Source organism: Arthrobacter sp. H-02-3 (genome assembly GCF_003097355.1).
Taxonomy (GTDB): Bacteria; Actinomycetota; Actinomycetes; order Actinomycetales; family Micrococcaceae; genus Arthrobacter; species Arthrobacter humicola.
Genome location: NZ_PYUI01000031.1, coordinates 1 through 41688, shown reverse-complemented (window position 1 = coordinate 41688; position 41688 = coordinate 1). Strand labels below are relative to the sequence as shown.

The following is a 41688-nucleotide window of genomic DNA, read 5'->3' as shown; positions in this document are numbered from 1 at the left end:
CCCTGTTCCTGAATCAGGGTATCCAGGGACTCCAGCCACTCGGCGGTCTCTTCCGGATCACGATCAGGCAGCTGGTTTGTCAACCCGCTGAGGATATGGGAGGTATCTTCTCCTGCAGCCACGTCCAACCTCTCTTTGAGCGCATCCATCGGCACCCTCAGCTCCGGGCAGGGTGACTGCCTGGCGTGAACGCGACGTGTGCGACATATCGGTTACAACAGCCCGGTCGTATGCGCCGGGCAAGGTCCAATCACGGTACGCCTGCCTGTGTCATCAGTGGGGCGGTTGCCCGCACAGGCGTAGTCGTCATCAGCCACTCTAGCCGTGCGCGTTGACGGATGCGTAGCCGCCGCATGGACCCCCCGACGTATTTCACGGGCATACTGGTTGTGTGACCGCGGGCTGCCCGTCAGCTTTCGGATCGCCCTGTGTGACGCAGAATATGGCGGATCGCGGGGCCAACAGCTTGAAGCGAAGGCTCAAAGGGTGTTGGCTTGGAGTAATGGAAATCACTAGTGCCATTGAAAACATGAAGCACTTCACAAAGCATAGGAGCAACACGTGAGCGAGGCCGACGCCGCCACTTCGGTAAATGTGGCGGAGAAACTGGGTTTCAAAGACGGGGACCTGATTCAGGAATTCGGTTATGACGACGACGTCGACTTCGACTTGCGTGACGACATCGAAGATCTCACGGGCTCGGAACTCCTCGATGAGGACGATCACGAAGTGGTCGATGCCGCCATCCTGTGGTGGCGGGCCGGTGACGGCGACCTCGTTGACACCCTGGTCGATTCGCTGACCACCCTCACCGAGGGCGGCGTCGTGTGGGTCCTGACCCCCAAGTCCGGGCGGGTCGGCTACGTTTCGCCCGCCGACATCCAGGACGCCGCGCCCACTGCGGGGCTCCACTACACCACCTCGGCCGGCGTCTCCAAGGACTGGAGCGCCACCCGGCTGGTCACGCGGAAGAACAAGTGACCCAAGCGGTCCAGAACGACGCCGCCCGGCCGGCCGGCGCCGTTACCCCTGTTCCCGGTGGGGTGCCGGCCGTTGGCGATCCCGCACCGGACTTTGAGCTCGCCAATCAGTTCGGAGAGCCGGTCCGCCTCTCCGACTTCCGGGGCCGCAACGTCGTCGTGGTCTTCTATCCGTTCGCTTTCTCCGGCATCTGCACCGGTGAACTGTGTGAAATCCGGGACAACCTCGCGCTGTTCGAGGATGCCGACGCCGCAGTGCTGGCTGTTTCGGTGGACAGCAAGTTCGCCCAGCGGGCCTACGCCGAAAAAGAAGGCTACGGTTTCGACCTTCTCGCCGACTTCTGGCCGCACGGCGCCGTGGCCTCGGCCTACGGCGTGTTCGACCCCGAAAGCGGCATGGCACTGCGAGGCACCTTCATCATCGACGCCGCGGGCGTTGTCCGCTACGTCGTCGTCAATCCCCGCGGCCAGGCCCGGGACCTTGCCGAATACCGGGCCGCCCTGGCGGGGCTCGGCGGGAGTTGATCCGGTGAGGCAGCGGCGCCCCGGGATCGGCATGACTGGTTTTGCCAGCCTCCCGCCGGTCACGGCCGCCGCGACCTCGGCCGAACTCCAGCGGGACGAGCTCGAGGTCCTGCAGGACATCCACGGTCTTCTCGCCGGGAGCCGGTTCGCCGTGCTGACCGGCGCCGGCCTGAGCACCGATTCCGGCATCCCGGACTACCGGGGCCCCGACGCTGCCCCGAGGGCGCCCATGACCTACCAGGAATTCATCGGCGAGGCGGCGAACCGGCAGCGCTACTGGGCCCGCAATCACATCGGCTGGTCGCACCTTCGCCGCGCGGACCCCAACGACGGACATGCCGCCGTCGCCCGGCTGGAGCACCGCGGACTGCTCACCGGACTCATCACCCAGAACGTCGACCGTCTCCACGAAGACGCCGGCAGCGTCAACGTCGTGGACCTGCACGGCCGCTTCGACCAGGTGGTGTGCCTCGACTGCCTCCGGCGGTACAGCCGCCGGCTCCTGGCCGGGGTCCTCGAGGAACTCAACCCGGGATTCCTGGAACGTGCCCACGCCGCCGGGGCGATTGAAATGGCCCCCGATGCCGATGCCACGGTCGAGGACTCCGGGCTGATCGAATCCTTCGTCGTTGCCCGCTGTCCCGCCTGCGGGGGCACCTTGAAACCGGACTTCGTCTACTTCGGTGAAAACGTGCCCAAAGACCGGGTGGAACGCTCCTACGCCATGGTCGACGCGGCCCGGGCGCTCCTGGTGGCAGGCTCGTCCCTCACCGTCATGAGCGGCCTGCGCTTTGTCCGGCACGCCGCCAAACAGGGCAAAGTCGTCGTCATCATCAACCGGGGAGCCACCCGCGGCGATGACCTCGCCACCATCAAGCTCGACGCAGGCGTCAGCGGGGCCCTGAGCTGGCTTGCCGCCGAGCTGCCCCCGCTCTAGGAAGGGGTCGGACCGATTGGCGCTTGGCCGCTGGCATCCTGTACAGTAGCTGTTCGTTGGTTGAAGCGCTGAGGCGCGGATGCCGCGGTTTGGGTCTTTAGCTCAGCTGGTAGAGCGCCACGTTTACACCGTGGATGTCATCGGTTCGATCCCGGTAGGACCCACCACAGAAAACCCCGTCATGCCGGACCAGATGGTCGGCAATGGCGGGGTTTTGTAGTTCCCGGCGGGCCCGGCGTCACCGGGGAGGACGGCTGCCGGGTAGAGTTAGGTGATTTGTTCAGCCTCGCAAGACCATTGGGGATCACCATGTTCTACGGCGTCACGCGCTACAGCCTCTTCTCACCCGGATCGCACTCGTGGAAAACGTCGCGCAGTGGGGTTTTCAAGACCCCGGATGACTACATGCAGTACCTGTTCTCGGAAAAGCGCCTTAACCTCCGTGCCGAGATGTTCTTCAACAAGGCCGTGCCCGCGCTTGCCGTGATGGCGGAAAACCATGACTACAAGCATTTTGTGATGTACTCCGAGCTGCTCCCGAAGCGCCACCAGGACATCTTGTTCGCGGCTGCGGCCAAGTACCCGTTCCTGGTGCCCGTGGAGTGGAACGAGGTGGTCCGGGGAACCGGCATCGAAGAAGTGCTGCCCCTGGTCGAGGAGGACCTCGCCGGCAAGTTTGACGCTGCCGACGGCGTGCAGCCGGTGGTGTGGTTCCGGCTCGACGACGACGACGTGCTGGCCGCCGACTACCTGACGCACCTTGAGAACTACCGGACCTTGAACCACGTGGGGATGGCCATCTCCTTCGGCCTCGGCCTGACGGCCTACAAGGGCGAACATGAACTGGTGAACCTTCGGGAGTACTACCACCCGAAGTCTGCCCAGGGCATGGCCTTCGTATCTGCCTTCGACCCTGCTCAGCGCCGCCTCGCGATCATTACGCCGGGCCCGCACCACGGCGTGGACCAGATCATGCCGACCATCCTTGACTCCCGGGAGCACATGTTCTTCCAGGTCCGTCACAGCGATCAGGACTCGACCCTGAACGAGACCCCGTACGAACGGGTCGCCGCATCTCTGGCGCGCCTGGATAAGCTCCCGGCCGTGCAATCGGCCGATGTTTCCGCCGAGAAATGGCCGAGCCTATTTGAGGATATCGTCCGCGGCGAACCCGTGGCACATGTGCTGTCCACGCCCGGTTCGGAACCGCTGCGCCTGACCGAGGAGACGGTGCTGAGCTTTCCGCTGGATTCGGGAATCGAAGCCGGGCTGGTCGAGTTTGAGTTTGAGTTCGAGTCGGCCAGGAGGCTTCAGGGAGGATTTGCCGTGGTCTCCTATGATCTCCATGGCGCGGATGGCGTTGATCCCGAGGCACTCGGGCTGCGGAACAGCGCTACCTTCGGGTGGAGCCGGCAGGCATGGTCGAAAAGCTCACAGGGCGTCGTGCGCCAGAGCCTTCTTCTCCCGGACGGGGCCAGCATCTCCGGCATTACCCTGAGGGGCAAGAACCGCCAGCCGGCGGACGTCTTTATCCGCTTGCGCCAGCCTCGCGTCGTGGCCGTGCACGCCGCCGACTAACGACTGAGGGCGGAGTTGTCGCCCGGGCTTCTGAGCCCGGGCCTCCACTTTCCGTCCGGGCGCCGAAAATGTCCGGGCTCCCCCCTAGTGTGACGGGCATGGAGCACGTGATGGTGAAAACAGGCCCGGACGGGCGGCCCCAGGCCGTGCTGCGCGGAGGCAGGGAATGGTTGATCGGGGCCGAACCGGTCCGCTGGTTCGAGCGGGTCAACTGGTGGGAGGCCGAGCGCCGCATGCCGAAGGGACTGAGCCGGGTGGACGTCGAGGTCTGGCAGATCCAGGCACGGCTTGGCCGCAACCGGCAATCGGCCCTCACCACCATGGAAATCGTCCGGGACGGCCTCGGCGGCGGCTGGCGGCTGCGGGAGGCGGTCGCGGACGCCGCATAGGCCGGCGCCCCTAACCCGGGCACTGGAAAACCCGGGCATTGGAAAAGCCTTCCACCGCGACTATTGGGGGATGCCGCGGTGGAAGGCTTGTTATGAATATACCGTGAACATTTGGAAATGTGAAACACGCGGGCAGGATTCCGGCCGGGAGAAATACCCCACTCGATGGCCTAATTCGGGCCCCGAGTGGCCGGGATGTCGGCGCGGAGCCGCCGCGTACCCGCGGAGACCTAGGATGTGTTCATGACCGCCACGACTGCCCGCCGCATCGCCCGAGTCCGCCCGCTTTCCCCTGTTGCCGAGGACGAGCATTTCTTTATCGCCAACGACGCTGCGGACTTTTACAGCGACGCCGGCAAGGTCTGGACGGTGACCGGGACCCCCTTCCCGGGCTCTCCGGCCAACGCCGGCAGCCGACCCCGCAGCGGGTGGGACATCGGCGCGACGGTCCATGAAGGGGAATTCACCTTCCTCGCGCCAAGCATCCCGGCCAACATCCTGGGCATGGCGCACAATACCGGCCGCGCCGGCCGTGACCTGCCTCCGCAGGCCTTCCACAAGGCGGCGACCAGCGTGGTGGGTCCGGGCGACGCCATCGAACTCAGGCCCGGAGTGGGCCGTGTCGAGCCGGAAGCGGAGCTGGCAATCGTCGTCGGGAGCAGGGCCCGGGGGCTGACACCCGGCAACGCGAGGACCGCGGTTCTGGGGTACACCATCGGGAACGACGTCTCGGCCAGAGACCTGCAGCAATCCGACGAGCTGTGGGTCAGCGCCAAGAGCCAGGACACGTTCACGCCTGCCGGTCCCTGGATCGTCACGGATCTGACAGGTGATGACCTCGAGATCGGCATCAGGCACAACGGCGTGGAGCTCAAGACGGCCAGCTCTGCCGATCTCGGCTGGAAGGTGGAAGAAATCCTCGCCTACATCACCTCCTTCATGACGCTGCACCCGGGGGACCTGGTGCTCACGGGCTTCCCGGCCGAGGCCGCCCCGATCGTTCCCGGCGATACCGTCAGCTGCCACATTGCCGGCGTCGGCGAACTCACGAATCCCGTGGCGGCCTCCAGACATTATGATGGTTACTGTTCAGCTGACTGGACGGCATTCGAATGAGTGGCGCGGCGACTGCGCGCGATACCTGAAGGAGAATCATGGCCGATTCCCGAGTTTCCCGAACCTCCGACGGATTGGGGAGCGCCTCACCGGCACCGGCCGTCACCCGCGCCGCCGCCGTGCTGGAGGCCCTGGCCGCATCTGCGACCGGGCGACTCACGCTGAGCGATCTGGCCCGGGAGCTGGGAATCCCGAAGTCCTCAACGTCCAATCTGCTGCTCGCCCTCGAGGACGCCAGGCTGATCAACCGCCAGGGCGCGGAATTCACGCTCGGACGCAAACTGGTGGAGCTGGGTGCGGCCTACCTCAGCCGCCTGGATGAAGTGCAGGAGTTCTACCGGTTCTGCGAACAGGCCCCGACGCTTTCGGGGGAGACCGTCCGCATTGCCATGCTTGACGGAACAAACGTCATCTACCTGGCCCGCTATGAAGGCCACCCTGCGGTCCGCCTGACGTCCAACATCGGGGACAAGATGCCGGTGTCCCTCTGCGCCGTGGGCAAGGCCCTGATAGCGCGCCTGCACGACCACGACGTCGACGAGATGTTCCCGGACGACGCCGAACTGCCGGTCCTGACGCCGAAATCGCTGCGTACGGGGGCCGAGCTCAAGGCCCAGCTCGCCGTGATCCGGGAGCAGGGCTACGCCTTTGAAGACGAGGAGTCCACCACCGGCGTCGTGTGCCTGGCCGTGGCCGTCCCGACGCGCGGTGCGCACGGCCCCAGCCTGGGCCTCTCGGTCACCGCGCTGAAGGCGACCTACTCGGAAGAGCAGGGCGCCATGATGGTGAAGGAACTCAAGGACCTCGCCCGGTCCCTCGGAAATCCCATGGGCTAACCCGCCCGCACGGGGTTCCGCAGGGCCGGCAGGAATAAATCCGATTACTCATTGGCTAGCCGATCACCATGCTGTACGCTGTTCAGCATGGTGATCGACTCTTTGGGAGTTGCTCACATCCCACCAGGCCAACGGGGGTCTGGAGTGTTCTTGAGGGAGTGCTTGTGACAACTAGTACTAATACACCGCTCGCTGAAGCGGACGGCGCCGTCGTCGATCCTGACCAGCTGCGACGGGCAACGCTTGCCAGCTCCGTGGGCTCCGCCCTGGAGTACTACGACTTCTACATCTACGGCCTGGCCTCGGCCCTGATCTTCGGCCCGCTCTTCTTCAAGCCGCTCGGCGACGACGGGGCCCTGATCGCATCGTTCGCCACCTATGGCGTCGGTTTCGCGGCCCGGCCGTTTGGCGGCATGGTCTTCGGGTACATCGGGGACCGGTTCGGCCGCAAGATGGTCCTCATCCTCACGATCGCCCTGATGGGGTCCGCCAGCTTTGCCATCGGCCTGCTGCCGACCTACGAGCAGGCAGGCATGCTGGGCGCCGTTCTCCTGGTGACGCTGCGCATCCTCCAGGGGCTGGGCGCCGGCGCCGAACAGGCCGGCGCCACCACGTTGATTTCCGAGGTCGCACCCCGCCGCCGTCGTGGCTTTTTCGCCTCGCTCCCGTTCGTGGGTATCCAGCTGGGCACCCTGCTCGGCGCCGGGACGTTTGCGCTCATTGCCATGGCGGACAAAGCCGTCCTGGAAGGCTGGCTGTGGCGCGTGCCCTTCCTGGCCAGCGCCCTTCTGATCGTGGTGGCCATCTTCATCCGGCTGCGGCTGAAGGAAACGCCGGTCTTCCAGGAACTGGAAAAACACAAGAATGTGGTGAAGAACCCCATCGGCCAGCTCTGGAAGCACTCCAAGAAGAATGTGCTGATCGGCATCGGCCTGCGGATGGGGGAGAACGGGAATTCCTCGATCTACTCCGCCCTGCTCATCGCGTTCCTGGCGTCCAAAGACGGCGTGTTCCCTGGAGACAAGTTCATCGGCCCGGTGGGCCTGCTCATCGCCGCCGGCTTCGCCGCCGTCATGGTGATCACGTTCGGTGCGCTGTCCGACCGGTTCGGCCGAGTGCCCGTCTACCGCTACGGCGCGCTGTTCCAGGCCGCCATCGCGCTGCCCGCGTTCTACCTGGTGACCCTGGGCAATGTCACCCTCGTGTGGATTGTGATGGTGATGGGCATCGCGCTCGGTGTCCAGTCCATGCTCGGCCCGCAGTGCCCGATGCTGCCGGAACTCTTCGGCTCGCAGTACCGCTTCACGGGCGTGGCCATGAGCCGTGAGCTCTCCGCCGTGCTGGCCGGCGGACTCGTTCCGCTGGTGGGCGCCGCGCTGCTGGCCGCCACCGATCACTCCTGGCTCGTGCTCGCCGTCTACTCGCTGGTGCTGGCGCTGATCTCCTTCATCACCACGTTCTTCACGCCGGAAACCGTGGGACGCGACCTCCTGCTGATCGAGGATGCGCGATAGGCGCACGCGCCCTAATCAGCACGCAGTCCTCAGGACGCCAGGCCGAGGCCCCTTCCAATCCGGGAAGGGGCCGCGGCCGTTTCTGCGACACGGCACGTGCCGCGCGACGCGCAAAATGCCCGGCGCTACCGGGATACCCGCGTCGATGGGCAATGTGCGCGTCGCCGAGCAGGATGCCGCGTCGACGGGCCATATTCGCATCGCGGAGCAGGACTTCGGTCACCGCGGCTGCCGTGCACCAACGCAAAGGGCGGCCCCTCCGTTTCCGGAGAGGCCGCCCCTTGCGATACGCGGGCCTGGCTTTAGTAGAAGTGCACCGTGTCCACGAGGTGGGGGAGTTCGCCGCCGTCGAGGTGGGTGCGCAGGTTGCTGCAGAAGCGCTCGGCGATGAGCCGGTTCTCGGCTGCGCTGAGGGCCGAGGTGTGCGGGGACACCATCACCCTGGGGTGGGTCCACAGCGGGCTGTCCTGCGGGAGCGGCTCCACGGCAAACACGTCGAGGCAGGCATAGGAGACCTGGCCGTTGCCGAGCGCCTCGAGGAGCGCCTCCTCGTCCACCACGGTGCCGCGGCCCACGTTGACGAAGACCGTTCCGGGCTTCATGGCCGCGAAGGCGTCCCGGCCAAAGAGCTTCTCGGTGTACGGCGTGCCGGGAAGGGTGTTAACCACCGCGTCGGCCGTGCTCAGGAGGCCGGCGAGGCCGTCGTTGTCCGTGACCTGCTCGATGCCGTCGATCTTCTCCACGGTCCGCTTGGTCCCGCTGACGCGCATGCCCAGGGCGCGGGCGATCCGCGCCGTCTCGAGCCCGATCTCGCCCAGTCCGGTGACCACGAGGCGGGAGCCGTTGACCAGGCGCGTGGGGGTGCGGAGCTCGGGCCAGAGCTTGGCCGCCTGGTCCTGCGCCAGTTCTGCGCTCCGCTTGAAGCCGTTGAGGATGCCGAGCGCGGCGAACTCGGCCAGCGGCAGGGCGTGGACCCCGGCGGAGGTGGTGATCTTGAACTTCTGCAGCGTCGCGGCGTCCAGGCCCGATGCCTTCACGGCGCCGCCGGCCCCGGCCGCCATGGCATGGATCCACTCCAGGCGGGGATTGCTGCCGGCGATCCTGGCAAGGCCTGCCGGGCTCTCGTTGGGGAACCCGTACAGGACCTCGGCCTTGTTGAGCATGTCCCAGTAGCGCTCCTCCTGCTCCGGCGTCCGGCGGAAGTCCGGATCGCCCGAGTGGTCCGCGGGAAAGCGTTCCGGCGGCAAGAGGTCGGGTTCGTAGAGGACGGTCACGGAAGGATCTACGGCGCGGATGCGTTCCACAAGCTCTGTTTCGAGCGGGACGGCGATTGCGACGGTGGTTTTGGTCGACATGGTGTTCATCATACTGAATGGAGGCTAGGATACTGAACAGATTTCGAAGATTAACCACGACGGAGTGAGGAAATATGGAACTGGACCGAAAGGAAGCCGGGTTTGTCGGCCTCGGGCTGATGGGTGCTCCGATGGCCGCGAACCTCATCAAGGCGGGCTGGGACGTCAGCGCCTGGAACCGCTCACCTGCGGCACTGGACGCATTCGAGGCACTCGGCGGCTCCCGCGTGGCCCGCGTGGACGAACTCCGCGACATGCCGGTCATCATCTTCATGCTTCCGGACCTGTCCTACATCGAGGACTCGGCCGCCGCCCTCCTGGCGGGCTGGGCTGCCGAACCGCCCGCCGCCGGAACCGTCGTCGTCGTCATGAGCAGCGTCTCCCCGTCAGCGGTCAAGGAATTCGGCGCCCGGGTAGCCGGGGCCAGCGGTGGCCGCGCCGTCGTCGTCGATGCTCCCGTCAGCGGCGGGACCAGAGGTGCCGTGGACGGAACCCTCGCCATCATGGCAGGCGCCAGCGAGGACGACTTCCGGCGGCTCCGGCCACTCTTTGACGCGATGGGCGGCACCGTGCGGCGCTTGGGGCCGCTGGGCTCCGGCTCGCTCGCCAAGGCGTGCAACCAGCTGATTGTGGGAACCACGACGGCGGCGCTCGCCGAGGCAGCGGAGCTCGCCGAACGCTCCGGCATGGACGTGCACGCCCTGTACGAGGTGCTCGCCGGCGGCCTGGCCGGCAGCCGGGTACTCGAGATCGTGGGACCCCGGCTTGCCGCGAAGGACTATGAGCCCACCGGACCCGCCAAATTCATGCACAAGGATCTGTCCTTCGTGCTCGAAAGCGCCGCCGCCGCCGGCGCCGCAGCACCGATGGCGGCCTCCGGCGTGGGGCTCTACGCGGAGCTCAAGCGCCAGGGCCTGGGGGACCGGGACCTCGCCGTTGTGCGGCAAGCCATCGCCAACCTTGGCGACGCCACACGTGGAAACACCAGCGACAACACCAGCAACTACCCGGCAGCAACGACCAATTGAGGATCAGCGAACCATGAGTGGACTATTTGACCTGACAGGCCGGACCGCACTGGTCACCGGCTCCAGCCGCGGGATCGGCAATGCGCTGGCCCGTGCCCTGGCCGACGCCGGCGCCACGGTGGTGCTCAACGGCGTCAACACCGAACGGCTCAAGGACGCCGAGGCGGCGATGGCCGCGGACTACCCGCCGGGGCGGGTGCACAGTTGCGCGTTCGACGTCACCATCGACGCCGAGGCCGCCCGGGGCGTCGCCTGGGTGGAGGAGAACGTCGGACCGCTGGAGATCCTGGTGAACAACGCCGGCATCCAGCACCGCGTCCCGATGCTCGACCTCGACGTCGCCGACTGGGAGCGGGTGATCTCCACGGACCTGACCAGCGCGTTCCTGGTCGGGCGTGCGGCGGCCCGGCGCATGATCGCGCGCGGCCGGGGCAAGATCATCAACATCTGTTCGGTCCAGACGGACCTCGCCCGGCCCACCATCGCCCCGTACGTTGCGGCCAAGGGCGGGCTGCGGAACCTGACCCGGGCCATGACCGCGGAATGGGCCGGGTCAGGACTGCAGATCAACGGGATCGCGCCGGGCTACATCCACACCGAAATGACCCAGAACCTGGTGGACGACGAGGCCTTCAACGCCTGGATCCTGGGCCGCACCCCGGCGCACCGGTGGGGGACCGTGCGGGACCTGGCCGGACCCGCGGTGTGGCTGGCGTCCAGCGGCTCGGACTTCGTGAACGGCCAGACCATCTTTATCGACGGCGGAATGACGGTGGTGGTCTGATGCGCGGCGCGGCAGAACTCCCGGCCACGGCCGCCGCCGTGGTGGCCCACGCCGCCGGCGACCTGAGGATCGATGACGTGCCGCTGGCGGTGCCTGCCGCGGACGAGGCCGTCGTCGAAGTGGCCTTCGGTGGTATCTGCGGCTCCGACCTGCACTACTGGCTGCACGGCGCCGCGGGGGAGTCCGTCCTGAAGACACCGCTGGTGCTCGGGCACGAGATTTCCGGGACCGTGGTCCGCGCCGCGGCGGACGGATCGGGCCCCGCCGCCGGCACCGCCGTCGCGGTGCATCCGGCCACCCCCGGTCCGGGTGCGGCGCGCTATCCGGCGGACCGGCCGAATCTCTCCCCGGGCTGCACGTACCTCGGCAGCGCCGCACGCTTTCCGCACACCGACGGCGCGTTCAGCCGGTATGTGAACCTGCCGGTGCGGATGCTCCGGGCGCTGCCCGAGAACGTTGACCTGCGCACGGCGGCGCTGATCGAGCCTGCCAGCGTCGCCTGGCACGCCGTCTCCCGCGCCGGCGACGTGGCCGGAAAGACGGCACTCGTGATCGGCAGCGGACCCATCGGGGCCCTTACGGTCGCCGTCCTCAAACGCGCCGGCGCAGGCCGGATCGTCGCCGTCGACATGCACGACCGGCCGCTGGAAATCGCCGCGGCCGTGGGAGCGGATACGGTCCTCAAGGGCGACGACGCCGGGGCGATCGCCGCCGTCGAGGCCGACGTCGTCATCGAGTCCTCGGGCAGCCACCACGGCCTCGCCTCGGCCATCCAGGGCGCAACCCGCGGCGGCCGCGTCGTGATGGTGGGCCTGCTGCCCTCCGGCCCCCAGCCGGTCCTGATCTCGCTGGCCATCACCCGCGAGCTGGAGCTGGTGGGCTCGTTCCGCTTCAACGACGAAATTGATCAGGTCATCGGCGCACTCGCCGACGGATCGCTGGCGGTGGACCCGGTGGTCACGCACACGTTCACGCTGGACCGCGGAATGGAAGCGTTCGAGGTGGCCAGGAACTCCTCAGCTTCAGGCAAGGTCCTGCTGGACTTCCGGCCGTCCCCGGCGTGAGGGGCGCCGCGATGGTTTCCGCAGCGGACGCCGTGCCGGCGATCCTAGGTGCGTTGGGGCTCCTAGGATCGCCGCCTCAGTGGCGCTCAACGGGTACAAACACCCGCGGCTGGTTCTTCCAGCTCGGCTCCATCTCCGCGATCGTCTCCCGCATGATCCGGTCCGAGGCCTCGCGCGCCGCGGCGGTGTCCCCGGCCGCGATGGCCTCGGCGACGTCCACATGCCACTGCAGCGCAGTCTCCCGCGGGTGGTCCGGCATCAGGCCGTGGACGGTGCGGCCGGTCAGGGTTTCGGTCACCTGGCCCACCATGTTGGCAAACATCTCGTTGCCGGAGCCGGTCAGTAACAGCGAATGGAACAGGATGTCCAGCTCCAGGAACCGGGGCACGTCCCCGGCCTGCCCGGCGTCGCGCATCGCGTGGGAGATCTCTACGAGTTCCTGGCGGAGCTCCTGGGGGGCGTTGGCTGCTGCGAGCTCGGCAGCCACGGGCTCGACGGCGGTACGGAGCTCGGCCAGGGAGCGCAGCTGCGCGCCGCGGCCCTCGCCGGCCAGGCGCCAGCGGATCACGAGCGGATCGAACGGGTTCCACCGGCTGGAGGGCAGGACCCGGATGCCGACGCGCTTGATGGTCTCCACCAAGCCCAGGGACTGGAGGACCCGGACCGCCTCGCGGACCACCGAGCGGGAAACCTTGAGTTCCTCCTCAAGGTGCTCGGCAAGCATGACGTGCCCGGGCGGAAGCTCGCCCGCTACAATCCGGGTCCCGAGGTGCTCAATGGCACGATGGTGGAGGCTGGTTGACATAGTCGTAAGCATAATGCCGCGGGCCTCATCCAGGCCGGGCGGCGGGGCGGGTGCCGGGGATCATAGACTGTTTGTGACGCGCAGTGTTCCGCTACGTGGGCGCTGCTTTCCCGCAACCCGCGGAAATACATATGGTTTATAGACAGCCACTGAACCTCAAGCGCGGGTTCCGCCCCATGCGGCACGACCTGCCCGAGTCCTACATGAACGTCGTACCGGAATCGCCGTACGGACGTGGTGTACAGAAATGAATTGGAGTTTTGATGTCAGCACACATCGGTGTCACCGGCCTCGCGGTGATGGGGGCCAACCTCGCACGCAACCTGGCACGGAACGGCTTCACCGTTGCCCTGCACAACCGGTCCGTGGAAAAGACGGACGCGCTGCTCGCCAAGCACGGTGACGAGGGCGACTTCGTCCGCACCGAAACGCTGCAGGAACTGGTGGACTCCCTGGAGAAGCCGCGCCGCGTCCTGATCATGGTCAAGGCCGGCAAGCCGGTGGACTCCGTGATCGAACAGCTCGAACCGCTGCTGGAACCCGGCGACATCATCATCGACGCCGGCAACTCGCACTACGAGGACACCCGCCGCCGCGAAGCCGCCCTGGCCAAGAAAGACCTGCACTTCGTCGGCATCGGCGTCTCCGGCGGTGAAGAGGGCGCCCTGAACGGCCCCTCGATCATGCCGGGCGGTTCCAAGGAGTCCTACGACGCCCTCGGCCCGCTGCTGGAAAAGATCGCCGCGCACGTCGACGGCCAGCCCTGCTGCGCCTGGATCGGCACCGACGGCGCCGGACACTTCGTCAAGATGGTCCACAACGGAATCGAATACGCCGACATGCAGGTCATCGGCGAGGCCTTCGACCTGCTGCGCTCCGGCGCCGGAATCGAACCGGCCGACCAGGCCAAGATCTTCGAAGAGTGGAACAAGGGCGACCTCGCCTCCTTCCTGATCGAAATCTCCGCCGAGGTCCTCGGCCACGTCGACGCCAAGACCGGCAAGCCGTTCGTCGACGTCGTGGTGGATGCCGCCGGCCAGAAGGGCACCGGCCGCTGGACCGTCATCTCCGCGCTCGAGCTCGGTTCCCCGACCTCGGGCATCGCCGAGTCCGTGTTCGCCCGGGCCCTGTCCTCCCAGGCCGAACAGCGCAAGCTGGCCCAGGAACTGCTGGCCGGCGGCGAGGCCGCCGTCGAGGTCCCCGAGAGCTTTGTCGAGGACGTCCGCCAGGCGCTCTACGCCTCGAAGCTGGTCTCCTACGCGCAGGGGCTGGACATGCTCACGTCCGCCGCCAAGGAATACGGCTGGGACCTGAAGCTGGACGAAATCGCCTCGCTGTGGCGCGGGGGCTGCATCATCCGTGCCGAACTGCTCAAGGAGATCACGAAGGCCTACGCCGCGGCGGAGAAGCCGGCCAACCTGCTCTTCGCCCCGGCCTTCACCAAGGCGATCGCCGACGTCCTCCCGGCCTGGCGCCGCGTGGTGTCCACCGCGGTCCAGCTCGGCATCCCGGTGCCGGTGTTCTCCTCCTCGCTGGCCTACTACGACGGCCTGCGCCGCAAGCGCCTGCCGGCCGCCGTCATCCAGGGCCAGCGCGACCTCTTCGGCGCGCACACCTACGGCCGCGTCGACGCCGAGGGCACGTTCCACACCCTCTGGGGCGAGGACAAGTCCGAGATCGAGGCAGTCGACACCCACTAGCGTGACCCCGGACGGCCGGCGCCTTTCCAGATACTCTGGGAGGCGCCGGCCGTTCGTGTTTCCGGCGACACCTGCCAAGGAGTTCAGCCCATGTCCCAGCCCGTAGCGTTCGTCACCGGTGCATCCACCGGGATCGGCTTTGAAACCGCGAGGAAGCTCGCCGCGGCCGGCTTCACGGTCTATGCCGGGGCCCGCAGGGTGGAGAAAATGGAGCCGCTGAAGGCCTCCGGCGTCAACGTGGTGGCCCTGGACGTGACGGACGAGGACTCGATGAGCGCCGCCGTCGGGGAAGTGCTGGCCGCGCACGGGCGCATCGATGTCCTCGTCAACAACGCCGGCTACGGGACGTACGGCTCGCTCGAGGAGGTGGAGCTCGCTGAGGGGCGGCGGCAGTTCGATGTGAACGTCTTCGGCCTGGCGCGCATGACGCAGCTCGTGATCCCGGCCATGCGGGCAGCGCGTGCGGGCAGGATCATCAACATCTCCTCCATCGGGGGAAAGATGTACGAGCCGCTCGGCGCCTGGTATCACGCGACGAAGTTTGCCGTGGAGGGCCTGAGTGATTCGCTGCGGCTCGAGCTCAAGCCGCACGGCATTGACGTGGCGATCATCGAGCCCGCCGGGACGCAGTCGGAGTGGGGCGCCATTGCGGCGCAGGGCCTGTTGGCCAGTTCCGGGAGCGGCCCCTATGCGGCCCAGGCCAGGGTCGTGGCGGCCGCACTGGGCACCACGGACAACCCCGCCAGCTCGACCCGGCCGGAGCTCGTCGCGGAGGCAATCCTGCACGCGGCCACCGCCCGCCGGCCCAAGACGCGTTATCCCGTCGGCGCCAGCGCCCGGGGGATCCTGCTGCTGCGCCACCTGCTGCCGGACCGTGCGTTCGACGCCGTCCTCTGGAACATTTACAAGCGGTTCCCCGGGTAAGGATGCCTAGATGCGGTATTCGATCAGGTATTCGGCCGGGTCGACGGCGGGTTTGGTCTCGCGCTGGGCGTCGCGGTGGCGCCAGGTGGCGGGCACGCCGGTGACGATGGATTCGGCCGGGGCGTCTTTGACCACCACGGCGTTGGCTCCGATGGCGCTGTCGCGGCCGATCGTGATGGGCCCCAGGACCTTGGCGCCGGCGCCGATCACGACCCGGTCCTCGATGGTGGGGTGGCGCTTGATCTTCGCGAGCGAGCGGCCGCCGAGCGTCACGCCGTGGTAGATCATGACGTCCTCGCCGATCTCGGCGGTCTCGCCGATGACCACGCCCATGCCGTGGTCAATGAAGAAGCGCCGGCCGATGGTGGCTCCCGGATGGATCTCGATGCCGGTGAGGAACCTGGCCAGCTGGGAGATGAGCCGGGCCGGGAACCGCAGGGCGGGGTTTTGCCACAGCCGGTGCGTCAGGCGGTGGAACCAGATCGCGTGCAGGCCGGAATAGGCGAAGAAGTTCTCAAAAGAACCCCGAGCCGCCGGGTCGTGGGACCGGGCGGCGTCGAGGTCTTCCTTCAGTCTTGCGAAGAAGCTCACAAAGACCTTTCTGGGGATTCGTGGGGCAGCGGCCGGACTTAGCCGCGGATGTCGTCGTACAGCACGGTGGAGATGTAACGCTCACCGAAGTCGCAGACGACGGCAACAATGAGTTTACCGGCGTTCTCCGGGCGCTTGGCGAGCTCCAGGGCGGCCCAGACGATGGCGCCGGAGGAGATGCCGCCCAGGATGCCTTCCTTGATGCCGAGATCGCGCGCGACGCGGACGGAGTCCTCCAGCGTGGCGTCGATGACCTCGTCGTAGACGTTGGTGTCGAGGATATCGGGGATGAAGTTCGCGCCGAGGCCCTGGATCTTGTGCGGGCCCGGGGCGCCGCCGTTGAGGATGGGGGAGTCCTTGGGCTCGACGGCGATGATCTGGACGTCGGGCTTGCGCTCTTTCAGGACCTGCCCGACGCCGGTGACGGTGCCGCCGGTGCCGACGCCGGCGACGAAGATGTCCACCTTGCCGTCGGTGTCCGCCCAGATTTCCTCGGCCGTGGTGCGGCGGTGGACCTCCGGGTTGGCCTCGTTGGCGAACTGCTGGGCCCAGATGGAGTTCTCCGTGTTGGCCACGATCTCCTGGGCCTTCTCCACGGCCCCGCGCATGCCCTCGGAACCGGGGGTCAGGACAATCTCGGCGCCGTACGCGCGCAGCATGACCCGGCGTTCCGTGGACATGGTTTCCGGCATGGTCAGGATGACCTTGTAGCCGCGGGCCGCGCCCACCATGGCCAGGGCGATTCCGGTGTTGCCGGACGTGCCTTCGACGATCGTACCGCCGGGCTTGAGGGCCCCGGACTTCTCCGCAGCATCGACGATGGCGACGCCGATCCGGTCCTTGACGCTGTTGGCCGGGTTGTAGAACTCCAGCTTGACTGCCACGGTGGCGTCAAGGCCCTCGGTCAGCCGGTTCAGCCGGACCAGCGGAGTTCCGCCCACCAGCTGGGTTACATCGTCATAGATCGGTGCCATGTATGTATGCCTGTCTTTGAAGAGGGATAACTGAGGTCAGCCTAACGAGCGCGTGCAGACCCTAGCTAAGCATTAAGCCATGCAGAGTAATATTTCCTCGCCTTGGCCAGCTTCGGGTTGATGATCACCTGGCAGTACCCCTGCTCGGGGTACTTGGCGAAGTAGTCCTGGTGGAAATCCTCGGCCACATGGAACTTCGGCAGCCGGCTGACCTCGGTGACGATCGGATGCCGCCACAGGGCCTGGTTGCGTTCGATGGCCTCCTCGAACAGGATCTTTTCCTCGGTGGTCTCGTAGAACATCGAGGACCGGTACTGCGTGCCGACGTCATAGCCCTGCCGGTTCAGCGTGGTGGGGTCGTGGAGGGCGAAGAACATGTCCAGGATGACGTCGGCGGGAATGACGTCCTCGTCGAACGTCACCGCCACCACCTCGGCGTGGCCGGTGGTTCCGGAGCATACGGAGTAGTAGTCGGGGTCGCGGTCATGGCCTCCGGTGTAGCCCGAAACGACCGAGCTGACGCCCTTGGTTTTCTGGTAGACGGCGTCGAGGCACCAAAAGCAGCCTCCGCCGAGGACAAAAGTTCTCATGATCTCTTCAATGGTTCGGCGCCCCCGATGATTCCCCAGCCACCTTACGAGAGTGTTACAGGTGACGGGGCCGGGCGCGGATAGGGTAAAAATGGGGGTATGGAACCTGTGAACACCGATGTTTCAGCTGAGTCCGACGGCGTTGCTGTCGCCGTCGACGGCGCTACCGGCACCGGGGAGGCCCCCGGCACGGCAACGCTGGGCGCGATCCAGCTGGCGGTGGAGGAGCTCTGGCCTGAATCGCTGGCCGAGGACTGGGACGAGGTGGGCCTCGTGGCGGGCCACCCGAACGCCGAGGTGCACAGGGTCCTCTTCGCCGTCGACCCCACCACCGAGGTGATCGAGGAAGCCATCGAATTCGGCGCCGAGCTGCTCATCACCCACCATCCGCTGCTGCTCAAGGGCGTCACGAGCGTCGCCGCGAACACCGCGAAGGGCAAAGCCGTCCACCGCCTCATCGAGTCCGGAACCGCGCTGATGACCGTGCACACCAACGGTGACTCCGCCGTCGGGGGCGTCTCCGACGTCCTGGCCGATGCGCTGGGGCTGCAGAACGTGGCCCCGCTGACCCCGGCCGCGAACGGGCTGCCCGAGGAAGGGATCGGCCGGGTCGGCGATCTTGAAGAGGTCCTGACCCTGGGTGACTTCGCGGCCCGCGTGTTCGGCATCCTGCCCTCGGTGGCCGGCGGCGTGCGCGTCTCCGGGGACCGGGACGGGCTGGTCCGGCGGGTTGCTGTCTGCGGCGGCGCCGGCGATTCCCTCTTTGGCGAGGTCCGGGCCAGCAACGCCGATGTCTACCTGACGGCGGATCTGCGCCACCACCCGGCCTCGGAAGCCCGGGAGGCGGCGGTCAACGACCGGCCCTACCTGATCGACGTGTCACACTTTGCCAGCGAGTGGCTGTGGCTGCCTGCAGCCGCCGAAGCGCTGGGCAATGTGCTCGCCGATCAGGGGCACGACGTCGAGATCCGCGTCAGCACCACCAACAGCGACCCCTGGGACTTCATTCTGACTCCGGGCTAAGCCTGGCGTGCGAGGGGCCCCCGGGTGAGCGTAGCGAGGCCGGGGAGCACGCTAGGCGCTAGAGTCTTAGGAGCGCCGGTACGGTGCCCGGCTCCGGCCGGAAGGGAACAAGCGGAGGTAATAGTGGCCAAGGCAGCACCGGCGGAACAGTTGAAGTTGCTCGAATTGCAGGGACTGGACGCCAAGCTCAAATCCCTGTCCAACCGCCGCCGAAGCCTTGAAAGCGACTCCCGGATCGCCGACCTGGAATCAGCCCTCGGCATCGCCAACGGCGAACTTGGTGCCGCCAAGGTGGCAGTCCACGATGCTGAACTGGAACTCAAGCGCGCCGAGGCGGACGTAGAGCAGGTGGCCTCGCGGATCGAACGCGATGAGGCCAAACTCAACAGCGGCACGGGCCTGTCCAAGGACCTCGTCGCCCTGCAGCGGGACCTCGTCTCCCTCAACAAGCGCCGCTCCGATCTCGAGGACGTCGAGCTCGAAGTCCTCGAACGCCTCGACTCGCTCCGCGCCCGCCAGGCCGCGCAGCAACAGATCGTCGACGACATTCAGGGCTCCTTCGGCTCCATCCGCGCCGAACTCGACGAGCAGCTGGCCGAGATCGACGCCGAAGCCACCGTGGTACGCGGCAAGCGTGCCGAGTTCGCCGCCGGACTCGACGCGGGAATGCTCGCGGTCTACGAGAAGACCCTGGCCAAGCGCGGCGTGGGCGCGGCGCGGCTGTTCCACGGCACCTCCGAAGGCTCCGGCATGCAGCTCAGCCCCGGCGACCTCGCCGAGATCAAAGCCGCCGCCGAGGACGACATCGTCTTTTGCCCGGACTCCGGCTGCATCCTGGTCCGTTCGGCCGAGTGGGCCGGACCCCCCAACTAACTCGCAGCTAAGGCCGTTTTGAGCGCTCAAAACGGCCACAAGTGCGACCTAGTTGGGCAGGATGATGTTCAGGGTGTGCGGCTTGCGGGCCGTGCCCTCGACGAGTTCCGCAACCCACTTCTCGGCCGCCGCCTTCTGGAGCTGGGCGGGCGTCCGGGGGGCGTTTCCCCTGCGGGTGAGCAGATGCCGGGCCAGCTCGCCCCGGGTGTGCTTGGCGAAGTGGCTGACCACCTTGCGCACACCGGCGTTCTCGGTGAAGACATTGACAGCGACCGTCTGTTCCGGCGGGGGAGTCCAGGCCGCGGCGTAGGTGCTGGACCGGCAGTCCACCAGCAGCTCACCGGCGGTGGCCGCCGCCAGGGCATCGGCCAGTTGCGGCTTCCAGAACGAGGCGAGCCGTCCGACGTCGGGCAGCGAGGTTCCCATCGACAGCCGGTAGGCCGGCACACGGTCCGCGAAGCGGATGGCACCCCATAGCGCCGAAACCACCAGGACTGATGCGTCGGCCTTCTTCCGCTGCGCCGGGGTCAGGGAGTCATAGCCCAAGGCGTCATAGAGCACCCCGGAATACACCTGGTGAGCCGGGGCGGCCGGTTCTGCGTGCAGGCGCGTGTTGCGTTCGACGTCGGCACTCAACGATGCGCCGACGCCCAGCAGGGCCAGGGCGTCCTCGTGGGCGCTGACGGTGCCGAGGGCGTCCAGGACCTTGGCCCGGGCGCCGTTGAGGACGGGAAAGCTCAGGGTGTTCCAGTCGGCGGCGTCCCCGCCCGTCGCGGGAGTCTTGCCCTCCGAGGGCGGCAGCAGAATTAGCACCGTACGATCTTACCGGCGGGCACCTGCCCGGGATGTCAGCTCGCCGGACCCGACCGGCGGCCCGCCGGCGCGGAGGGCTCCGAGGGGACGGTTGCCGAGGCGGTGGACGCCGGTATGGCAACTACGCGGCCTTGATCGGCGACTCCGGGGACGCTGCCGGCGGCTCCGCGGGTACCGGTGCCGGCGGCTCCGCGGGTACCGGTGCCGGTGACTCCGGTGGTGCCTCGCCCGGTGCCGCTGCCGGGTTGCCCGCCAGCCACGCTGCCGCACTCCCGGTCCCTGTCCTGGCCGCGAGGTCCTCGCGTGCCAGGAAGGCGCCCAGCTCGGCGATGGTGCTCATCAGGGGAGCCGGGAAGACCACGGTGGAGTTCTTGTCCACCCCGATCTCCACGAGCGACTGCAGATTCCGCAGCTGCAGCGCCACGGGATGGGCCATCATCGTGTCGGACGCCTCGCCGAGGGCCACGGCCGCGATCGACTCACCCTCGGCCGAGATGATCTTGGCCCGCTTCTCCCGCTCTGCCTCGGCCTGACGGGCCATGGCCCGCTTCATGCTGTCCGGGAGCTGGATATCCTTGAGCTCCACGAGGGTCACTTCGACGCCCCACGCCAAGGTCAGGGCGTCCAGGATTTCCCGGATATCGGTGTTGATGCGCTCGGTCTCGGACAGCGTCTGGTCCAGGCTGTGGCGGCCGACCACCTTCCGCAAGGTGGTCTGGGCGATCTGGTTGATGGCCGCCGCGACGTCCTCGATCGCCACGACGGACTTCACGGCGTCGATCACCCGGTAATAGGCCACGGCCGAAATGTCCACACTGACGTTGTCCTGGGTGATGATGCCCTGCGACTGGATCGGCATTGTCACGATCCGCAGGCTCACCAGCTGAAGCCGGTCCACCACCGGGATGATCAACCGCAGGCCGGGCATCCGGACCGCGACCACGCGCCCCAGCCGGAACAGGACGCCCTGTTCGTACTGGCGCACAATCTTGATCGACATCCTGGCGACAATAAGCACCAGGACGAGCGCGAGCAACCAGCTGAAGATGGCGGTCCAGTTCATCGAAATCGCTTCCTTGGCGAGCAGGAATCCTGGTCCAATTCTCCCACCGTGCGCCCCAAAAGGCTCCGGTGGGGCGGCACCGCCGAGCGAGACCGTAGAATGAACTGCGGATGGGTTGACCAGGCGGCCGCGCGTCACGCAAGTGGCTCGAGGAACGTCCGGGCTCCGCAGAGCAGGGTGGTGGGTAACGCCCACTCGGGGTAACCCGCAGGCCAGTGCCACAGAGAACAGACCGCCTGCGTTCGGCGTGTGCTTGCACAGGCCGCAGGGCAGGTAAGGGTGAAACGGTGGTGTAAGAGACCACCAGCTTCCCGGGTGACCGGGAAGGCTAGGTAAACCCCACCCGGAGCAAGGCCAGACAGGGCACGATTGAGGGCTGCTCGCCCGAGTGTCCGGGTAGGCCGCTGGAGGGCGTCGGCAACGGCGTCCGTAGATGGATGGCCGCTACTCCCGCGCCGGCAACAGCGCGGGAACACAGAACCCGGCGTATCGGTCAACCCATCCACTCACCGATCGCCGGGAATCCCCGCGTTCTGAGCGGGATTCGGCCGCCACAGGCTGCGGGCTGGGGGTCGCGTGCCTGCACGGTTGCAACCTTGAGAAAACCTTGAGGCATGGTTGACATCATCCCGGCGAGACCAGAGACTGCAATGAACGCTTCAAATGATGGTGCAGTCGGTGATGGTTGAGGAGTCATTGTGCCGGACGACCTAGCATATGACTACGTGATCGCCGGCGGCGGCACCGGCGGCAGCGTCCTGGCCGGCAGGCTGAGTGAAGACCCCTCAATTCGCGTGCTGCTGCTCGAGGCTGGCAGATCCGACCGCCACCCGTTCATCCACGTGCCCGCCGGCTTTCCCAGACTCAAGGGAGGCCCGTACCAGTGGGCATACAACAGCATTCCGCAAGAGCACAGCAACGGCCGCAGCATCCCGCTCCCGCAAGGCCGCGGGCTCGGCGGCGGCGGCTCCATCAACTCCCAGGTCTTCACGCGGGGCGTGGACGAGGACTATGACGGATGGGTCGCGGACTACGGATGCGAGGGCTGGACCGCCGCTGAGGTGTCCAAGTATTTCGTCCGCTCGGAGTCAAACTCACGACTCTCAGGACCCCACCACGGAACCCAAGGGCCCCTTAGTGTCTCGGACCCCCGGCGTCCCCACACGCTCTCGGCGGCATTCGTGCAGGCTGGCCGGGAGTTCGGCCTACCCTACAACAACGATTTCAACGGCGCGGAACAGTACGGCGTCGGTTTCTACCAGACCACCACCAGGAACGGCCGTCGGTGCAGCGCCTCCGTCGCCTACCTGAAACCCGCGCGCAAGCGGCGCAACCTCACGGTTCGCGTTAACGTGTCGGTATCAAAAGTGGTCATCAAGAACGGCCGCGCCGTCGGCGTCCAGGCGGTCGAAGATGGAGTGGCACGAACCTACAGCGCACGGCGCGAGGTCATAGTCGCCAGCGGCGCTTTTGGATCTCCTAAGTTGCTGCAGCTCTCAGGCATTGGCGACCCGGCAGACCTTGCAGCCGCCGGCATCGACGTTCTCCATGCTCTGCCCGGTGTCGGGAAGAACCTGCAGGACCATCTGGACCTGGACATCATCTATGAACTCACCGACGACCACAGTCTGGACCGGTTCAATCGCGTGCGCCCGGCGACGGTCCTGGCCGGCCTCGAGTACCTGGCCTTCCGGACGGGACCGTTCGCGTCCAACCTTGTGGAGGCCGGCGGCTTCAGCTATGCCAACAAGTACGAGAAGACCCCGGACCTGCAGTTCCACTTCCTGCCCGCGGCGAGGCCGGAGCCGGGCATAGCGTCGCTGCAGCCCGGGTTTGGCATGACGCTGAACTCCTATTTCCTGCGCCCCCTCAGCCGGGGAACAGTCCGGGTCGCGTCCGCAGACCCCGCACAAATACCGCTCATCGATCCGAATTTCCTCGCGGATGACTACGATCTCGAGATGACGATCGCCGGCGTGCAGCAGAGCCGCCAGATCATGGAGCAGTCATCTATGGCAGCCTTCGTCAAGAGAGAGCACATCGGAGACGGCTCACGGGTGGAATCCCGCGACGAGTACGTGAACTTCGTGCGATCCTACGGACGGACCTCGTACCACCCGGTGGGCACGTGTTCCATGGGCACCACCGATGAGTCCGTCGTCTCCCCCCGGCTTACGGTCCACGGACTGGAGGGACTGCGGGTGGTGGACTCCTCGATCATGCCCCGCCTGATCAGTGCCAACACGCAGGCGCCCACCATCATGATCGCGGAAAAAGCCGCCGACATGATCCTCGAGGACGCCGGCAGGCTGACGCCAGGCGTGAGTGGTTTCGCCGGCTCGTCCAGGGCCCCGGATGGTGTGTGAGTCATTTCACGCGTAACCGGGCACCGGAGGCCGCCGGGCCGCCCGTAGAATTGATGATGAACGTAGAAGTTCCGCCGCCGGGTCTGCGTTCGCAGCCGGCGGATTTTCTTTGCGTTCAGTGAGGCGCCCGGGGTGGACCGAATCCCCGGTGACGCCGAGGTACCGGACACCCTCCGGCGGCCGACTTCCCCGTACGAGGACGTATGGGGTGGATTCTAGGAAGGTAGTTCTGTGAGCCAGACGTCAGATTCTTGTCTTGATACGTGGATGGGCCGTGAGGCACTCGCCGAGGCCATGATCCCGGTGATCGGCCGGCTGTACCGCGAGAACAACGTGGTGACCTCGATCCACGGACGCAGCCTGATCAACAAGTCCACCATGAATATCCTCAAGGCACACCGTTTCGCCCGCCGGATGAGCAAGGAAGAACTGCGCCTCGAGGAAACGGCCCCGCTCCTGGAGGCCCTGACCAAGCTGGAGCTCGGCGCTGCGGCGATCGATATTGCCCGCCTCACCGAGAAGTACCGTGCCGAGGGCGACGGCGCCAGCCTGGACGATTTCCTGCGCGAGGAACTCGCCGAGATCGTCGGCAAGCGCGGCGGCGACGACCGCACCAGCACCGACGTCGTCCTCTACGGCTTCGGCCGCATCGGCCGGCTCCTGGCCCGCCTCCTGATCGAAAAGGCCGGTGGCGGCCACGGCCTGCGCCTGCGCGCCATCGTGGTGCGCCGCGGCTCGGACAACGACCTCGCCAAGCGCGCCAGCCTGCTGCGCCGCGACTCGGTCCACGGCTCCTTCGAAGGCACCATCAAGGTGGACCTCGAAAACGACACGATCACTGCCAACGGTGTCCAGATCCAGGTCATCTACTCGGACAACCCGGCCACGGTCGACTACGCCGCCTACGGCATTCACGACGCCCTGGTGGTGGACAACACGGGCCGCTGGCGCGACGCCGAGGGCCTGTCCCAGCACCTGCAGAGCACCGGCGTCTCCCGGGTCCTGCTGACCGCTCCGGGCAAGGGCGAGCTGAAGAACATCGTGCACGGCATCAACCACGGCACGATCACCGACTCGGACAAGATCGTCTCCGCGGCCTCCTGCACCACCAACGCCATCACCCCGGTCCTGAAGGCCATCAATGACAGGTTCGGCGTGGTGCACGGCCACGTGGAAACCGTCCACTCGTTCACCAACGACCAGAACCTGATCGACAACTTCCACAAGGGTGACCGGCGCGGCCGCTCCGCCGCGCTGAATATGGTGATCACCGAGACCGGTGCCGCCAAAGCCGTGGCAAAGGCCCTGCCTGAACTGCTGGGCAAGCTCACCGGCAGCTCCATCCGTGTCCCCACCCCCGACGTGTCCCTGGCCATCCTGAACCTGAGCCTGGAGAACGGCACCACCAAGGACGAGGTGAACGACTTCCTCCGCGAAATGTCGCTGCACTCGGAGCTGCGCAAGCAGGTCGACTACATTGATTCGCCCGAGGTGGTCTCCACGGACTTCGTCGGCTCGCGCCGCGCGGGCATCGTTGACGGCCTGGCCACCATCTCCAACGACAAGAACCTGGTGCTCTACGTCTGGTACGACAACGAGTTTGGCTACTCCTGCCAGGTGGTCCGCGTCATGGAGGAAATGGCCGGCGTCAACCCGCCGTCGTTCCCCGCCAAGGACGCGGCCGCCATCCTCGAGGCCGCCGGGCTCCCCGTCGAGGTCTAACCGGCTGGCCGAACCTTCGTCCCTGACCGGGACTCGTTCGTCCTTTCCCGGCCGATGTACTGGAATCGGCCGGGAAAGGGAACCACAATGGAGCCATGGAACAGAACGCGGCTATTGAGCACGAGACCACCCTGGAACACGCGCTGGACGTCGCGCGGAGCAACGCGAAGGAAGCGAAGCGGCTTCTGGACGACGCCGTCGCCAAACGCCAAACCGGTGAAGTCAACGACGACCGGGTGAACCAGCTCCAGTCACTGCTGGACCTGGCCAACGAAGACCTGAAACGGGTCACGCGGGACCAATAACCCCGGCTGCCCGGCCACCGGTCCTCAACACTGTGGACAAAGTCCATGATGTCAGAGCGCCGGTTTAGGCTCAGGGCGTGCAACCAGATCGCCGCCCGCGGCTAACCTCATGACCGTCACCTGGACGGAGTTCCGCCGTGCCCGGCGCCGCTCCCGCCAGGCCTGGCTTCTCCTGGCCGCAGCGGCCCTGACCGTCTTCGGCGGCCTGGCCTGGTTCTTCCTGGCCGGCCAGTTTTCCCTCGCGGAACCGCAGAGCGCGGGTCCAAGCGAGGCCCCCGTGCTTGCGGGCGGGTGGATGAAGCCCGTGGAGTCCGTCCGGGCCGTCCCGGCCGGAAGCGCCGCCGCCGTGCTGGACACACTCGCGGTCAAAGGCCGGTCGGCCAAGGATACCTATGACCGCAGTGCGTTCGGCCAGGCCTGGCTCGACGTCGACCGCAACGGCTGCGATACCCGCAACGACATCCTCCACCGCGACCTGGAAGCCCCGGAATTCGTGAACGGCTCAGGGTGCCAGGTCTCCGGCGGCACCCTCCGGGAACCGTATACAGGCCACGTGATCGCGTTCCGGCGGGGCGCCGAGACCAGCTCAGCCGTGCAGATCGACCACGTCGTGGCGCTCGGCGACGCCTGGCAAAAGGGGGCCCAGCAGCTCACCGCGCAGCAGCGCGAACACCTGGCCAACGATCCCCTCAACCTGATCGCCGTTGACGGTCCCGCCAACCAGGACAAGAGTGCCTCCGACGCCGCCACCTGGCTGCCGCCGAACAAGGCGTTCCGCTGCCACTACGTTGCCCGCCAGATTTCCGTCAAGGCGGCCTACCGGCTGTGGGTCACGCCCGCAGAGAAGGAGGCGATGAAGCGAATCCTCGGATCCTGTCCGCAGCAGCAGACCATCGTTCCTCGTTGACCGCATCGTGTCCCTATTGCCGTGCCCGGTACTGCCATGCCCGGGACGTTGTCCTCTGGCCGCCCGGACACGGCCGCGGTGTGCTGGCAATCCGGCGCAGCAGCGCGGCGCTCAATGCGGGGGAGAGGTACACGGATGAACGCGACCAAGAGACTGGCGTTTGGACGGATGGGGCTTCCGGACACGGACTTCGGCAGGCTGGCGCTGCTACTGGCAGTGTTAGGACCGGTCCTGATAGTCGGCATCGGCTGGTTTGGCATTGTTCTGGGCGTGAACCTGGGCACGACAAATGAATATCACGCCCTGAACTCCGTCGGATGGTTTGTCACGGTCATGGTTGCAGTGATCGCAGTGATCGCAGTGGTCCTGTGGACCGACCTGCTCTGGGGCCGCGAGGACTCCGCCGCCGTGGGCGTGGCCACCGTGCTCTATTCAATCCTGCTGATCATGCTCTTTCCCCTGGCGATAGAAGCCGCCAGCCAGACACCCCTCCTCTGACGTTTCAGGCCCCTACTCAGTGTCATCGGCTCCGTGCCGTCGGCACTGTCTCAGTGGCTGCCGGCTACGGCTCGAGTGCCTGGGCGGCGAGTTCTGCCTCGAGACGTTCGACGTCGGCCCGGCTGCACAGCTCCGTGGCCGTCGTCGTCACGGTGGCGGTTCCGGCGGCGACCGCGGCCCGGAACGCGTCCTGAAGGCTGCGGCCCTGTGCCATCCGGAGCACGAAGGCGGCCAGAAAACTGTCGCCCGCTCCGACCGTGCTGCGGACCTGCACGTGCGGCACCGTCAGGCGGAGGACGCCGGTCTGTGACGCAAGCACCGCTCCTTCACCACCGAGGGTCAGGGCGACGTGATGCGATGACCCGTCCGCCACGAGCGATGACGCGGCCTCAACCTGGCTCTCCTCGCTGTCCAGCGTCCTGCCGAAGTGTGCGCCGAGTTCCCGCCGGCTCGGCTTGACCAGGAAGACCCCCTCCGTCAGCGCCGCGGCGAGGGGCGCTCCGGAGGCGTCCACGATGCAGCGAGCCCCGCGCTCGTTCGCCAGGCGGGCCACCCGGGCATAGAAGTCGTCCGGGACGCCCTTCGGCAGGCTTCCGCTCGCCACCACGTAGCCGCCCGCCGGGACGCATTCCGCGACCACAGCCAGGCACCCCCGCCACTCCGGCTCGCTGAGCTCGGGCCCCTCAAGGACAAAACGGAACTGCTTGCCGGTGCTCGTCTCATCGACCGTGAAGTTCTGGCGTGTGCTCCCGCTGATCGGCACCACCAGGGTGGGGATGCGTTCGGCTTCGACGAGCCGCCGGTATGCTTCGCCGGTCGGACCGCCGGCCGTGTAGGCCGCGATGGTCTGCCCTCCGAGCCGGTGCACCACGCGCGCCACGTTGACCCCGCCGCCGCCCGGGTCCAGCCGGCCGGTATGGCAGCGGAGCTTGTGCTCGCCGATGACCTGGTCGGTGACCGTGCTGGCATCAAGGGCCGGGTTCACGGTGAGCGTGAGGATGGGCAGCATCGCCGTCGGAGCGGGGGATTCCATGGCCCAAGCATAGGAGTTCCGGCCGGCACGGATCCCGTGCTGGATGACTCTTGTCGCCGTTCTGCTGCCCGGCGGAGAATGGGCGCGGCAGGTTAAACCGCCACGCCGGAGCACGGGAACGGGAAACATGGCACATGACAGCGGCGGCGCAGGCAAGGGGCGCGACGGGCACAAAGACGGGCACAAGAACGGACGCAGAGACGGTCACAAGGACGGTCGTGGAAAGGGTTCCGGTCGCTCGGCGCGCAAACGCGCCCGGCTCGACGTCGGCCTCTACGAGGCTGAATTGTTGCGACTCCAGGCGGAGTTGGTCGCGCTGCAGGAATGGGTGCGGAGCACCGGGGCGCGGGTCCTGGTGATCTTTGAGGGCCGGGATGCCGCCGGCAAGGGAAGTGCCATCAAGCGGGTGACCGAATACCTGAATCCGCGCTTTGCCCGGATCGTCGCGCTCCCGGCACCAACCGAGAGGCAGCGGGGGGAGTGGTACTTCCAACGGTACGTAACGCATCTGCCGGCGGCCGGTGAGATTGTCCTGATGGACCGGTCCTGGTACAACAGGGCCGGCGTCGAGCACGTCATGGGCTTCTGCACTCCCGCCGAACACAAGCGCTTCCTGGCGCAGTGCCCGGTCTTTGAACGGCTCCTGGTCCAGGACGGCATCCTGCTCCTTAAATACTGGTTCTCCATCAGCCACGCGGAGCAGGAGCGGCGGTTCAAATCCCGCCTGGATGACCCCATGCGGCAATGGAAGCTCTCGCCGATGGACCGGGAGGCAATCCTGCGGTGGGAGGACTACTCGCGGGCCAAGGACGAAATGTTCGTCCAGACGGACACGGCGGAGTCACCCTGGTACGTCGTGGAAGCCGAGGACAAACGCCGGGCCCGGATCAACCTGATCGCCCACCTGCTCTCCAGCATCGACTACACCGAAGTGCGGACCGAACCGGTGACGCTGCCGGAACGGCCCCGCGCGATCAATTACACCCGGCCGCCCAGGGAACTCTTCCGCTACGTTCCGGACCACGCGGCCAACCTGGAAAACCCGGTCGACGACTGACCGGCCGGACCATTGTCCGGTCCGGACACGCTGCCGGCCGGGTGGGGCCCGTGCCGCGGATCCGTCCGGGCGGGTAGGGTACCGGCATGGATATCATTCTGGTTCCCGGATTCTGGCTGGATGCGTCGTCGTGGGCGGAGGTGACGCCCCCGCTGGTGGCGGCGGGGCACGCGGTGCACCCGCTGACGCTGCCCGGGCTCGAGTCGGCGGACGCGCCGCGGGCGGGCATCGGCCTACGCACCCACATCGACGCCGTCGTTGCAGCCATCGCTGCCTTCGGCGCGCCTGTGGTCCTGGTGGGGCACTCGGGCGGCGGCGCCATCATTCATGGCGCGGTGGACGCCCGGCCGGACCGGGTGGCCCGCGCCATCTATGTGGACAGCGGACCGCTGGGCGACGGCGGGGTCATCAACGACGAGCTCCCGGCCGACGGCGACGCCGTTCCGCTGCCCCCGTGGGAACTCTTTGAGGATGCAGACCTCACCGACCTCACCGATGAGCTGCGGGCCATGTTCCGCGCCCGCGCCGTGCCGGAGCCGCGCGCTGTAGCCCAGGACCGGCAGCAGCTAAGTGACGAACGCCGCTACGGGGTCCCGGCCACCATCATCGCCTGCGAATTCCCGTCCTCGCTGCTGACCCGGATGATCGCCGAGGGCCACCCGTATGTGGCGGAGCTCGGCCGTGTCCGCGACGTCGAATACGTTGACCTGCCCACCGGGCACTGGCCGCAGTTCACCCGGCCCGCCGAGCTCGGCGCCGCCATCCTGGCCGCTGTCGACCGGACCGCCTGAACCCGGCCTGACCTGACGGAAATTCCCCACCTATGGCCGGGTGCCGACGGCATGTCGGGCGAATCGCCGAAGTTCCCGGCCGCGGCCGGGTCAAAGGTGGAGAGAACAGGCGCATTGGCCGGCGGCCCGCCGGACGCGTCAGTGGCCGAACGGGTCCGGGTCAACCCCCGGCATCCAGGTCAGGCCGGGGACGCCCCAGCCGCTCCGTTTGGCCTGCTTCATGGCCTTGCGGGCATAGCGGTCGACCAGCCGGTTGACGTAGAGCTTGCCGTCGAGGTGGTCGTACTCGTGCTGGATGACCCGGGCGAACCAGCCGGTCGCCTCGAATTCCACCGGCTTCCCGTCGCCGTCGAAGCCCTGGACGCGTGCCCATTCGGCCCGCTTGAGCGGATACTGGCCGCCCGGGAAGGACAGGCAGCCTTCCTCGTCCTCGTCCGGGTCCGGCAGCGCGCCGGAGACCTTGGAGAGGGTCAGCACCGGGTTGACGACGACGCCGGTGGGCGGGGCGCCGTCGTCGTTCTCGTACTTGTACACGAAGAGCCGTTTGCCGACCCCCACCTGGGGAGCGGCCAGCCCGACCCCGTTGGCGGCGTCGTTGGTCTCGAACATGTCGGCGATCAGGGTGCGGAGCTCGTCGTCGAAGACGTCGACTTCCGCGGCCCGGCGGTGCAGCACGGGCTCGCCCCAGATCGTGATGGGCAGGACGGTCATGTCAGGTGATTCCTCGGGTGCTGGTGGCGACGTGCGGATCAGCCGGCGATGGTGCGGCCGACGACGTCGCGCATGATTTCGTTGGTGCCGCCGAAGATCGTCAGCAGCCGGGCGGCGAGGTAGGCCTGGGCCACCGGGTATTCCAGGATGTAGCCGTAGCCGCCGTGCAGCTGCAGGCACCGGTCCGTGACGGACTTGGCACGCTCGGAGGCCCACAGCTTGGCGCGGGCAGCACCTGCGGCGTCGAGTTCGCCGGCGTTGAAGGCCAGGATGGCCTGGTCCACATAGGCTTCGGTGACCTCGACCTCGGTGAGGATGTCGGCGAGTTCGAAGCGGCTGTTCTGGAAGTCGATGATCCGCTCGCCGAACGCGTTGCGCTCCTTCGTGTAGCGGACGGTCGCCTCATAGACGGCGCGCACGACGGCGGAGCTCGCCACCGCGATCGCCAGGCGGCCCTGGGGGAGCTGTTCGGCCGCGTACTGCAGGCCCTTGCCCACCTCGCCCACCAGATCGGCGTGCGGGACGCGGACGTTGTCGAAGAACAGTTCCGCCGTGTCAGAGGCCTTCAGGCCCATTTTGTCCAGCTGCTTGCCGGTGTTGTAGCCCTCACCCTTCTGGACCATGAAGAGGGAGAACGAGTCGTGGTTGCCGCGACCGGTGCCGCCGTCGGTGCGGGCCAGGACCAGGGAGGCGTCGCCGGAAATGCCGTTGCCGATGAACGTCTTCTGGCCGCTGATCAGCCAGTCGTCGCCGTCGCGGACGGCCTTGGCGCGGATGCCGCGAAGGTCGGAGCCGGCGCCCGGCTCGGTCCACGCAATCGAGGTGACCTTTTCGCCGGAGACCATGGCGGGCAGCCAGCGGGACTTGAGGTCATCGGAGCCGTAGGCCAGCAGGTGGGGGAGGACCATGTCGTCGTGCAGGTGGAACGCGAGGCCGACGGCGAGGTGGTTGCTCTTGGCGAACTCCTCGTCCAGCACCGCACGGAAGCGGTAGTCGTTCATGCCCATGCCGCCGAACTCCTCCGGCACGGCCAGGCCCAGCAGTCCCTGCTCGCCGGCCGCCGACCACAGGTCCCGGGACATCATGTGCTCCTTGTCCCACTGGGCATAGTGGGGGGCCACCGCGCGCGAATTGAACTCGGCAGCCATCTCGCGGAACATCTCGTGGTCTTCTTCAAAGAGCTTGCGCTTCACTGCGTTTCCTTCCAATACAGACAACAAAGGCCGCACCGGATAACCGGTGCGGCCTTTGGAAAAGGTCGGACAATCACTGCCGTCCTTCATGAGGGTGAGCGACGGGGGTTGAACCCGCGACCTCCTGGACCACAACCAGGCGCTCTGCCAACTGAGCTACGCCCACCATGTGCCGTATCAGGCCCTCCGGCGAACCGGCGGGCTGGAAAGGCAACGACAAATAGCTTACCTGTTGTTTGGGGGTGGTTTTGCCACTTTCGCGAATTTCACCGAAATTTCCGCCAAACGTGGCGCAGATTACTTTTCTGCGCCACGGTCCCCGGTGCCGCTACTCGGCCTGGGTGGACTCCGCCGGGGTGCCCTCAGCCGGGCCGTCGCCCATGACGCGCTTGGCGATCCGCTGCGCCGTGGCGCTGTCCGGACCGGGCGCGGGGACGAACACCGCCTCGCGGTAGTAGCGGAGTTCGTCGATGGAGTCCTTGATGTCACCAAGCGCCCGGTGTCCGCCCATCTTGGCGGGGGACTGGAAGTAGGCCCGGGCAAACCAGCGGCGGGAGAGTTCCTTGATGGTGCTCACGTCGATGACCCGGTAATGCAGGTGCTCCACCACCTCGGGCATGTCGCGGACCAGGAACACGCGGTCGGTGCCCACCGAGTTGCCGCCGAGCGGGGCCTTCTTGGGGTCCGGCACCCACTTCTTGATGTAGTCGAGCACGGCGGCCTGCGCTTCGGCCATGGTCTTGCCGTGCGGGAGCTCCGCCAGGAGGCCTGACCGGGTATGCATGTCCCGGACGAAGTCGTTCATCTGGGCCAGCGCGGCGTCGTCGGGCTTGATGACGACGTCGACGCCCTCACCCAGGATGTTGAGCTCCGAATCGGTCACCAGGGCGGCGACCTCGATCAGGGCGTCGTTCTTGGTGTCCAGGCCGGTCATTTCGCAGTCGATCCAGACGATGCGTTCGTTAGTTATAGGCACCCGCCCAGCCTACCGTTCCGACGTCACAGGGCCGTCCGGTGCTAGGATTTCGGGTACGCGGCCGTCGAAGTATTTCGTCAAGCCGGCGTGCCCCGGGCCGGACAATTCGGCCGACTGCGGGCGGAAAAATGGCCCACGACAGATTGGACGATCCTGACATGACGGCGCCTGTGCCTGCGGCGGGGGAAACGGCTGCCGGTACGTCCCGCCCGACTGACTCCCGTACGACTGAGACCCGCGAGGCCGGGTCCCGCCCTGCTGACCTCGGCACGGCTGACCTCCGCCCCGCTGCCGTCGACGAAGTCGACAACCCCCGGTCCCCGATCCTTGCCGGGTTCCTCGGATCGTTGTTCATGGCGATCGGTTCGATCGGCGTCGGCTGGCTCGCCCCCGTGTCCGGGCTCCGCCGCGTTCCGCTGTTCATCTGGATGCGCACCGAAGCCATCGGCGTCGCCCTGTCCATTGTCCTGCTGGCCTTCGGCGGCATGCTCCTGGTCCGCGCCTGGCTGCGGCTGGGCCAGCGCGTCCGGGTCTGGGGACCGGGGGCCCGCAAGGCCACGCTCCAGGCGACCGTGGCGTGGGGCTTGCCGCTGATGTTCTCCGTGCCGCTTTTCAGCCGGGACGTCTACGCCTACATCGGCCAGGGCCGGCTCATGGTGGAGGGGTTCAACCCTTACGAAAACGGCATTTCGGCGCTGTCCAACTACTTCCAGCTGGGCGCGGACAAGATGTGGACCGAGGCGCCCGTTCCGTACGGCCAGCTCTTCCTGTGGATCGAGCAGTTCGTGGTCTGGGCCACCAACGTGAACCCCGAGGGCAGCATCATGCTCTTCCGGATGGCCGCGCTGGTGGGCATCGTCCTGTGCGTGATCTACGTGCCGAAACTGGCCGAACTCCACGGGGTGAACCCGAACCGGGCCCTGTGGCTGACGGCCGCCAACCCGCTGTTCCTCACCAACTTCATCGCCAGCGTGCATAACGACGCCCTTATGATCGGGCTGGCCCTGGCCGGACTGTATTACTGCGCAACCCGCCGGGTCATCCGCGGAATCGTGCTGGTCACGCTCTCCATCGCGGTGAAGCCCATCACGATCGTCTTCCTGCCGTTCATCGGCCTGCTCTGGGCGGGAAAGAACGCCAGCTGGCCGCGCAAGTTTCTCTTCTGGGGCCTCACGGCCGGCATCAGCCTGGCCCTGCTGTACCTCATGAGCCGGGTCAACGGCTTCGGCTTCGGCTGGATCAACGGCCTGTCCGCCCCGGGCAGCATCTGGATCTGGTACGCGCCCGTGGGCCTGATGGGCCTGGTCGTCGCCTCCATCTCCAACGCGTTCGGCCTGGACGGCTGGGGACTGGCCAAGTGGGCGTTCGACGCCGGCAAGCTGGTCGCCGTCGGGATCGTCGCCTGGCAGATCTTCCGCGGTGACTACGACCGTCTGATGCGCCGTCTCACCCTGGCGTTCGCCGCCGTCGTGCTCCTGTCCCCGATGATCCAGTCCTGGTACATCGTCTGGCTCATTCCGCTGTTCGCGGTCACCGGCATCCGCGACGACTGGCAGGTCAAGGCGCTCTACTTCATCGTGTCCTTCTTCATGGTGTACGCGATCTCGGACCAGCTGGACGTCTTCCCGTACCTGCAGACCGCCGACCTCGGCCTGGCCCTGGCGCTCGCCCGCAACGCCGCGGCCATCATCGCCCTGCTCTTTGCGCTGTACCTGATCTTCCTGGACCCGAAGACCAAGCTGCTGTTCAGCAAGTCGGACGAGCCCGTCACCACACGGCCGATCATCTAGATCTGTCTGTCCGGGCTGGATCAGCCAGGCGGCAGGTTCTTCAGCGCTTCCCGGCGGGAGAGCGGACTGAGCTCGTCCCGGTGCCGCTGCACAAACGCCACCACCCAGTCCGGGTCCGTCCTGGCGTACTGGCGCAGCGCCCACCCGATCGCCTTCCGGATGAAGAACTCCTGATCGCCCAGGTTGGCCTCGATCACGGCGGTCAGGAGGGCCGTGTCCGTGGCAGTCTTCGCGCCGAGCTGCGCCGTGATGGAGGCCCGCCGGATCCAGAAGTCCTCGTCCTTGCTCCAGCGCCCCAGGACCGGCGTCAGTTCTGCCCGGTGCGCCTGCAGGAGCCCGCCCAGCCGGTGCGCCACCCCGTCCACCAGGTCCCACCAAGCCCCGGTGCGGATGATTTCCTCGTACACGGCCAGCATGCCGAGCTCCCGGGCCGCGAGTTTCAGCCCGGTGAGTTCGATCGCCGCATAGCGTTCCTCACGACAGCCGGAGTCCCGCCACAGTTCGAGCACTGCGGACCGCAATTCCGCGATGCTGCCCGGAGGGTGCTCGGCGGCCGCGGCTTTGACGATTCTGCGGACTTCGGGAACCCGCACGCCCAGAAACGGCATCTGCGACCTCATATAGGCCTGTGCCCCGGCGGCGCGGCCGGGATCGGCTGCAGCCTGCAGACGGCCGCGGATCGCATCAATCAGTTCGGTGGTGGCCATGAGGCCACTGTAGACATCCTGCGGCGGGCTTTAGAGTTGAAGCCAGCAAGCCGCGGATCCGCGTCGGAAGGAAACCCATGTCCATGATCAAGAGTCCCGAAGAGATCGCCCTGATGCGCGAGGCCGGCCGGGTGGTCGCCACCACGCTGGGCCGGGTCCGGGACGCCGCCACAGTCGGTGTCTCGCTCAAGGAACTGGACGAGGTCGCCGCGGCGTCCATCGCCGACTCCGGTGCCACGCCGGCGTTCCTGAACTACCGGCCCCGGTGGGCATCCGTCCCGTTTCCCGGGGTCATCTGCACGAGCGTCAATGACGCCGTCGTGCACGGCATTCCCAACGGCTACCGGCTGCAGGACGGGGATCTGCTGAGCGTGGACTGTGGCGCGTTCCTGGACGGCTGGTGCGGCGATGCCGCCGTCAGCTTCGTCGTCGGCACGGCGGCCTCCGTGGATCAGGCCCTTATCGACGCCACGGACGCCGCCCTGGCGCGGGGGATCGAGGCTGCCCGGATCGGGAACAAGATGGGCGATCTGGGCTACGCGATCGGCGGGGAAGCGCGCCGGGCGGGCTACGGGCTCCTTGCCGACCACGGCGGCCACGGGATCGGCCGGACCATGCACGCCGAGCCGCACGTGCCCAACGACGGCCGGCCCGGCCGCGGCATCAAACTGACCGAGGGCCTTGTGATCGCAATTGAGCCGATGCTCATTCTCGGCCGCAAGGACGACTACTACCATGACGAGGACGAGTGGACCCTCCGGTCCGCGAACGGGCGCCGCGCCGCGCACAGCGAGCACACTGTTGCCATCACGAAGGACGGCCCGGTCATCCTGACGCTGCCGTAGGTCGGCTGGTCGTGGGGTCCGTACCCGTCAACGGCGCCGTGAGGCGGACGACGGCGCGTCCCGGCACCGCGTCGCTGACCACTTCGAAGCCAGCGGCCAGGAAGAGCCCCAGCGTGCCGTGGAAAAGGTCTGCCGGACCGGCCTTGGGCCGTTGCGCGGGATCGACCGGATAGCCCTCCACCACCGTGGCTCCGTGGGCAAAGGCGTGCTCGACGGCGGCCGCGAGCAGCGCCCCCGCCACGCCGGTCCGGCGATGGCCGGGGGAGACAACAAAACAACTCACGGACCACACCTGATTCCCGCCATGATCCCGGGCCACGTCAGACCCCGCAGCCGTCAAAACCTTCGAGCGGACGATCCTGGGATAGCACCCGCGGGCCTCGACGGCGCACCAGCCCACCGGGTTCCCGCCGCGGAAGGCGAGCACCCCCGGGGCCGGGCCGCCGCCGTCGAACTTGTCCCGCAACTGGACTTTCCGCTGTTCGGGGGTGGACGCGGACCACTGTGTTCCGGTGAGGGCGAAGAACCGGCACCAGCAGCGCGACGGTTCGCCGCGGCCGCCAAAGAGGCGCTCGACGTCGGGCCAGTCCGCCGCCGCGGTAGTGATGGTTTCCGGCCCCCGGGGTTCTGCTCCGCCCATGGAAACAGGCTAGCCCCCCGCCGGCGTCAGCGGGTGCGCGCGCCGGCGCCGGACTGACGGCCGGCACGCTGACGATGCGCGGCCAGGCGCAGTTGGATGATGCGGGCGGCTCCGGCGATCGCGACCAGCACGCCGCCGCCAACGGCCGCGATGAACAGTGCAATGCCCAGCGGGACCGAGCCCGTGAGGCCAAAGAACTTGACCTGCACATATTCCTGGTTCTGCAGGATGAAGGCGATAAGCAGGATCAGCACCACCAGCGCGCAGGCAACCGCGGCCCAGACCATTCCCGCACGGGTGACCTGGCGTGCTTCCGGTGCGGGGGCCGGTGTTCCGGGCGTCTCTGGCCGGGGCGTTTCTATCCCCGTCGCCGGGGCCGGGGCAGCCGGAGCCGGGGAAACAAGGTCCGGGCCGGCCTGGTTTCCGGTGTTGGCGCCTTCCTCAGCGGATCCGGACGCGCGGTCAGCGGCCCTCGGGTACTGGGTGGTCGGGGCGTCGTAGGAATCGTTGGGATCAAATCCGCGGGGTGTCTGGGTCATGGCGGCCGTACCTTTCGGTTGCGGGCAGGGAGCACAGGCGTTCCCTGGTGCCCCGCCTGTCCCCTCAATACTAAGCGTGCTGATGGCTGATGGCGGGTTGTTGGCACCGGGCCGGGCACGGTATAACGTCACAGCCAAGAGAAGCCTTGAAGAGGAGGCGCGGCCGTGACAATCATTGACAACGCTGTTTATGTGGACGGTCGCCGGACCGCCGACCCGGAAGATCTCGAGGAGACGTATTTCCTGCTGCGGCAGCGCCAGGGCATGGCGTGGATCGGGCTCTACCGGCCCGAACCTGACGAGCTGCGATCGGTGGCCGAGGAATTCGACCTGAGCCACCTGGCCGTGGAGGATGCGCTCGCCGGCCACCAGCGGGCGAAACTGGAGCACTACGGCGAAACCTTGTTCCTGGTTCTGCGGCCGGCCCGGTATCTGGATGATGTGGAGAAGGTCGAGTTCGGCGAGATCCATGTCTTCGCCGGCCCGGACTTCGTAGTCACCGTCCGCCGTGCCGAGTCGCCGGATCTGGCCCGGGTACGCCGGCGCATGGAGTCCGAGCCGGACTTCCTGGCGCTAGGACCGGATGCGGTGCTGTACGCGATCGTGGACCAGGTGGTGGACGAGTACGAGCCGGTCGCCGCCGGGCTGGAAAACGACATCGATGAAATCGAAGATGATCTGTTCGCGGCCGATCCCGGCGTGTCACGCAGGATCTATGAGCTCTCCCGTCAGGTCATCGGGTTCCAGCGCGCCACGGCCCCTCTTGCCGGAATCCTGCAGACACTCATGGCGGGCGGACCGGACGCGGTGCCGGATCCCGAACTGCAGGACCACTTCCGCGATGTCCTGGACCATGCCCTCAGGCTCGGGGAACGGGTGGCAGCGTTCCGTGCGCTGCTGCAGAATGCGCTGGCAGTCAACGCCGCGCTCGTGGCACAACGGCAAAACGATGAAATGCGCCTCCTGACGGAGTCGAGCTTCGCCCAGAACGAGCAGGTCAAGCGGATTTCGTCGTGGGCTGCGATTCTGTTCGCCCCGACGCTGATCGCGTCAATCTACGGCATGAACTTCCGGCTCATGCCCGAGCTCGACTGGTTCTTCGGTTATCCGATGGCACTCGGGCTCATGGTGGGCATGGGCTTGATCCTGTACCTGGCGTTCAAACACAACAAGTGGATCTGACGCCCCGGCGCAGCCGGATGGGGAACCGCAGCCGGATGGGGAACCGCAGCCGGATGCGTGCGCGGTGGCGGTTTAATGCGGTGGCGGCCAGGTCCCTGATGGGACTCTGGGCTGCGGAAGTCCGCAGCCCAGAGCCGCTCTTCTTGTGCCCCAGGAGGGAATCGAACCCCCGACCGGCGGATTAGAAGGCCGCTGCTCTATCCCCTGAGCTACTGGGGCACGTTGGCTGCCGCCGGCTGCTGCCGGGGACGCCTCAAAAAGTTTACAGTGCCGGACGGCCGCCGACGGTCAACGCCCGCCCCCGGCTTGTCGGTAGTCCGGGCCGCTCGCCAACTCCTCCCCAACACCTCCCCAGTACCTCCCCCGGTGCGGCTGCCGGCGGCAGGTTTTCCACATAGCCCAGCCGGGCCCTCCCCGGCGCCCGTCCAGCGCAGGATGCTGGAACTGCCCGCCAGGGCACGACAACTCGAGACAGGACATGAGAATGAGTGACAACATTACGGTCCGTGGCTTCGTGGCCACGGAGATCAGAAGTTCTACCACCCCCGGTGGCGTGGCCACGGCGTCCTTTCGGCTCGGCGCCACCGACCGCCGTTACGACCGGGCGACCAGCACCTGGGTGGATGGCAACACCAACTGGTTCACCGTCCAGGGCTACCGGCAATTGGCTGGCAATCTGGGCTGCAGCGTCAAGAAGGGCCAGCGGGTCATTGTCGTTGGCAGGCTAAAGATGCGGAGTTGGGAAAAAGACGGCCGGATCTACCATGCCGCAGAAATCGACGCCGAGTCCGTTGGCCACGACCTCATGTGGGGATCCGCCAACTTCACGCGCACGGCCGGAGCCGGAACCCAGACGGCCGCCGGGCAGGGCGCACCCGGCGCGCCCGGTGCCGGGGACGGGGACGGCGGCTCAGCGCCGACGGAGTCCGGTGATGCCGACGGACACAGCGACGGCGCCCCCGACGACGCGACGTACATCGATGAGGCGACCGGTGAAGAAGAAGAAGTGGACCGGGAAACCGGCGAACTGAAAGGGGCGGCGGCCTGAATCCCCGCAAGGCGCCGGCGGCGAGCCAGGAAGCGACGATATCCGCGTCCCTGATTGGCGCGGGGATTCCGGGCAGCTCCGTCCAATGCCCGCCGGCGTCCTCCAGCATCGTCAAAGGACCGATTGGGGGCGTCCGGAATGTGAGTTATCCCGGCCGAGCCACTAGATTTGTAGGCATGGCGGAATTTATCTACACAATGACCAAGGCCCGTAAGGCTGTCGGCGAAAAACTCATCCTCGATGACGTAAGCATGTCCTTCTTCCCGGGGGCCAAGATTGGCGTTGTCGGCCCGAATGGTGCCGGTAAGTCCACCATTCTCAAGATCATGGCAGGCCTGGACACTCCCTCCAACGGCGAGGCCCGGCTCAGCCCCGGCTACACGGTCGGCATCCTGCTGCAGGAGCCGCCGCTGAACGAAGACAAGACCGTCCTGGGCAACGTCCAGGAAGGCGTCGGTGAAATCTACGGCAAGATCCAGCGCTTCAACGAGATCTCCGAGGAAATGGCCAGCCCCGATGCTGACTACGACGCCCTCCTCGAGGAAATGGGTCAGCTGCAGGAAGCGATCGACGCCGCCGACGCCTGGGATATCGATTCCCAGCTGGAACAGGCCATGGACGCCCTGCGCTGCCCGCCGGCCGACGCCGACGTCACCCTGCTCTCCGGTGGTGAGCGCCGCCGCGTCGCGCTCTGCAAGCTCCTGCTGCAGAAGCCGGACCTGCTGCTGCTCGACGAGCCCACCAACCACCTCGACGCCGAAAGCGTGCTGTGGCTGGAGCAGCACCTCTCCAGCTACCCCGGCGCCGTCCTCGCTGTCACCCACGACCGCTACTTCCTTGACCACGTGGCCGAATGGATCGCCGAAGTGGACCGCGGCCACCTCTACCCGTACGAGGGCAACTACTCCACGTACCTGGAAAAGAAGCGGGCCCGCCTGGAAGTCCAAGGCAAGAAGGACGCCAAGCAGGCCAAGCGCCTCACCGAGGAACTCGAATGGGTCCGGTCCAACGCCAAGGGGCGCCAGACCAAGTCCAAGGCCCGTCTGGCCCGCTACGAGGAAATGGCTGCCGAGGCAGACCGCACCCGCAAGCTCGACTTCGAAGAGATCCAGATCCCGCCGGGACCGCGCCTCGGCGGACTTGTGCTGGAAGCCAAGGACCTCCAGAAGGGCTTCGATGACCGCACGCTGATCGACGGACTGTCCTTCAGCCTGCCCCGCAACGGCATCGTCGGCGTCATTGGCCCCAACGGCGTCGGCAAGTCCACCCTGTTCAAGACCATCGTGGGCCTGGAGCCGCTCGACGGCGGCGAACTGAAGATCGGCGACTCCGTCAAGATCTCCTACGCCGACCAGAGCCGCGGCGGCATCGACCCCAACAAGACCCTGTGGGAGGTCGTGTCCGACGGCCTTGACTACATCCAGGTCGGCCATGTCGAAATGCCGTCCCGTGCCTATGTTGCCGCCTTCGGCTTCAAGGGCCCGGACCAGCAGAAGAAGGCCGGGGTGCTCTCCGGCGGTGAGCGCAACCGCCTCAACCTGGCGCTGACCCTCAAGCAGGGCGGCAACTTGCTGCTCCTCGACGAACCGACTAACGACCTCGACGTCGAAACCCTCAGCAGCCTCGAAAACGCCCTGCTCGAATTCCCGGGCTGCGCCGTCGTCGTCTCGCACGACCGCTGGTTCCTGGACCGGGTGGCCACCCACATCCTCGCCTACGAAGGCGACGAGGAGAACCCGTCCAAGTGGTACTGGTTCGAAGGCAACTTCGAATCCTACGAGGAGAACAAGGTGGAGCGCCTGGGCCCGGACGCGGCCAAGCCGCACCGTGTGACGCACCGCCGCCTCACCCGCGACTAAGCACCGCAACGCAGAAGGCGGGCTCCCCCCCCCCGGGGGGGCCGCCGGAGGGGGTAA

At 67.0% G+C, this 41688-nt stretch carries 41 protein-coding genes, 3 tRNA genes and 1 other RNA gene; 29 read left to right on the top strand and 16 right to left on the bottom strand.

Features of this window, described 5'->3' with window-relative positions; translation table 11 throughout:
- Positions 1-561: 561 nt before the first annotated feature.
- The 9 genes from C9424_RS20400 (at position 562) to C9424_RS20360 (ending at position 7875) form a co-directional block, all read left to right on the top strand.
- On the top strand, positions 562-981 hold the full coding sequence (locus C9424_RS20400) for a DUF3052 domain-containing protein (RefSeq protein ID WP_091256835.1): 420 nt from the start codon (positions 562-564) through the stop codon (positions 979-981).
- 62 nt (positions 982-1043) lie between these two features.
- Entirely contained in the window at positions 1044-1505 is a 462-nt protein-coding gene (locus C9424_RS20395) for a peroxiredoxin (protein ID WP_116768666.1), read from the top strand.
- 31 nt (positions 1506-1536) lie between these two features.
- Entirely contained in the window at positions 1537-2442 is a 906-nt protein-coding gene (locus C9424_RS20390; protein ID WP_442862059.1) for an NAD-dependent protein deacetylase, read from the top strand.
- Positions 2443-2533: 91 nt separating this feature from the next.
- A tRNA-Val gene (locus tag C9424_RS20385) sits at positions 2534-2609 on the top strand.
- A 130-nt stretch (positions 2610-2739) separates the two neighbouring features.
- Positions 2740-4020, top strand: coding sequence for a glycosyltransferase (locus tag C9424_RS20380; RefSeq protein ID WP_133247556.1), 1281 nt, complete (start codon positions 2740-2742; stop codon positions 4018-4020).
- A 98-nt stretch (positions 4021-4118) separates the two neighbouring features.
- Complete coding sequence (locus C9424_RS20375; RefSeq protein WP_202615949.1) at positions 4119-4409, top strand: hypothetical protein; 291 nt, start codon at positions 4119-4121, stop codon at positions 4407-4409.
- 243 nt (positions 4410-4652) lie between these two features.
- Positions 4653-5525, top strand: a complete 873-nt coding sequence (locus C9424_RS20370; protein ID WP_116768660.1) for a fumarylacetoacetate hydrolase family protein — start codon at positions 4653-4655, stop codon at positions 5523-5525.
- Positions 5526-5563: 38 nt separating this feature from the next.
- A complete protein-coding gene (locus C9424_RS20365; protein ID WP_116768659.1) occupies positions 5564-6361 on the top strand; it encodes an IclR family transcriptional regulator in 798 nt (265 codons plus the stop codon).
- 164 nt (positions 6362-6525) lie between these two features.
- On the top strand, positions 6526-7875 hold the full coding sequence (locus tag C9424_RS20360; protein WP_116768665.1) for an MFS transporter: 1350 nt from the start codon (positions 6526-6528) through the stop codon (positions 7873-7875).
- 302 nt (positions 7876-8177) lie between these two features.
- Here C9424_RS20360 and C9424_RS20355 read toward each other — a convergent pair whose 3' ends face one another.
- Positions 8178-9242 (bottom strand): D-2-hydroxyacid dehydrogenase, encoded by a 1065-nt coding sequence (locus C9424_RS20355; protein ID WP_116768658.1) that lies wholly within the window; start codon positions 9240-9242, stop codon positions 8178-8180.
- 62 nt (positions 9243-9304) lie between these two features.
- Between C9424_RS20355 and C9424_RS20350 the strand changes: the two genes are divergently transcribed.
- From C9424_RS20350 to C9424_RS20340, 3 genes are read left to right on the top strand one after another with little or no spacing between them, the layout of a single operon-like run.
- Positions 9305-10258: an NAD(P)-dependent oxidoreductase gene (locus tag C9424_RS20350; protein WP_116768657.1), complete on the top strand. Its 954-nt coding sequence runs from the start codon at positions 9305-9307 to the stop codon at positions 10256-10258.
- A 13-nt stretch (positions 10259-10271) separates the two neighbouring features.
- Complete coding sequence (locus C9424_RS20345; protein WP_116768656.1) at positions 10272-11042, top strand: SDR family oxidoreductase; 771 nt, start codon at positions 10272-10274, stop codon at positions 11040-11042.
- Positions 11042-12106 carry an L-idonate 5-dehydrogenase gene (locus tag C9424_RS20340; protein ID WP_116768655.1) on the top strand — a complete coding sequence of 355 codons (1065 nt, stop codon included), beginning with the start codon at positions 11042-11044 and terminating at the stop codon, positions 12104-12106. Before C9424_RS20345 ends, C9424_RS20340 begins: the two co-directional genes overlap by 1 nt.
- A gap of 76 nt (positions 12107-12182) precedes the next feature.
- On the opposite strand, the gene C9424_RS20335 is transcribed toward C9424_RS20340, so the two are convergent.
- Entirely contained in the window at positions 12183-12911 is a 729-nt protein-coding gene (locus C9424_RS20335) for a FadR/GntR family transcriptional regulator (RefSeq protein ID WP_091256819.1), read from the bottom strand.
- A 263-nt stretch (positions 12912-13174) separates the two neighbouring features.
- Here C9424_RS20335 and gndA point away from each other — a divergent pair, with 263 nt between their 5' ends.
- Together gndA and C9424_RS20325 are read left to right on the top strand one after the other, a co-directional pair.
- Positions 13175-14611 carry an NADP-dependent phosphogluconate dehydrogenase gene (gndA, locus tag C9424_RS20330; protein ID WP_116768654.1) on the top strand — a complete coding sequence of 479 codons (1437 nt, stop codon included), beginning with the start codon at positions 13175-13177 and terminating at the stop codon, positions 14609-14611.
- Positions 14612-14701: 90 nt separating this feature from the next.
- The gene (locus C9424_RS20325) at positions 14702-15535 is read left to right on the top strand and encodes an oxidoreductase (RefSeq protein ID WP_116768653.1); all 834 of its coding nucleotides are present in this window, start codon (positions 14702-14704) and stop codon (positions 15533-15535) included.
- Between the two features lie 6 nt (positions 15536-15541).
- Here the strand turns inward: C9424_RS20325 and epsC are convergent, their stop codons facing one another.
- From epsC to msrA, 3 genes are all read right to left on the bottom strand, one after another.
- Positions 15542-16126, bottom strand: coding sequence for a serine O-acetyltransferase EpsC (epsC, locus tag C9424_RS20320; protein WP_091253804.1), 585 nt, complete (start codon positions 16124-16126; stop codon positions 15542-15544).
- Positions 16127-16164: 38 nt separating this feature from the next.
- A complete protein-coding gene (cysK, locus tag C9424_RS20315) occupies positions 16165-17100 on the bottom strand; it encodes a cysteine synthase A (RefSeq protein WP_116768652.1) in 936 nt (311 codons plus the stop codon).
- A gap of 65 nt (positions 17101-17165) precedes the next feature.
- The gene (msrA, locus tag C9424_RS20310) at positions 17166-17690 is read right to left on the bottom strand and encodes a peptide-methionine (S)-S-oxide reductase MsrA (protein WP_116768651.1); all 525 of its coding nucleotides are present in this window, start codon (positions 17688-17690) and stop codon (positions 17166-17168) included.
- A 99-nt stretch (positions 17691-17789) separates the two neighbouring features.
- On the opposite strand from msrA, the gene C9424_RS20305 reads away from it, so the two are divergent.
- Together C9424_RS20305 and C9424_RS20300 are read left to right on the top strand one after the other, a co-directional pair.
- Entirely contained in the window at positions 17790-18713 is a 924-nt protein-coding gene (locus C9424_RS20305; protein ID WP_116768650.1) for a Nif3-like dinuclear metal center hexameric protein, read from the top strand.
- A 123-nt stretch (positions 18714-18836) separates the two neighbouring features.
- Entirely contained in the window at positions 18837-19586 is a 750-nt protein-coding gene (locus tag C9424_RS20300; protein ID WP_116768649.1) for a zinc ribbon domain-containing protein, read from the top strand.
- Between the two features lie 48 nt (positions 19587-19634).
- Here the strand turns inward: C9424_RS20300 and C9424_RS20295 are convergent, their stop codons facing one another.
- Positions 19635-20399: a YaaA family protein gene (locus C9424_RS20295; protein ID WP_116768648.1), complete on the bottom strand. Its 765-nt coding sequence runs from the start codon at positions 20397-20399 to the stop codon at positions 19635-19637.
- Positions 20400-20520: 121 nt separating this feature from the next.
- Positions 20521-21462 carry a slipin family protein gene (locus C9424_RS20290; protein ID WP_116768647.1) on the bottom strand — a complete coding sequence of 314 codons (942 nt, stop codon included), beginning with the start codon at positions 21460-21462 and terminating at the stop codon, positions 20521-20523.
- Positions 21463-21573: 111 nt separating this feature from the next.
- Between C9424_RS20290 and rnpB the strand changes: the two genes are divergently transcribed.
- From rnpB to C9424_RS20260, 6 genes are all read left to right on the top strand, one after another.
- An RNA gene (gene rnpB, locus C9424_RS20285) (RNase P RNA component class A) lies at positions 21574-21967 on the top strand.
- Positions 21968-22160: 193 nt separating this feature from the next.
- Entirely contained in the window at positions 22161-23828 is a 1668-nt protein-coding gene (locus C9424_RS20280) for a GMC family oxidoreductase (protein ID WP_116768646.1), read from the top strand.
- Between the two features lie 231 nt (positions 23829-24059).
- The gene (locus C9424_RS20275) at positions 24060-25550 is read left to right on the top strand and encodes a glyceraldehyde-3-phosphate dehydrogenase (protein WP_116768645.1); all 1491 of its coding nucleotides are present in this window, start codon (positions 24060-24062) and stop codon (positions 25548-25550) included.
- Positions 25551-25645: 95 nt separating this feature from the next.
- Entirely contained in the window at positions 25646-25855 is a 210-nt protein-coding gene (locus C9424_RS20270; protein WP_116768644.1) for a hypothetical protein, read from the top strand.
- 109 nt (positions 25856-25964) lie between these two features.
- Positions 25965-26762 (top strand): HNH endonuclease family protein, encoded by a 798-nt coding sequence (locus C9424_RS20265; protein WP_116768643.1) that lies wholly within the window; start codon positions 25965-25967, stop codon positions 26760-26762.
- A 135-nt stretch (positions 26763-26897) separates the two neighbouring features.
- A complete protein-coding gene (locus C9424_RS20260) occupies positions 26898-27260 on the top strand; it encodes a hypothetical protein (RefSeq protein WP_133247555.1) in 363 nt (120 codons plus the stop codon).
- 64 nt (positions 27261-27324) lie between these two features.
- On the opposite strand, the gene C9424_RS20255 is transcribed toward C9424_RS20260, so the two are convergent.
- The gene (locus C9424_RS20255; protein ID WP_202615948.1) at positions 27325-28293 is read right to left on the bottom strand and encodes a 1-phosphofructokinase family hexose kinase; all 969 of its coding nucleotides are present in this window, start codon (positions 28291-28293) and stop codon (positions 27325-27327) included.
- Between the two features lie 127 nt (positions 28294-28420).
- On the opposite strand from C9424_RS20255, the gene ppk2 reads away from it, so the two are divergent.
- Together ppk2 and C9424_RS20245 are read left to right on the top strand one after the other, a co-directional pair.
- A complete protein-coding gene (ppk2, locus tag C9424_RS20250; protein ID WP_116768640.1) occupies positions 28421-29350 on the top strand; it encodes a polyphosphate kinase 2 in 930 nt (309 codons plus the stop codon).
- Between the two features lie 86 nt (positions 29351-29436).
- Complete coding sequence (locus C9424_RS20245; RefSeq protein WP_116768639.1) at positions 29437-30141, top strand: alpha/beta fold hydrolase; 705 nt, start codon at positions 29437-29439, stop codon at positions 30139-30141.
- Positions 30142-30279: 138 nt separating this feature from the next.
- Here C9424_RS20245 and def read toward each other — a convergent pair whose 3' ends face one another.
- The 4 genes from def to orn form a co-directional block, all read right to left on the bottom strand.
- Positions 30280-30852 (bottom strand): peptide deformylase, encoded by a 573-nt coding sequence (gene def, locus C9424_RS20240; protein WP_091253763.1) that lies wholly within the window; start codon positions 30850-30852, stop codon positions 30280-30282.
- A gap of 38 nt (positions 30853-30890) precedes the next feature.
- Positions 30891-32045: an acyl-CoA dehydrogenase family protein gene (locus tag C9424_RS20235; RefSeq protein ID WP_202615947.1), complete on the bottom strand. Its 1155-nt coding sequence runs from the start codon at positions 32043-32045 to the stop codon at positions 30891-30893.
- Between the two features lie 93 nt (positions 32046-32138).
- Positions 32139-32211, bottom strand: a tRNA-His gene (locus C9424_RS20230).
- A gap of 162 nt (positions 32212-32373) precedes the next feature.
- Positions 32374-33021: an oligoribonuclease gene (gene orn, locus C9424_RS20225; protein ID WP_116768638.1), complete on the bottom strand. Its 648-nt coding sequence runs from the start codon at positions 33019-33021 to the stop codon at positions 32374-32376.
- Positions 33022-33179: 158 nt separating this feature from the next.
- Here orn and mptB point away from each other — a divergent pair, with 158 nt between their 5' ends.
- The gene (gene mptB / locus C9424_RS20220) at positions 33180-34811 is read left to right on the top strand and encodes a polyprenol phosphomannose-dependent alpha 1,6 mannosyltransferase MptB (RefSeq protein ID WP_202615946.1); all 1632 of its coding nucleotides are present in this window, start codon (positions 33180-33182) and stop codon (positions 34809-34811) included.
- A gap of 20 nt (positions 34812-34831) precedes the next feature.
- Here the strand turns inward: mptB and C9424_RS20215 are convergent, their stop codons facing one another.
- Positions 34832-35518 carry a DNA alkylation repair protein gene (locus C9424_RS20215; protein WP_116768637.1) on the bottom strand — a complete coding sequence of 229 codons (687 nt, stop codon included), beginning with the start codon at positions 35516-35518 and terminating at the stop codon, positions 34832-34834.
- A 77-nt stretch (positions 35519-35595) separates the two neighbouring features.
- Here C9424_RS20215 and map point away from each other — a divergent pair, with 77 nt between their 5' ends.
- Entirely contained in the window at positions 35596-36363 is a 768-nt protein-coding gene (gene map / locus C9424_RS20210; protein ID WP_116768636.1) for a type I methionyl aminopeptidase, read from the top strand.
- Here the strand turns inward: map and C9424_RS20205 are convergent.
- The gene (locus tag C9424_RS20205) at positions 36344-37003 is read right to left on the bottom strand and encodes a GNAT family N-acetyltransferase (protein WP_116768635.1); all 660 of its coding nucleotides are present in this window, start codon (positions 37001-37003) and stop codon (positions 36344-36346) included. The genes map and C9424_RS20205 overlap by 20 nt on opposite strands.
- Positions 37004-37029: 26 nt before the next feature.
- The gene (locus C9424_RS20200) at positions 37030-37542 is read right to left on the bottom strand and encodes a LapA family protein (protein ID WP_116768634.1); all 513 of its coding nucleotides are present in this window, start codon (positions 37540-37542) and stop codon (positions 37030-37032) included.
- A 165-nt stretch (positions 37543-37707) separates the two neighbouring features.
- Between C9424_RS20200 and C9424_RS20195 the strand changes: the two genes are divergently transcribed.
- Positions 37708-38724 carry a magnesium and cobalt transport protein CorA gene (locus C9424_RS20195; RefSeq protein ID WP_116768633.1) on the top strand — a complete coding sequence of 339 codons (1017 nt, stop codon included), beginning with the start codon at positions 37708-37710 and terminating at the stop codon, positions 38722-38724.
- A 146-nt stretch (positions 38725-38870) separates the two neighbouring features.
- Here C9424_RS20195 and C9424_RS20190 read toward each other — a convergent pair.
- Positions 38871-38943, bottom strand: a tRNA-Arg gene (locus tag C9424_RS20190).
- Between the two features lie 265 nt (positions 38944-39208).
- Between C9424_RS20190 and C9424_RS20185 the strand changes: the two genes are divergently transcribed.
- Entirely contained in the window at positions 39209-39772 is a 564-nt protein-coding gene (locus tag C9424_RS20185; protein WP_116768632.1) for a single-stranded DNA-binding protein, read from the top strand.
- A 176-nt stretch (positions 39773-39948) separates the two neighbouring features.
- Entirely contained in the window at positions 39949-41631 is a 1683-nt protein-coding gene (gene ettA / locus C9424_RS20180) for an energy-dependent translational throttle protein EttA (RefSeq protein WP_091253738.1), read from the top strand.
- The last annotated feature ends 57 nt before the right edge of the window (positions 41632-41688 follow it).

Bases quoted from the DNA above. Each gene is read 5' to 3' on its own strand.
- C9424_RS20290 (WP_116768647.1), bottom strand. From the start codon at position 21,462: ATGAACTGGACCGCCATCTTCAGCTGGTTGCTCGCGCTCGTCCTGGTG.
- C9424_RS20265 (WP_116768643.1), top strand. From the start codon at position 25,965: ATGACCGTCACCTGGACGGAGTTCCGCCGTGCCCGGCGCCGCTCCCGC.
- C9424_RS20345 (WP_116768656.1), top strand. From the start codon at position 10,272: ATGAGTGGACTATTTGACCTGACAGGCCGGACCGCACTGGTCACCGGC.
- C9424_RS20255 (WP_202615948.1), bottom strand. From the start codon at position 28,293: ATGGAATCCCCCGCTCCGACGGCGATGCTGCCCATCCTCACGCTCACC.
- ppk2 (WP_116768640.1), top strand. From the start codon at position 28,421: ATGGCACATGACAGCGGCGGCGCAGGCAAGGGGCGCGACGGGCACAAA.
- C9424_RS20200 (WP_116768634.1), bottom strand. From the start codon at position 37,542: ATGACCCAGACACCCCGCGGATTTGATCCCAACGATTCCTACGACGCC.
- C9424_RS20270 (WP_116768644.1), top strand. From the start codon at position 25,646: ATGGAACAGAACGCGGCTATTGAGCACGAGACCACCCTGGAACACGCG.
- C9424_RS20390 (WP_442862059.1), top strand. From the start codon at position 1,537: ATGACTGGTTTTGCCAGCCTCCCGCCGGTCACGGCCGCCGCGACCTCG.
- C9424_RS20325 (WP_116768653.1), top strand. From the start codon at position 14,702: ATGTCCCAGCCCGTAGCGTTCGTCACCGGTGCATCCACCGGGATCGGC.
- C9424_RS20305 (WP_116768650.1), top strand. From the start codon at position 17,790: ATGGAACCTGTGAACACCGATGTTTCAGCTGAGTCCGACGGCGTTGCT.
- C9424_RS20355 (WP_116768658.1), bottom strand. From the start codon at position 9,242: ATGATGAACACCATGTCGACCAAAACCACCGTCGCAATCGCCGTCCCG.
- C9424_RS20260 (WP_133247555.1), top strand. From the start codon at position 26,898: ATGAACGCGACCAAGAGACTGGCGTTTGGACGGATGGGGCTTCCGGAC.
- C9424_RS20370 (WP_116768660.1), top strand. From the start codon at position 4,653: ATGACCGCCACGACTGCCCGCCGCATCGCCCGAGTCCGCCCGCTTTCC.
- def (WP_091253763.1), bottom strand. From the start codon at position 30,852: ATGACCGTCCTGCCCATCACGATCTGGGGCGAGCCCGTGCTGCACCGC.
- ettA (WP_091253738.1), top strand. From the start codon at position 39,949: ATGGCGGAATTTATCTACACAATGACCAAGGCCCGTAAGGCTGTCGGC.
- C9424_RS20335 (WP_091256819.1), bottom strand. From the start codon at position 12,911: ATGTCAACCAGCCTCCACCATCGTGCCATTGAGCACCTCGGGACCCGG.
- msrA (WP_116768651.1), bottom strand. From the start codon at position 17,690: ATGAGAACTTTTGTCCTCGGCGGAGGCTGCTTTTGGTGCCTCGACGCC.
- map (WP_116768636.1), top strand. From the start codon at position 35,596: ATGTCCATGATCAAGAGTCCCGAAGAGATCGCCCTGATGCGCGAGGCC.
- C9424_RS20350 (WP_116768657.1), top strand. From the start codon at position 9,305: ATGGAACTGGACCGAAAGGAAGCCGGGTTTGTCGGCCTCGGGCTGATG.
- C9424_RS20185 (WP_116768632.1), top strand. From the start codon at position 39,209: ATGAGTGACAACATTACGGTCCGTGGCTTCGTGGCCACGGAGATCAGA.
- C9424_RS20205 (WP_116768635.1), bottom strand. From the start codon at position 37,003: ATGGGCGGAGCAGAACCCCGGGGGCCGGAAACCATCACTACCGCGGCG.
- C9424_RS20340 (WP_116768655.1), top strand. From the start codon at position 11,042: ATGCGCGGCGCGGCAGAACTCCCGGCCACGGCCGCCGCCGTGGTGGCC.
- C9424_RS20245 (WP_116768639.1), top strand. From the start codon at position 29,437: ATGGATATCATTCTGGTTCCCGGATTCTGGCTGGATGCGTCGTCGTGG.
- C9424_RS20365 (WP_116768659.1), top strand. From the start codon at position 5,564: ATGGCCGATTCCCGAGTTTCCCGAACCTCCGACGGATTGGGGAGCGCC.
- cysK (WP_116768652.1), bottom strand. From the start codon at position 17,100: ATGGCACCGATCTATGACGATGTAACCCAGCTGGTGGGCGGAACTCCG.
- gndA (WP_116768654.1), top strand. From the start codon at position 13,175: ATGTCAGCACACATCGGTGTCACCGGCCTCGCGGTGATGGGGGCCAAC.
- mptB (WP_202615946.1), top strand. From the start codon at position 33,180: ATGACGGCGCCTGTGCCTGCGGCGGGGGAAACGGCTGCCGGTACGTCC.
- C9424_RS20375 (WP_202615949.1), top strand. From the start codon at position 4,119: ATGGAGCACGTGATGGTGAAAACAGGCCCGGACGGGCGGCCCCAGGCC.
- C9424_RS20215 (WP_116768637.1), bottom strand. From the start codon at position 35,518: ATGGCCACCACCGAACTGATTGATGCGATCCGCGGCCGTCTGCAGGCT.